This is a genomic window from Streptomyces sp. H27-D2, from assembly GCF_035828615.1.
Classification (GTDB): domain Bacteria; phylum Actinomycetota; class Actinomycetes; order Streptomycetales; family Streptomycetaceae; genus Streptomyces.
Window position 1 is genome coordinate 1 of sequence record NZ_JAYMZR010000029.1, and the last position, 56,288, is coordinate 56,288.

Annotated in this window: 49 protein-coding genes, 1 tRNA gene and 3 pseudogenes (1 of these 53 running past the window's edge); 23 read left to right on the forward strand and 30 right to left on the reverse strand. The window is 71.1% G+C overall.

From position 1 onward, the window contains the following. Window positions 1-1,424: 1,424 nt before the first annotated feature. Window positions 1,425-1,619: a DUF397 domain-containing protein gene (locus QMK28_RS13820; protein WP_326437593.1), complete on the reverse strand. Its 195-nt coding sequence runs from the start codon at window positions 1,617-1,619 to the stop codon at window positions 1,425-1,427. A 3-nt stretch (window positions 1,620-1,622) separates the two neighbouring features. Beyond that, window positions 1,623-2,471, reverse strand: coding sequence for a helix-turn-helix domain-containing protein (locus tag QMK28_RS13825; RefSeq protein WP_326437595.1), 849 nt, complete (start codon window positions 2,469-2,471; stop codon window positions 1,623-1,625). 278 nt (window positions 2,472-2,749) lie between these two features. Here QMK28_RS13825 and QMK28_RS13830 point away from each other — a divergent pair, with 278 nt between their 5' ends. After that, complete coding sequence (locus tag QMK28_RS13830; protein ID WP_443050720.1) at window positions 2,750-3,286, forward strand: ATP-binding protein; 537 nt, start codon at window positions 2,750-2,752, stop codon at window positions 3,284-3,286. A 32-nt stretch (window positions 3,287-3,318) separates the two neighbouring features. Further along, window positions 3,319-3,885, forward strand: coding sequence for a Uma2 family endonuclease (locus tag QMK28_RS13835; protein ID WP_326437597.1), 567 nt, complete (start codon window positions 3,319-3,321; stop codon window positions 3,883-3,885). A gap of 283 nt (window positions 3,886-4,168) precedes the next feature. On the opposite strand, the gene QMK28_RS13840 is transcribed toward QMK28_RS13835, so the two are convergent. From QMK28_RS13840 to pdhA (QMK28_RS13850), 3 genes are read right to left on the reverse strand one after another with little or no spacing between them, the layout of a single operon-like run. Then, the gene (locus QMK28_RS13840) at window positions 4,169-5,731 is read right to left on the reverse strand and encodes a dihydrolipoamide acetyltransferase family protein (protein WP_326437599.1); all 1,563 of its coding nucleotides are present in this window, start codon (window positions 5,729-5,731) and stop codon (window positions 4,169-4,171) included. A 21-nt stretch (window positions 5,732-5,752) separates the two neighbouring features. Then, a complete protein-coding gene (locus tag QMK28_RS13845) occupies window positions 5,753-6,748 on the reverse strand; it encodes an alpha-ketoacid dehydrogenase subunit beta (protein WP_326437701.1) in 996 nt (331 codons plus the stop codon). A 10-nt stretch (window positions 6,749-6,758) separates the two neighbouring features. Then, window positions 6,759-7,919 (reverse strand): pyruvate dehydrogenase (acetyl-transferring) E1 component subunit alpha, encoded by a 1,161-nt coding sequence (pdhA, locus tag QMK28_RS13850; RefSeq protein ID WP_326437601.1) that lies wholly within the window; start codon window positions 7,917-7,919, stop codon window positions 6,759-6,761. 345 nt (window positions 7,920-8,264) lie between these two features. Between pdhA (QMK28_RS13850) and QMK28_RS13855 the strand changes: the two genes are divergently transcribed. The 3 genes from QMK28_RS13855 to QMK28_RS13865 all read left to right on the forward strand — a co-directional run bounded on the left by QMK28_RS13855 (window position 8,265) and on the right by QMK28_RS13865 (window position 10,804). Continuing rightward, entirely contained in the window at window positions 8,265-8,924 is a 660-nt protein-coding gene (locus QMK28_RS13855; RefSeq protein ID WP_326437603.1) for a response regulator transcription factor, read from the forward strand. A gap of 290 nt (window positions 8,925-9,214) precedes the next feature. Next, the gene (locus QMK28_RS13860) at window positions 9,215-9,631 is read left to right on the forward strand and encodes a pyridoxamine 5'-phosphate oxidase family protein (RefSeq protein ID WP_326437605.1); all 417 of its coding nucleotides are present in this window, start codon (window positions 9,215-9,217) and stop codon (window positions 9,629-9,631) included. A 96-nt stretch (window positions 9,632-9,727) separates the two neighbouring features. Next, complete coding sequence (locus QMK28_RS13865) at window positions 9,728-10,804, forward strand: phosphotransferase (RefSeq protein ID WP_443050723.1); 1,077 nt, start codon at window positions 9,728-9,730, stop codon at window positions 10,802-10,804. Window positions 10,805-10,982: 178 nt separating this feature from the next. Here the strand turns inward: QMK28_RS13865 and QMK28_RS13870 are convergent, their stop codons facing one another. Continuing rightward, entirely contained in the window at window positions 10,983-12,572 is a 1,590-nt protein-coding gene (locus QMK28_RS13870; protein WP_326437607.1) for a protein kinase domain-containing protein, read from the reverse strand. 296 nt (window positions 12,573-12,868) lie between these two features. On the opposite strand from QMK28_RS13870, the gene QMK28_RS13875 reads away from it, so the two are divergent. Further along, window positions 12,869-14,569, forward strand: coding sequence for a protein kinase domain-containing protein (locus tag QMK28_RS13875; protein WP_326437609.1), 1,701 nt, complete (start codon window positions 12,869-12,871; stop codon window positions 14,567-14,569). Between the two features lie 183 nt (window positions 14,570-14,752). Here the strand turns inward: QMK28_RS13875 and QMK28_RS13880 are convergent, their stop codons facing one another. The 10 genes and pseudogenes from QMK28_RS13880 to pdhA (QMK28_RS13920) form a co-directional block, all read right to left on the reverse strand. Further along, window positions 14,753-15,316 carry a bacterial proteasome activator family protein gene (locus QMK28_RS13880; protein WP_326437611.1) on the reverse strand — a complete coding sequence of 188 codons (564 nt, stop codon included), beginning with the start codon at window positions 15,314-15,316 and terminating at the stop codon, window positions 14,753-14,755. Between the two features lie 315 nt (window positions 15,317-15,631). Next, window positions 15,632-15,883: pseudogene (locus tag QMK28_RS34265) on the reverse strand (hypothetical protein); the annotation flags it as partial. A 2-nt stretch (window positions 15,884-15,885) separates the two neighbouring features. Next, window positions 15,886-16,099 (reverse strand): annotated as a pseudogene (locus tag QMK28_RS34270) (ATP-binding cassette domain-containing protein); the annotation flags it as partial. A 1,394-nt stretch (window positions 16,100-17,493) separates the two neighbouring features. Continuing rightward, on the reverse strand, window positions 17,494-18,489 hold the full coding sequence (locus tag QMK28_RS13890; RefSeq protein ID WP_326437613.1) for an NAD(P)H-quinone oxidoreductase: 996 nt from the start codon (window positions 18,487-18,489) through the stop codon (window positions 17,494-17,496). Window positions 18,490-18,499: 10 nt separating this feature from the next. Continuing rightward, window positions 18,500-19,600, reverse strand: a complete 1,101-nt coding sequence (locus QMK28_RS13895; RefSeq protein WP_326437615.1) for a potassium channel family protein — start codon at window positions 19,598-19,600, stop codon at window positions 18,500-18,502. Further along, window positions 19,597-21,708 carry a molybdopterin molybdotransferase MoeA gene (locus tag QMK28_RS13900; protein ID WP_326437617.1) on the reverse strand — a complete coding sequence of 704 codons (2,112 nt, stop codon included), beginning with the start codon at window positions 21,706-21,708 and terminating at the stop codon, window positions 19,597-19,599. Before QMK28_RS13900 ends, QMK28_RS13895 begins: the two co-directional genes overlap by 4 nt. Continuing rightward, on the reverse strand, window positions 21,705-22,604 hold the full coding sequence (locus QMK28_RS13905; RefSeq protein ID WP_326437619.1) for an NTP transferase domain-containing protein: 900 nt from the start codon (window positions 22,602-22,604) through the stop codon (window positions 21,705-21,707). The genes QMK28_RS13900 and QMK28_RS13905 overlap by 4 nt, the downstream gene beginning before the upstream one ends. Before the next feature lie 141 nt (window positions 22,605-22,745). After that, window positions 22,746-24,338, reverse strand: coding sequence for a dihydrolipoamide acetyltransferase family protein (locus tag QMK28_RS13910; RefSeq protein ID WP_326437621.1), 1,593 nt, complete (start codon window positions 24,336-24,338; stop codon window positions 22,746-22,748). Then, the gene (locus QMK28_RS13915) at window positions 24,338-25,381 is read right to left on the reverse strand and encodes an alpha-ketoacid dehydrogenase subunit beta (RefSeq protein ID WP_326437623.1); all 1,044 of its coding nucleotides are present in this window, start codon (window positions 25,379-25,381) and stop codon (window positions 24,338-24,340) included. Before QMK28_RS13915 ends, QMK28_RS13910 begins: the two co-directional genes overlap by 1 nt. Next, window positions 25,378-26,523 (reverse strand): pyruvate dehydrogenase (acetyl-transferring) E1 component subunit alpha, encoded by a 1,146-nt coding sequence (gene pdhA, locus QMK28_RS13920; RefSeq protein ID WP_326437625.1) that lies wholly within the window; start codon window positions 26,521-26,523, stop codon window positions 25,378-25,380. Before pdhA (QMK28_RS13920) ends, QMK28_RS13915 begins: the two co-directional genes overlap by 4 nt. Window positions 26,524-26,706: 183 nt before the next feature. On the opposite strand from pdhA (QMK28_RS13920), the gene QMK28_RS13925 reads away from it, so the two are divergent. Further along, window positions 26,707-27,195 carry an Lrp/AsnC family transcriptional regulator gene (locus QMK28_RS13925; protein WP_326437627.1) on the forward strand — a complete coding sequence of 163 codons (489 nt, stop codon included), beginning with the start codon at window positions 26,707-26,709 and terminating at the stop codon, window positions 27,193-27,195. A 61-nt stretch (window positions 27,196-27,256) separates the two neighbouring features. Here the strand turns inward: QMK28_RS13925 and QMK28_RS13930 are convergent, their stop codons facing one another. Then, window positions 27,257-28,576 carry a hypothetical protein gene (locus tag QMK28_RS13930; protein ID WP_326437628.1) on the reverse strand — a complete coding sequence of 440 codons (1,320 nt, stop codon included), beginning with the start codon at window positions 28,574-28,576 and terminating at the stop codon, window positions 27,257-27,259. 357 nt (window positions 28,577-28,933) lie between these two features. On the opposite strand from QMK28_RS13930, the gene QMK28_RS13935 reads away from it, so the two are divergent. Then, window positions 28,934-30,001 carry an HIT family protein gene (locus QMK28_RS13935; RefSeq protein ID WP_326437630.1) on the forward strand — a complete coding sequence of 356 codons (1,068 nt, stop codon included), beginning with the start codon at window positions 28,934-28,936 and terminating at the stop codon, window positions 29,999-30,001. On the opposite strand, the gene QMK28_RS13940 is transcribed toward QMK28_RS13935, so the two are convergent. The 4 genes and pseudogenes from QMK28_RS13940 to QMK28_RS13955 all read right to left on the reverse strand — a co-directional run. Then, window positions 29,956-30,840 carry a carbohydrate kinase family protein gene (locus tag QMK28_RS13940; protein ID WP_326437632.1) on the reverse strand — a complete coding sequence of 295 codons (885 nt, stop codon included), beginning with the start codon at window positions 30,838-30,840 and terminating at the stop codon, window positions 29,956-29,958. The two genes, QMK28_RS13935 and QMK28_RS13940, sit on opposite strands and share 46 nt — an antisense overlap. Before the next feature lie 76 nt (window positions 30,841-30,916). Then, window positions 30,917-31,489, reverse strand: a complete 573-nt coding sequence (locus QMK28_RS13945; protein ID WP_326437634.1) for an NUDIX domain-containing protein — start codon at window positions 31,487-31,489, stop codon at window positions 30,917-30,919. A 182-nt stretch (window positions 31,490-31,671) separates the two neighbouring features. After that, window positions 31,672-32,274 carry a TetR/AcrR family transcriptional regulator gene (locus QMK28_RS13950; RefSeq protein ID WP_326437636.1) on the reverse strand — a complete coding sequence of 201 codons (603 nt, stop codon included), beginning with the start codon at window positions 32,272-32,274 and terminating at the stop codon, window positions 31,672-31,674. Window positions 32,275-32,282: 8 nt separating this feature from the next. Continuing rightward, a pseudogene (locus QMK28_RS13955) lies at window positions 32,283-32,516 on the reverse strand (3-hydroxyacyl-CoA dehydrogenase family protein); the annotation flags it as partial. Window positions 32,517-32,710: 194 nt separating this feature from the next. On the opposite strand from QMK28_RS13955, the gene paaN reads away from it, so the two are divergent. Continuing rightward, window positions 32,711-34,411, forward strand: a complete 1,701-nt coding sequence (gene paaN / locus QMK28_RS13960) for a phenylacetic acid degradation protein PaaN (protein ID WP_326437638.1) — start codon at window positions 32,711-32,713, stop codon at window positions 34,409-34,411. Window positions 34,412-34,521: 110 nt separating this feature from the next. Here the strand turns inward: paaN and QMK28_RS13965 are convergent, their stop codons facing one another. Genes QMK28_RS13965 through QMK28_RS13975 form a run of 3 tightly spaced genes read right to left on the reverse strand, consistent with a single transcriptional unit; the run spans window position 34,522 to window position 37,372 of the window. Beyond that, a complete protein-coding gene (locus QMK28_RS13965) occupies window positions 34,522-35,289 on the reverse strand; it encodes a TrmH family RNA methyltransferase (protein WP_326437640.1) in 768 nt (255 codons plus the stop codon). Beyond that, on the reverse strand, window positions 35,286-36,659 hold the full coding sequence (locus QMK28_RS13970; protein WP_443050721.1) for an HTTM domain-containing protein: 1,374 nt from the start codon (window positions 36,657-36,659) through the stop codon (window positions 35,286-35,288). The genes QMK28_RS13965 and QMK28_RS13970 overlap by 4 nt, the downstream gene beginning before the upstream one ends. Next, window positions 36,656-37,372 (reverse strand): DUF5819 family protein, encoded by a 717-nt coding sequence (locus QMK28_RS13975; RefSeq protein WP_326437642.1) that lies wholly within the window; start codon window positions 37,370-37,372, stop codon window positions 36,656-36,658. Before QMK28_RS13975 ends, QMK28_RS13970 begins: the two co-directional genes overlap by 4 nt. 177 nt (window positions 37,373-37,549) lie before the next feature. Here QMK28_RS13975 and paaA point away from each other — a divergent pair, with 177 nt between their 5' ends. The 6 genes from paaA to QMK28_RS14005 all read left to right on the forward strand — a co-directional run bounded on the left by paaA (window position 37,550) and on the right by QMK28_RS14005 (window position 42,479). Then, complete coding sequence (paaA, locus tag QMK28_RS13980) at window positions 37,550-38,500, forward strand: 1,2-phenylacetyl-CoA epoxidase subunit PaaA (RefSeq protein WP_326437644.1); 951 nt, start codon at window positions 37,550-37,552, stop codon at window positions 38,498-38,500. After that, on the forward strand, window positions 38,497-38,784 hold the full coding sequence (paaB, locus tag QMK28_RS13985) for a 1,2-phenylacetyl-CoA epoxidase subunit PaaB (RefSeq protein ID WP_326437646.1): 288 nt from the start codon (window positions 38,497-38,499) through the stop codon (window positions 38,782-38,784). Before paaA ends, paaB begins: the two co-directional genes overlap by 4 nt. Then, window positions 38,781-39,527: a 1,2-phenylacetyl-CoA epoxidase subunit PaaC gene (gene paaC, locus QMK28_RS13990; RefSeq protein ID WP_326437648.1), complete on the forward strand. Its 747-nt coding sequence runs from the start codon at window positions 38,781-38,783 to the stop codon at window positions 39,525-39,527. The genes paaB and paaC overlap by 4 nt, the downstream gene beginning before the upstream one ends. 26 nt (window positions 39,528-39,553) lie before the next feature. Further along, complete coding sequence (paaD, locus tag QMK28_RS13995) at window positions 39,554-40,054, forward strand: 1,2-phenylacetyl-CoA epoxidase subunit PaaD (protein WP_326437650.1); 501 nt, start codon at window positions 39,554-39,556, stop codon at window positions 40,052-40,054. Further along, on the forward strand, window positions 40,055-41,131 hold the full coding sequence (locus tag QMK28_RS14000; RefSeq protein ID WP_326437652.1) for a 2Fe-2S iron-sulfur cluster-binding protein: 1,077 nt from the start codon (window positions 40,055-40,057) through the stop codon (window positions 41,129-41,131). It begins immediately after the preceding gene. A 163-nt stretch (window positions 41,132-41,294) separates the two neighbouring features. After that, on the forward strand, window positions 41,295-42,479 hold the full coding sequence (locus QMK28_RS14005; RefSeq protein WP_326437654.1) for an acyl-CoA dehydrogenase family protein: 1,185 nt from the start codon (window positions 41,295-41,297) through the stop codon (window positions 42,477-42,479). Between the two features lie 75 nt (window positions 42,480-42,554). On the opposite strand, the gene QMK28_RS14010 is transcribed toward QMK28_RS14005, so the two are convergent. The 4 genes from QMK28_RS14010 to QMK28_RS14025 all read right to left on the reverse strand — a co-directional run bounded on the left by QMK28_RS14010 (window position 42,555) and on the right by QMK28_RS14025 (window position 47,086). Next, a complete protein-coding gene (locus tag QMK28_RS14010; protein ID WP_326437656.1) occupies window positions 42,555-42,899 on the reverse strand; it encodes a rhodanese-like domain-containing protein in 345 nt (114 codons plus the stop codon). 130 nt (window positions 42,900-43,029) lie between these two features. Further along, complete coding sequence (locus QMK28_RS14015; protein ID WP_326437658.1) at window positions 43,030-43,863, reverse strand: hypothetical protein; 834 nt, start codon at window positions 43,861-43,863, stop codon at window positions 43,030-43,032. A gap of 160 nt (window positions 43,864-44,023) precedes the next feature. Next, on the reverse strand, window positions 44,024-45,535 hold the full coding sequence (locus QMK28_RS14020) for a DUF2252 domain-containing protein (RefSeq protein WP_326437660.1): 1,512 nt from the start codon (window positions 45,533-45,535) through the stop codon (window positions 44,024-44,026). A gap of 393 nt (window positions 45,536-45,928) precedes the next feature. Next, window positions 45,929-47,086: a hypothetical protein gene (locus QMK28_RS14025; protein ID WP_326437662.1), complete on the reverse strand. Its 1,158-nt coding sequence runs from the start codon at window positions 47,084-47,086 to the stop codon at window positions 45,929-45,931. Between the two features lie 87 nt (window positions 47,087-47,173). Here QMK28_RS14025 and QMK28_RS14030 point away from each other — a divergent pair, with 87 nt between their 5' ends. Continuing rightward, window positions 47,174-47,659 carry a MarR family winged helix-turn-helix transcriptional regulator gene (locus QMK28_RS14030; protein WP_326437664.1) on the forward strand — a complete coding sequence of 162 codons (486 nt, stop codon included), beginning with the start codon at window positions 47,174-47,176 and terminating at the stop codon, window positions 47,657-47,659. 65 nt (window positions 47,660-47,724) lie between these two features. Here QMK28_RS14030 and QMK28_RS14035 read toward each other — a convergent pair whose 3' ends face one another. Next, a complete protein-coding gene (locus QMK28_RS14035) occupies window positions 47,725-48,087 on the reverse strand; it encodes a winged helix-turn-helix transcriptional regulator (protein WP_326437665.1) in 363 nt (120 codons plus the stop codon). 112 nt (window positions 48,088-48,199) lie between these two features. Here QMK28_RS14035 and QMK28_RS14040 point away from each other — a divergent pair, with 112 nt between their 5' ends. Together QMK28_RS14040 and QMK28_RS14045 are read left to right on the forward strand one after the other, a co-directional pair. Next, on the forward strand, window positions 48,200-48,847 hold the full coding sequence (locus QMK28_RS14040; RefSeq protein ID WP_326437667.1) for an FMN-dependent NADH-azoreductase: 648 nt from the start codon (window positions 48,200-48,202) through the stop codon (window positions 48,845-48,847). A 155-nt stretch (window positions 48,848-49,002) separates the two neighbouring features. Continuing rightward, window positions 49,003-50,220, forward strand: a complete 1,218-nt coding sequence (locus QMK28_RS14045) for a winged helix DNA-binding domain-containing protein (RefSeq protein WP_326437669.1) — start codon at window positions 49,003-49,005, stop codon at window positions 50,218-50,220. Between the two features lie 240 nt (window positions 50,221-50,460). Here the strand turns inward: QMK28_RS14045 and QMK28_RS14050 are convergent. Further along, window positions 50,461-50,543 (reverse strand) — tRNA-Leu (locus QMK28_RS14050). Between the two features lie 375 nt (window positions 50,544-50,918). Between QMK28_RS14050 and QMK28_RS14055 the strand changes: the two genes are divergently transcribed. The 5 genes from QMK28_RS14055 to QMK28_RS14075 all read left to right on the forward strand — a co-directional run. Further along, window positions 50,919-51,803 (forward strand): DUF3662 and FHA domain-containing protein, encoded by an 885-nt coding sequence (locus tag QMK28_RS14055; RefSeq protein WP_326437671.1) that lies wholly within the window; start codon window positions 50,919-50,921, stop codon window positions 51,801-51,803. A 10-nt stretch (window positions 51,804-51,813) separates the two neighbouring features. After that, window positions 51,814-52,329, forward strand: a complete 516-nt coding sequence (locus tag QMK28_RS14060; protein ID WP_326437673.1) for an FHA domain-containing protein FhaB/FipA — start codon at window positions 51,814-51,816, stop codon at window positions 52,327-52,329. Window positions 52,330-52,449: 120 nt separating this feature from the next. Further along, the gene (locus tag QMK28_RS14065) at window positions 52,450-54,027 is read left to right on the forward strand and encodes a PP2C family protein-serine/threonine phosphatase (protein ID WP_326437708.1); all 1,578 of its coding nucleotides are present in this window, start codon (window positions 52,450-52,452) and stop codon (window positions 54,025-54,027) included. Window positions 54,028-54,041: 14 nt separating this feature from the next. Beyond that, a complete protein-coding gene (locus QMK28_RS14070; protein ID WP_326437675.1) occupies window positions 54,042-55,442 on the forward strand; it encodes an FtsW/RodA/SpoVE family cell cycle protein in 1,401 nt (466 codons plus the stop codon). After that, window positions 55,439-56,288, forward strand: partial view of a peptidoglycan D,D-transpeptidase FtsI family protein gene (locus QMK28_RS14075; protein ID WP_326437676.1) — the 5' portion only. It continues 620 nt past the right edge of the window; only the first 850 of its 1,470 coding nucleotides appear in the window; it begins with the start codon at window positions 55,439-55,441; its stop codon lies off the right edge, out of view. The genes QMK28_RS14070 and QMK28_RS14075 overlap by 4 nt, the downstream gene beginning before the upstream one ends.

The following is a 56,288-nucleotide window of genomic DNA, read 5'->3' on the forward strand; positions in this document are numbered from 1 at the left end:
GCGGTCAAGCGGTGCCCCAGGCCCGGTGACACCACCCCCCAGGCCATACGCGCGGCAGGGGGCACATAGTCATGCCGGACCCGGGGGCCAGGAGCCCCATTGCGGGGCCACGAAAAAGATAACGGGGAGGGTGTGGAGCGTATGGCTACATGAAGTTGTCGAATGCTCCACACGTTGGGATGGGTGCGGGGTGCGGGTCTATGTTGCGCCCGCCTACGAGCTTGCACGACTCGCACTAGATCGTCAGTGCCAGTCTCGCCCGGCAGCACGGCCTGGCTGCACTTGGAGTAGTCGCGCCCCACAGCCTCATCTTTTATGAGTTCATGAGGAAAGATTTTTGTCAGATAGTTTCAGATTCCACGCAATAAACTTTGCTGCACTCAATTCGAACCAATGACACCGTGATTAAAAGTACAGAACATTCGACCGCAAACTGACAGATCTCCCATCTCTTGAGATGGGAGATCTGTCATACTTCAGCGACCCGCTTTACGGGGCTGGCTTACTCAGATGAGCCTAAACAAACTTACCCGGCGCTCGCGGGCTTCCCTCACAAGATGGCTTCAGGCACTAAAAAACAACCTAGCACGCCGGTGGCGTCTGGAAAGCCTGCTGGCCTCTGACCTGGAGTATGCCGATCGTGGTGTGGCAATTGCCATTGCGGTATGCCTCGTTCCACGTCTTGGCCTTTTTGTGGCCAGAGGTGAGAGTAAACCATGCACCCCACTTATTGTGGCCACGGTGCTGGTACCCCATACGTGCCTTAACCTTGCGACCGGAATCCTTTACATACCGAGCATTCACATCGTGGCCAGAGTCAATGATCGAAATACAGAATTTTCCACTGCTCAGCGAAGTACAAGCCACCGGAACGCTCATAGTCGCCTGGCTTCCGCCACTATGAGCCGCAGCTGGAGCCACGCCGGCAGTCAATGAAACAATCACACCTGACACAGCTGCGAATACGAGCGGCATGCGCTTCGTCACGAGACCCCACCATTTCCCCGTTTGAGCTATCCCGCTTGGACGGCTCGATGATCACTCTAGAGGGCACCATATTCACATACAACTCACACTAAGGTGACGCTAATCACAACATGCCGCTCCCATCGGGAGGCTGACACACATTAAGAGGAATTATGCATTCCGAATTATCTGGAGATTTAAGCACCCGAGTACGCCTCACACTCGATTTTCGTAGGACTGCCTTCCTAGCGAGCGGCGACAGTCCGGCGGACACCAGGGTTCGAGCTATCCACAATCCCGTGTCCCGCCCTCATCATGAACGGAAGCCATGGCCTCGCGGCTGTCCGACACGTAGAACTGCCTTGGGCCGGGCATCTGCCAAGCATCGGGCACCCCACTGAGAGCTCTACTGGCACAGTTTCCATGCGGGGCGACTCTGGACCTGTTACATCCGAGGGTCAGGAGAGGTCGAAGTCGCCACGCGCGGCGCTCGCGTGGAAGGCGGCCCACGCGGCGGGGGCGAAGCGGAGGATCGGGCCGGCCGGGTCTTTGGAGTCGCGGACCACCACGGCGGCGGGGACGTTGAGGGCGACCTCGACGCACTCGCGGTCGGGGGTGCTGTAGCTGGATTTCACGAACTCAAAACCGGGCACGGGCTAGATCTCCTTGCGGATACTGTCGATGAGGGCGACCGAATCGCGCTGAGACAGACTGGCTCTGGTCGTGTAGTCGAAGTACGTGGCATGCAGGGCTGCTTCGGCTCGGCTCTCCAGCCAGAACGCAGCCGCCACTGTCTCGGAGTAGACGACGTCCACCGCTGCCTCCTCCGCGAACGAGATGATGTTGAACATGTTCGACATGGAGGCGTGGGCGCCCGCGCGGAACGGCAGCACTTGAAGTCGCACGTTCGGGAGCTGAGCCAGCTCCAGGATACGTTCGAGTTGGCCGTGCATGACGTTCGAGCCGCCGACCACTTGTCGTAGCGCCGCTTCCCAGACCACCGCGTAGAACTGCACCGGCTGATGACCGAACAGGCGCGCCTGTCGGTTCAGCTTGATTTCCGCCAGCCGATCGATCTCGTCGGGGTCCTCCCACGACCCGCTGCTGACCGAGACCGACCGCGCGTACTCCGCCGTCTGGAACAGGCCAGGCACGAGCGACAGTTGCCACGTCCTGATCTGGCTCGCGACATCTTCCATCGCGATGTACTCAGCGATGTTGTTCGCCTCGGGGAACTGCTGCCACCACCCCTTGGCCTTGCGGCGCTCCCGGTCGAGCTTGGCCAACCGCAATAGGCCATCGATGGCTTGGACGTCGTCTACTTCGTAAAGGTGACAGAGCGCTCTGATGTCCGGGTCCCGGACAGGCACCCATCCTCGCTCCACTTTCGCGACCTTGGCGACCGAAGCCGTGAGCGCCTCCGCCGCCTGCGGCTGCTTCAGGCCGGAAATCTCGCGCATCCGCAGCAACTCGCCGCCCAGCCGCCGACCGAGCACCGTCGACACCGAGACGCCTCGATCGGCCCGATTGCCCGTCACTGTCCATCGCCTCCCCGGAGATCGCCTCAGTCTGCAACCCATCGCAGGGGCACACAAGCGAGTTCAAGTAGATATCTATGCGCGAATGGCTTGATGGCAGCGCATGCCAACCACTACGTTCAGTAGTCAACCGCTCGCACAGCGGCGTCAGTCGGCGGAAGTGCACCGCTACCGCCATGCCCGGCGGCGGCGACATCGCCACCGTCACGCGCGCCGTCCCACACCGCAAATGGAGACGCGAGGCCATGACCACCCCCCACATCCCGGACCAGCCCGAAGCCGATCCCGGCCCGGAATCCGGCCCCCTCCCCGGCCCGGCAGCCGCCGACGTCACCCGCCCCCTGCGCGAGGACGCCCTCGACTACACCCCGATGGCCAAGAGCGTCACGCTCGCCCGCCGCCGCACCGCGCGGCTCGTCGCCGAGTGGGGCCGGCCCGACCTCGCGGGGGACGCCGCGCTGCTCGTATCCGAGCTGGCCTCGAACGCGCTGCTGCACGGGTGCCTGCGCGGCAGGCTCTTCCGGGTACGGATCGCTCTCGCCGCCACCGCGTTGCGCATCGAGGTCAGCGACCCACGGGGCGAGCGGCGGCCGGTCGCCCGGACCCCCGCCGCCGATGAGAAGTTCGGGCGGGGCCCGCTGATCGTCGGAGCGCTCGCGGACCGGTGGGGTGTGGAGGGGCGCACGGTCGGCGAGACGGTGTGGGCGGAGTTCGCCCCAGGGCCCATCCGGTGCCGCGTCGACGTACTCGCGGGACCGGCCGAGCACGCCCCCGCCGATTAGACTCGAATTGCCACCGGCCGCGAGGAGTCCCCATGAACGACACCACGTATGCCCGCCTGCGAAAAATTGTCGACCAGCTACCCGAGTCGGAAGACATCTGGGCCGTGGAGATCACGGGCAAGGAGATCGTCATGATGATGAGCCCCGCCAAACGGCATGAGCTCATCGCTTTCCGTATCGCCCGCCAGCTCAACGCCCAATTGGAGCGGGTCGCCCCAGGGGTCATCGCGCAGAGCGGCGCGGAGGTGGAGGATCCGGTCGTCGGTGTCATGCGCAGACCCGACGTGATCGTGCTGCCTGAAGCCGCGCTCGACGAAGAGGGAGACGGGGTCGACCCCCGCGAGGTGCTGGCCGTCGTTGAAGTGGTGTCCAAGTCCAACCCGGAAAACGACTACGCCGGCAAGATGCGCGACTACCCGTCGATGGGCATCCCCTGGTATCTGCTCGTCGATCCTCGTAAGGGCACAGGCGCTGTTCTCTCGAACATCACGTCGGGCCCTGAAGGCCGCCAGTACGCCACCCGTACTGACTACGTCTTCGGCGACACCGTCGCCATGGACGCCTATCGGATCGATACCGCGGACTTCCCGACCTACTGACAGCCCCTGTGAGGAAGACCCTTGGCCGAGTCCGTCGCCCTGACCGCTGCGAGCCCGGACGGAGTCCGCACGAGACCGTGAACCTGCGGTTCGTCACGAGTTGAGAAGAAGGGCGACGGGGGCTGATCGGCCGGGTGGGGGCGTTCAGTTGCTCCGTACTGGGCGGACTGTGGAGTATTCGACAACTTGAAGTTGTCGAATACTCCACACGTTGCTGGATGGGCATGGAGCAGGGCCCGGAGACAGTCGCGTGTCCGGGCCCTGCTTCATACGGCGAGGCTGCTCAGCCCCAAGTGATCAGCCGCTTCGGGTTCTCCAGGATCGCCGCGATGTCCGCGAGGACCTTGGAGCCCAGTTCGCCGTCGACCAGGCGGTGGTCGAAGGAGAGCGCCAGGGTGGTGACCTGGCGGGGCTTGACCTTGCCCTTGTGGACCCAGGGCTGGAGCTTGATCGCGCCGACCGCGAGGATCGCGGACTCGCCCGGGTTGAGGATGGGCGTGCCGGTGTCGACGCCGAAGACGCCGACGTTGGTGATGGTGACCGTGCCGCCCGACATGGCGGCGGGTGAGGTCTTGCCGTCCCGGGCCGTCGAGATCAGGTCGCCCAGCGCGGCCGAGAGTTCCGGCAGCGCCAGGGTGTGGGCGTCCTTGATGTTCGGGACGATCAGGCCGCGCGGCGTCGCCGCCGCGATGCCCAGGTTCACGTACCGCTTGTGCACGATCTCCTGGTTCGCCTCGTCCCAGGCCGCGTTGGCCTCCGGGTTGCGCTTGAGGGCGACCAGGAACGCCTTGGCGACGAGCAGCAGCGGGTTGACCCGCAGGCCCGCCATGTCCGGGTCCTGCTTGAGGTCCTGGACGAGCTTCATCGTGCGCGTCACGTCGAGCGTGACGAACTCGGTGACGTGCGGGGCCGTGAAGGCGCTGGTGACCATCGCCTGCGCGATGGCCTTGCGGACGCCCTTGATCGGCACCCGGGTCTCGCGGTCGGTGGAGACGGCGGTCATGGAAGACGCGGCGGACGGGGTGGGGGCCGACGGCGATATGGCCGGCGCTGTGGCGGCCGGCCGCTCCGGCTCGGTGGCGGCCGGCGCCGGTGCTGCCGCCGCGTGCACGTCCTCGCGGGTGATGACGCCGTTCGCACCGCTGGCGGCGACCGTCGCGAGGTCGATGCCCAGGTCCTTGGCGAGCTTGCGGACCGGGGGCTTGGCCAGCGGCCGACCCTCGGCCGGAGCAGCGCCCGGAGGGGCTGTGGAAGGGGCTGCGGAAGGGGCGGTCGGCGCCGCCCCGCCGCCGTTCAGTTCCGCCTGGAGCGCGGCCTTGGCCGGCTCCGCCCGGGCCGGCGCGGGCTGTGCGCCCTTGCGGGCCCGCCGCTTGGTGGACGCCGTGGAGACCCCGTAGCCGACGAGGACCGGAGTACGGGCCTCCGCCGCCGGCTCGGCCGCTGAGGCGGTGGCGGAGTCGGTGGCGGAGTCGCTTGCCGAGGCGGTCGCCGAAGCGTCAGCGACCGCCGAAGCCGCCGCGTCGGCCTCCTCCGCGACATCAGCGACGGCCCCGACATCGGCCGCCGCCCCCGGCTGCGTGTCCACCGAGATGATCACCATGCCGACGTCGACCGTCGTCCCCTCGGCGAAGTGCAGTTCGTGCACCACGCCGTCGAACGGGCTCGGCAGCTCGACCGCGGCCTTGGCGGTCTCGACCTCGCAGACCACCTGGCCGTCGGTGACCGTGTCACCGGGCTGTACGTACCACTTGAGGATCTCCGCCTCGGTGAGTCCCTCGCCCACGTCGGGCATCTTGAACTCGCGGAAGCGCTGCGCTGCACCCGAGGTTGTACCTGTATCGGTCATGGTCACGACTCCTCAAGCCCTTCAGTACGCCAGCGCGCGGTCTACGGCGTCGAGCACCCGGTCCAAGCCCGGAAGATACTCGTCCTCGAGCCTGGCCGGCGGGTACGGCGCGTGATAGCCACCGACCCGCAACACCGGGGCCTCCAGGTGGTAGAAGCACCGCTCGGTGATCCGGGCCGCGATCTCGGACCCGGTGCCCAGGAAGACCGGGGCCTCGTGCACCACGACCAGCCTGCGCGTCTTCTCGACCGAACTCTGGATGGTGTCGAAGTCCATCGGCGACATCGACCGCAGGTCCACGACCTCCAGCGACTTCCCCTCCTCGGCGGCCGCGTCCGCGGCCTCCAGGCAGACCTTCACCATCGGGCCGTACGCCACCAGGGTCAGGTCGGTGCCCTGGCGGGCGACCCGGGCCTTGTGCAGCCGGCCGGGGAACGCGGCGCGGTTGACCTCGCCCTTGTCCCAGTAGCGGCGCTTGGGCTCGAAGAAGATGATCGGGTCGTCGCTCTCGATGGCCTGCTGCATCATCCAGTAGGCGTCCGAGGCGTTGGACGGCGAGACGCACTTCAACCCGGCGACGTGCGCGAACAGTGCCTCGGGCGACTCGCTGTGGTGCTCGACCGCGCCGATGCCGCCCGCGTACGGAATGCGGATGACGACCGGCATCTTGACCTTGCCGAGCGAGCGCGCGTGCATCTTGGCGAGCTGGGTGACGATCTGGTCGTACGCCGGGAAGACGAACCCGTCGAACTGGATCTCGACGACCGGCCGGTAGCCGCGCAGCGCGAGGCCGATCGCGGTGCCGACGATGCCCGACTCGGCGAGCGGGGTGTCGATGACCCGCTCCTCGCCGAAGTCCTTCTGCAGGCCGTCGGTGACCCGGAAGACGCCGCCGAGCTTGCCGACGTCCTCACCCATGATCAGGACCTTGGGGTCGTTCTCCAGGGCCGTGCGCAGGGACTCGTTGATCGCTTTGGAGAGCGACATCTTCTCCGCGGAATTTCCCGCGGCAGTCATGTCAGCCATGTCAGTTGCCCTCCTCGGCGTCGGCGAAGGACGCCTGGTAGGCGGCGAACTGCGCGCGCTCTTCGTCGACCAGGGCGTGGCCGTCCGCGTAGACGTTCTCGAAGATCGCCATCTTGTCCGGGTCGGGCATGCTCCGCACGCCCTCCCGGATCCGCTTGGCCATCACGTCGCTCTCGGCCTCGATCTCGGCGTAGTACGCCTCGTCGGCGCAGCCCGTCTGCTCCAGGTAGGTCTTGAGCCGCAGGATCGGGTCCTTGGCGAGCCAGGCCTCCTGCTCCTCGTCCCGCCGGTACTTCGTCGGGTCGTCGGAGGTGGTGTGGGCGCCCATCCGGTAGGTGAACGCCTCGATCAGCGTCGGGCCCTCGCCGCGGCGGGCGCGCTCCAGTGCCCAGCGGGTCACCGCGAGACAGGCCAGCACGTCGTTGCCGTCGACCCGTACGCCGGGGAAGCCGTAGCCCTGGGCGCGCTGGTAGAGCGGCACCCGGGACTGCTTCTCGGTGGGCAGCGAGATCGCCCACTGGTTGTTCTGGCAGAAGAAGACGACCGGGGCGTTGTAGACCGCCCCAAAGGTGAACGCCTCGGCCACGTCGCCCTGGCTGGACGCGCCGTCGCCGAAGTACGCGACGACGGCGGAGTCCGCGCCGTCCTTGGCCACGCCCATCGCGTAGCCGGTCGCGTGCAGCGTCTGCGAGCCGATGACGATCGTGTAGAGGTGGAAGTTGTTGAGGTTCGGGTCCCAGCCGCCGTGGTTCACACCGCGGAACATGCCGAGCAGATTGGTCGGGTCCACCCCGCGGCACCAGGCGACGCCGTGTTCGCGATAGGTCGGGAAAACGTAGTCGTCGTCCCGCAGCGCGCGGGCGGAGCCGATCTGCGCCGCCTCCTGGCCGAGCAGCGAGGCCCACAGGCCCAGCTCGCCCTGGCGCTGCAAGGAGGTCGCCTCGGCGTCGAAGCGCCGGGTCAGCACCATGTCGCGGTACAGACCGCGCAATTCTTCGGCGCTCAGGTCGATGGAGTACTCAGGGTGCTCGACCCGCTTGCCCTCGGGTGTCAGCAGCTGAACGAGCTGGATCTCGGCGGCGGCCGGCTGCTTGGGCCCGGCGCTCGCGCGCTTGCTGCTGCTGCGGCGCGGCTTGCGCGCGGCAGTGCTCTCCACGGTCACGGTGTGCTCCTCCGTCTGTCCGGCCCCCGGGATCCGCCGGCGGCTGGGGCCCCCCGCCGATGGCGGGGGGAGCGGCTCGCCCGTTCCGTTACGGCGCACGGGGTGTGTGCGGCGCGGCCGGACCGGGCGTGACAGGCGCCCCGGCGAGTGGCCCGCTGATATGCACGTTACCCAGTGGCAAGGCATCTGTGGAAACGCCCCTGACCTGCGATTTTGCTTGGATTTCCAAGTAAATCGCAAAAGCTGGCAACAACCACTGGTCACAGCGTCGCAGGCCGCCGGAACAACGGCACGTTATCCCGCCGACCCGGAGCACGGGAAGAGTTCGTATGTGAGGATGGGTTTGTGCGTGAAGACGGAAAAATCACGGTATTCCTGCTCGATGACCACGAAGTAGTCCGGCGGGGGGTACACGAAATGCTGTCGGGCGAGTCGGACATCGAGGTGGTCGGCGAAGCCGGCACCGCCGCCGACGCCCTCGTCCGCATCCCCGCCACCAGGCCGGACGTCGCGGTTCTCGACGTCCGGCTGCCGGATGGCAGCGGGGTGGAGGTCTGCCGCGAGATCCGTTCCCAGGACGAGAGCATCAATTGCCTGATGCTCACCTCGTTCGCCGACGACGAGGCGCTTTTCGACGCGATCATGGCCGGCGCTTCCGGATATGTGCTGAAAGCGATCCGCGGGAATGAACTGCTCAATGCGGTACGTGATGTCGCGGCCGGGAGATCGCTGCTCGACCCGGAGGCCACCGCCCGCGTGCTGGAGCGGCTGCGGGGCGGCAGCCCCAAGAGCGACGACCGGCTCACGCATCTGACCGACCAGGAGCGCCGCATCCTCGACCTGATCGGCGAGGGCCTGACCAACCGGGTGATCGGCGAGCGGCTGCACCTCGCCGAGAAGACCATCAAGAACTACGTCTCCAGCCTGCTGTCCAAGCTCGGCATGGAGCGCCGCTCGCAGGCCGCCGCGTATGTGGCCCGCATCCAGGCCGAGAAGCCGCACTGACGGACCGGATGAACAGCACGGACAGGAAAAACAGCACTGACCGGGGCAAGCAGTGACCGGGTCCGGCGACGCCCGGCCGGCGCCCGGCGGCGCGAACCACTGCCGCTGCCCCTCCCGGGCGCGGCGCGCTGAGCGGTCCGGGCTGAGCGGTCCGCGTTGATCCGTCCGCACTGAGCCGACCGCGCTGAGCCATCCGCGCGCCCGCGCCGTCCCAATCGGGACCTACGTCCCGAAGTCAGGGGGCGGCGGCCTCTTCTTCGGCCGGGCGGCAGCCGGGCATGGTGGAACCCATGGCCAACGAGGAACTCCGAGCGCTCGAACTCTTCAGCCGCACCCCCTACGGCCGGATCGCCGTCAGCATGCGCGCGCTGCCCTTCGTGACCGTCGCCCGGCACATCGTGGTGGACCGCAAGCTCATCCTCCGGCTGCACAGCGGCTTCGGCTATCAGCAGGCCTGCGACGGCAGCGTCGTCGCCTACGGAGCGGACAACATCGACAGCGGCTCGGACGACGTCTGGTCGCTCCAGTGCGTAGGCACCGCACATCGCGTCGAACCCGGCCGCCGGGAACTCGATCTCTTCGGCTCGATGCCCCGCTACGCCGACGACCAGCCCTTCGAGCCCGCCTACCTGCGGATTGAACCCCAACTGGTCACCGTCCACCGGCTCCAGGGTGTCTCTGCGCGTCAATGCGAGCACTCAGCGTGATCTAGCATCTGGCGCGTGCTGCGCTCTCCTCCGGCTCTTGTGCCCCTCCCTGCCCGCCAGGCCACTCCCGCCCCTCCCGCCGCTCCGCCGGCCGCTCTGTGCCCTCCTCGGGCCCCTCGGGCCCCTCGCGGTCCGCTGACGGCCACCGCGCCCGACCTGGCCACCCTCGGCTCCCTGCTGCGCCGCTACACCGGCGCCGGGGAGCCGCGCTCGTGCGAGCCGGTGGCCGAAGGGCTGCTGAACCGCGGCTACCGGCTGGCCACCACCAGCGGCCGGTTCTTCCTCAAGCACCACCTCGACGGCGACCCCGCCGCCATCGCCCGGCAACACCAGGTGACCGCCCGGCTGGACGCGCTCGGGCTGCCCGTCGCCCCGCCCGTCGCCGACGCCGAGGGGCGCACCGTCGCCGTGCTCGGCGACCGCTGCTACGCCCTGCACCCGTGGATCGAGGGCCGGCACCGCAACGGCGCCGCGCTCAGCACCGCCCAGTCGCAGCGGCTCGGCATGCTCCTGGGGCTCGTGCACACCGGCCTGGAGCGGGTGATGGACCCGCCCGCCGGTCCACGGCGGGCCGGCGGCCCGACCGCGTTACAGCCGCACCTCAGCGCCGACCCCGAGTGCACCTACTACCTGATCGAGGAACTCCTCGCGCTCACCCGCCGCAACCGGCCGCGCGACGCCTTCGACGAACTCGCCGAGCACCGGCTGCTGGAGCGCCGCGCCCTGCTGGAGCGGCACGCGCACCGCCGCCCGGCGGCGGGCGCGGCGTCCGCGGCCGGCTGGGTGCACGGCGACTTCCACCCGCTGAACCTGCTCTACCGGGGCCCCGAGCCGGTCGCGATCGTGGACTGGGACCGGCTCGGCGTCCAGCCGCGCGCGGAGGAGGCGGTACGGGCCGCCGCGATCTTCTTCGTACGGCCCGGCGGCACCCTTGAGCTGGCGAAGGTGCGGGCGTACGCACGGGCCTACCGGCGAACGGCCGGCGCGGACGCGGCCGAACTCTCGGCGGCGGCGCACCGGGTGTGGTGGGAGCGGCTCAACGACTTCTGGATGCTGCGCTGGCGCTACCGGCTGGGCGACCGCAGAGCCGACCCGCAGTTCCCTGCGGCGGCGGCGCTGGCGGTGTGGTGGACACGGGAGTACGAGGCGGTTCGGGAGGCGTTCGCCGGCTAGCTGTGGCGCTGGCGCGATGCTCACGATGGTTGACCGGTGCAGGCCGGTGGACGGGTGTCCTCAAACTCCCCCCAGACTTCGTCCGGTAGGCGCCCCCAGGACAGGCTGAATTTTCAGCCTGTCCTGCGGAGGACAGCGCGGCCGGAAGGCGCGTAGCCCAAGGGCGGAACCCCGCCGGTCACGGCGCCTCCGGGTCGCCGCCGGCCCCGCCGTCGTCGGGCGGGTTGCCGTCGTCCGTCGCCGGGGGCGTGACGGGCGGCGTGGTCGGGTTCGCGGTGCCCGTGTTGCCGCCGTCGGTGTTGCCGCCGGTCGTCGCGTCGGTCGGGTCCGTGCTCGGCGTCTCGGGCTGCGAGGGCGTCTGCGACGGGGTGTAAGGAGGCGTCGGCGTCGGCGTGAACTGGCCGGCGCCGCCGTCGGTGTTGCCCGGCAGGGTCTGCGGCGGCGTCTCCTTGTCCGGCTCCTTGCTGGGCTTCTTGTCCTTGCTCTGGCTGGCCGAGGGGGACTGCGTGACCTTGTCCTTGTCCGGCCCCTTCTTGTCCGCGCTCTGCAGCGCGAAGTAGACGCCGGCCGCGATAGCGATCACCGCGAGCGCCGCGATGAGCCAGATCTTGGACCGGCCGCCGCGTCCGCCGCGTCCGCCGCGCCCGCCGTGGCCGCCGCCCTGGGAGCCGCCGTCGAAGCCGCCGTCGTCGCCCCGGCGGTTGCCGATCATCGGCTGCTGGGAGGTCTCGCCGTGGGTCGGGTGCTGCATCGCTCCGGCGCCGGCCATGCCCATGGCCGGGGTGATGCCGCCGTCGGGGCCGACCGGGCCGGTGTTCCAAGTGCCGGTGTGGCCGCCCGCTTCGTGCAGCATCTGGAGTGAGTACTGGACCAGCCCGCGCATCTCCTCGGCGCTCTGGAACCGGTCGTCCGGGTCCTTCGCGAGCGAGCGCATGACGAGTCCGTCGAGCTCCGGCGGCACCGCGTCAGAGACCTCGGACGGCGGCCGGGGAATGTCCTGAACGTGCTGGTAGACCACCGAGAGCGGGGTCTCGCCGGTGAACGGCGGGCGCAGCGCGAGCAGTTCGTACAGCAGGCAGCCGGTGGCGTACAGGTCCGAGCGGTGGTCGACGGCCTTGCCGAGAGCCTGCTCGGGGGAGAGGTACTGCGGGGTGCCCATGACCATGCCGGTCTGCGTCATCGTGCTCTGCACGCCGTGCAGCGCGCGGGCGATGCCGAAGTCCATCACCTTGACGGCGCCGCTGTGCGTGATGATCACGTTGGCGGGCTTGATGTCGCGGTGCACGATGCCGTGCTGGTGGCTGTACGCGAGCGCTTCCAGCACGCCGGAGACGATGATCAGCGCCTGGTCGGGCGGCGGTGCGTCGGCGTTGAGGAGCAGGTCGCGGATGGTCCGGCCCTCGACCAGCTCCATGACGATGTACGGCACCACATTGGGGCCGACCGCGTCCTCGCCCGAGTCGTAGACCGCGACCACCGCGTGGTGGTTGAGACCGGCGACGGACTGGGCCTCGCGGGTGAAACGGGCCTTCGAAACCGGGTCCTCGGCGAGGTCGGAGCGGAGCAGCTTCACCGCTACCGTCCGGCCGAGCCGTACGTCCTCCGCCGCGAAGACCTCTGCCATGCCGCCGCGCCCGAGCCGGTGCGTCAGCCGGTAGCGGCCATCGCCGACCAGCCCGCCGTTCCCCCACAGCTCGGGGTTGTCGCCCATGCCGATGCCGGTGGATTCAGGTTCGGACGGGCCCTGGGCGCTCTGCGTCTGTGCCATCGGTCCTCGCCGTCGATCAAGTCCGCTCGCGTGAGCGGTACGGTCTTCCGCAGGGCACGGTACAGGCTTCGCGCCGTGCGCCGGTTTGTGATGGACCGGCCATCAAACCCCTTGGGGGTCAAACGAGGCAAATCTCGTGACGGTATCTTGCACATCCGGTCACGGAACGGGCACGTGGCTTGACGGGCCCCTGCCCTGGGGCAGACTTGCCCGCAGCATCATCAGTATCAGTATGTCTACGCACAGGCAGGCGAAGCAGTACGCCGGTGGCCATGCGGTCGAGGGGGAGCAGACTCATGAGCCAGGACGGCGCACAGGACCGCTACGCGGGGCGATCGGTCGGCGGCGGACGCTACCAACTGCGCGATCTGCTCGGCGAGGGCGGTATGGCGTCCGTGCACCTGGCTTACGACAGCGTGCTCGACCGGCAGGTCGCGATCAAGACCCTGCACAGTGAACTGGGCCGCGAGGCGTCGTTCCGCGAGCGGTTCCGGCGCGAGGCGCAGTCGGTCGCCAAGCTCTCGCACACCAACATCGTCTCCGTCTTCGACTCCGGTGAGGACGACATCGACGGCGCGATGGTGCCGTACATCATCATGGAGTACGTCGAGGGCAAGCCGCTGGGCTCGGTGCTCAGCGAGGACATCGCCGAACACGGCGCGATGCCCGCCGACAAGGCGCTGAAGATCACCGCCGATGTGCTGGCGGCCCTTGAGGTCAGTCACGAGATGGGCCTGGTCCACCGCGACATCAAGCCCGGCAACGTGATGATGAACAAGCGCGGCATCGTCAAGGTGATGGACTTCGGCATCGCGCGGGCCATGCAGTCCGGCGTCACCTCGATGACCCAGACCGGCATGGTCGTCGGCACCCCGCAGTACCTCTCGCCCGAGCAGGCGCTCGGGCGAGGCGTCGACGCGCGGTCCGACCTCTACTCCGTCGGCATCATGCTCTTCCAGCTGCTGACCGGCCGGCTGCCCTTCGAGGCGGACTCGCCGCTGGCCATCGCGTACGCGCATGTGCAGGAGGAGCCGGTCGCTCCCTCCAGCATCAACCGTTCGATTTCGCCCGCGGTTGACGCGCTGATCGCGCGCGCCCTGCGGAAGAACCCCAACGAGCGTTTCCCGACGGCCGAGTCGATGCGCGACGAGACCTCACGGGTGATGCGGACCGGCAACACCGGCGCGACCCCGCTGATCATCAGCGAGGGCCCGCGGGCCCGCAGCGGTGTGGACATCGCCGCCGCCGTCTTCCCGCCCGCGACCGGCGCCCCGCAGCACACCCCGGTCCCGCCGAACGTGCAGACCCCGTACCAGCCGCAGGCGCACGCCGGGCAGTACGGCGGCTTCGGCCCGTCCACCCCGCCGCCGCCCACCCACCAGATGGGGCAGCAGCAGGGCTACCAGACCCCGGCCCCGTACAACACGAACCTCGGCACCCCGCCGCCGTACAACATCTCGCCCCACGCGCCGTCCAACCAGGGCGGCGGCCACAACAACGGCGGACACAACGGCGGCGGCAACGGCGGCGGCAACAAGAAGGTCATCGTCGGCGCGGGCCTGGTGGCGGCGCTGGCCGTGATCGGCGTGATCGTCGCGATCACGCTCAACGGCAACGGCAGCAAGAGTGCGACGGCCGACGACAAGCCCTCGCACAAGGCCTCGGCCCAGACCGATCCCGGCGGCGACTCCGGCGGCGAGGCCGAGCCCTCCGTCAAGCCGGAGGACAAGACCCGCACGATAGAGACCGACGACTGCACGGACGCGTACGAGGACTACAAGGAGAAGACCAAGGTCGACCTGCCCGACTTCTACACGAAGCACCTCGCCTCCGCGAAAGCCTGTATGGACGCCGCGAGTTGGGACTACGAGGTCGTGTACGAGAACGGCGGCATCTGGGGCAAGAACTCCGTCCTGCGGCAGTCGCCGGAGGCGGGCGAGGCGTTCGACGAGAAGTCCGGCAAGATCACGCTGACGGTCGCGACGGGGCGGCCTTAGTCGGCCGGAAGTTGCCGGGCGGGCTGAATTTTCAGCCCGCCCGGCGCTTGAGGCGCCCGGCGCTTGAGGGCACGCGGCGGCCCGCACACACGTGAAGGGGCCAGGCACCGGTGCCTGAACCGGTCCCTGGCATTACCCGTACCCGTACGTGCCCGTACGGGTACTCGCGCAAGCCCGCCAAGGCTAAAGGTACGGACCCGAGCGCGCCCCGCCATGAGACGGACCCTCGTCCTCATCGGCGTCGCCGGCCCCAGGCGGCAACGCTCGCCGCATCTGCTCCAACTGCGCCCGCGCCGCCATCTGCTGCGCGAACAGCGCTGTCTGGATGCCGTGGAACAGGCCCTCCAGCCAGCCGACCAACTGCGCCTGCGCGATGCGCAGTTCAGCCTCGGTCGGAATCGTGTCCTCCATGAACGGGAGCGAGAGCCGCTCCAGTTCCTCCACCAGTTCGGGCGCGAGCCCGTCCTCCAGCTCCTTCACCGAGCTGTGGTGGATGTCCTTGAGCCGCACTCTGCTCGCCTCGTCCAGAGGCGCGGCCCGTACCTCCTCCAGCAGTTGCTTGATCATGCTGCCGATACGCATGACCTTCGCGGGCTGTTCGACCATCTCCGTCACTGGTACCTCGCGGGACTCGTGTCCGTCACCGTCGCCGCCCATCGGGCCGGCGCTGCCGAGAGCCATCCCGTCCTGGCCGACGACCAGGACGTGCGGGCTCTCCTGCGACCGTTCGTTCATCGGCTTGTTCATACCCCCATTGAAACGCACCTCATCCCGCCCGGCGGGCCAGGGTCAGCCGGGAGCGGGTGAAGAGCGCCGCGAGGACACCCGCGAAGACCGGGACGCCGAGCGCGAGCGCGGCGATCGTGGGCCAGGGGAGCACGATCGGGGTGTACGCCGAGTCCATCGGTGTGGCCCGCATGTACTCGGTGGCCGCACGCAGATCGACGAGCCGCAGCGCGACCGCCGGGACCAGCCGGTGTCCTCGTCGTTCCCGGCGCCCTCCTCGTTCCCGGCGCCCTCCTCGTTCCCGGCACCGTCCTTCGCGGGGCCGTAGTCGTTCGCGTCCGGCAGCTGCTGGACCGGCTCACCACGGCTGCTGTCGTCGAAGAACCGCGCGTCGGCGGCGCCGAGTTCGCGGGTCAGCTTCTCGGCCGTGTTCGGGGTGGCGCTGCGGTACGTCACGTCAGCGGCAGTGACGCCGAGGACCGGCAGCGCGATCATCGCGACGACGAGCGCGCTGCTGCCCTTGAAGCGCATCGCGTCACGGCGGGCTATTCGCAGGGCCGCGCGCCAGCCGGAGAGGCGGCTCGACATAGCCCGATGTTGCGGCGGCGCTGGGCCGCCTGGTCCGGGGGAGAGAGACGTCAGATCCGTACCCTCGACGATCACCCGGCCGGACGTGGGCGCGTCCAGTCCCCCGGCGAGCGTCGGCAGCGTGGACTTCCCGGAACCGGACGGGCCCATGACGGCCACGAACTCACCCGGATGGACGATCAGGTCGATGCGGCGCAGCGCGTGCACCTCGGCCATGCCGGTGCCGTGGGTGCGGGTGAGCTGCTGGAGTTCCAGGACGGGCTGGTTACCGGACTGGTCGCGGGGGTGCGGTTGGGGCTGGGGCTGGGGCTGCGGCTGCGGCTGCGGCTGCGGCTCGGTTACGGCTTGTGCGGCGGCCGGGGCCGGCGGCCGGGTTGCGGTCGAGCGGGCATGTTCGTTCCCCCGAGGTGGGCTGAGCACAAGGGTAGCGAGGGGAGTGAGGGGGCCGGAGCGCGCCGGTACGAAGGCGGGTCGGGCAGCCGGGTGGGGCCGGGTGGGGCCGGGTGGGGGCCAGGTCTGGAGGCCCCGCACCCACCCGGATCAGCAGCGGCGCGAATCCCCGGCGGCACAGCCCCCCGGCGGCACAGATCGCAGACGGCACAGATCAGCAGCGGCACAGATCACCGGCGACGCAAGCGCAGACCGAAGAAGGCAAGCCCCAAGCCGGTCAGAGCCAGGCCCGTGCCGAGCGGCAGTACGCGCAGGACCCGGTCCGTCGGCTCTATCGCGGTGTCCTCGGCCGCGACCGGAGCGTCGTCGGTGTAGGAGGGCGCGACCGTCGGCGGGACTTTGCGAGGGGGCCGCTGCTGGTCCGGCCGCGCCTCCGGGGCGATCCGTTGCTGGAGCGGCTCCAGCGGCGGCTGCGCGATCTCGACGTCATGGCGGGGCTCCCGGGTGGGGGCGCGCGGGCGGGGCGGGGGGTGGGCGGGGCGGGGGGTGAGGGCTTCTCCGCCGCTGCCGAGCGGGACGGGCCCGGGGAGGGCGACCGGCTCGCCGCCGGAGAGCCGGAGGCCGCGCTCGCGGAACCGTTGGGAGTCGGGCCGACGCCGATCCCGCCGCTGGGGGCGACATCAGGTCCGGCACCGGGCCCGTACACGCCGGGATCCGACGCGGCCAACGGCTCGTCCGGGCCCTCCGCCGCGCCCCGGGACACGTGGCCGGGCGTCGGCCCGACCGGGCGGCCGGGGTGTACCCGCCCCTCCCCCGACGGCCGCCCCGCCAGCTCACCGGACGGCGGATCGGAAGGGAACGCGGCCGGAGCGGCCACCGGGGCGGCGGAGGGTTTCGCGGGGGTCGCGTCAGCGGTGGGCCCCACCAGCAGCAGCACGCCGGTGACCAGCAATCCGGCTGCGATTCGCGAGCGCATTGCCACGGTCGTAACCCTCCCGTGCCGAGCCGTCGATGACAGACTCAGCGTCACACGAGGTAACCCGACCGGCATCTCGGGAACATCCCGGATCACCCGCCGCACGCCGCGTATCGGAGCCCGTACGCCCGGTCTCACGCGCCCTGCGGACCGCCGCGGACACGTCCCGGATCGCGGGCCACGCCCCCGGGGCGCGGTCGCGGTTTCACGCCCCCGCGCCGCGCCCCCGCGCCCCCTGCGTCGCTCACACAGTCAGCAGGATCTTCCCCACATGCGTGCTCGCGTCCAGCACCCGGTGCGCCTCGGCCGCGTCCCGCATCGGGATCGTCCGGTCCACGATCGGGCGGATCCGGCCGGCGCCGATCAGCGGCCAGACGTGCTCCCGTACGGCCGCGACGATCTCCGCCTTCTCGCCGGGCGGACGCCCCCGGAGCGAGGTGGCGGTGACGGTGCCCCGCTTGACGAGCAGCGCGCCGAGGTTCAGTTCGCCCTTGGCGCCGCCCTGCAGGCCGATGATCGCGAGGCGGCCGTTGACGGCGAGGGCCTGGATGTTCTGTTCGAGGTACTTCGCGCCGATGATGTCGAGAATGACGTCCGCACCCGCGCCGGCTCCGCCGTCCTGCGCGGCTGTGGCCTTGCGGATCTCGTCGACGAAATCCTGCTCGCGATAGTTGATCAGGATGTCCGCGCCCAACTCACGGCAGGCGTCGAGCTTTTCCGCGCTGCCCGCCGTGACCGCGACGCGCGCGCCGACCGCCTTCGCGAGCTGGATCGCCATGGTGCCGATGCCGCTCGAACCGCCGTGCACGAGCAGCGTCTCGCCGGGGCGCAGGTGGGCCACCATGAAGCAGTTCGACCAGACGGTGCAGGCCACTTCGGGCAGCGCGGCTGCCGTGATCAGGTCGACGCCGTCCGGCAGCGGGAGCAACTGCCCCACCGGGACAGCGACCTTCTCGGCGTAGCCGCCGCCCGAGAGCAGCGCGCACACCTCGTCGCCGACCTGCCAGGCGCCCACCCCCGGCCCCAGGGCCACGATGCGGCCGGAGCACTCCAGGCCGGGATACGGGGAGGCGCCGGGCGGCGGGTTGTAGAAGCCCTGCCGTTGCAGCAGGTCGGCGCGGTTGACGGCGCCGGCCACGACCTCGACCAGCACCTCCCCTTCAGCGGGTACGGGATCGGGGACTTCGGCCCAGACCAGGGCCTCGGGGCCGCCGGGTTCGGGAACAGTGATCGCTCGCATACGCCCGACGCTACTCCGGGCGCGCACCGTTGGTCATCCGGCCCGGCATCGTCGGCGTGCTGCTCGGCGAGGCCCGGATGATCGTGATCAGCCGGTCGGTCAGCTGGAGCGGGCTGGCCTCCGGGTCGTCGTAGCCGAGCAGCCGGTGCCCGCGCAGGACCGAGACGACCAGGTCGTCGGTGTCCCGGACGTTCCTGCCCGCCTCGGCCTTGACCACCGGACGCTCGACGAGGTCGAGACCGCTGCCCTGCTGGATCAGGTCCTCCATGACCGTGCCCGCGCTCGGGCTGAGCACCGAGAGCCCCAGCAGCCGCCCCGCCGCGCTGGCGCTGGTGATCACGGCGTCGGCGCCGGACTGCCGCAGCAGCGGCGCGTTCTCCTCCTCACGCACCGCGGCGACGATCTTCGCGCCCCGGTTGAGCTGCCGGGCGGTGAGCGTGACCAGCACCGCGGTGTCGTCGCGCTGGGTGGCGATGACGATCTGCCGGGCGCGCTGCGCCTCGGCCCGTATGAGCACGTCACTGCGGGTGGCGTCGCCGACGACGCCCGCGTAGCCGTCGGCGGTGGCCGCCTCGATCACCTTCTGGGACGGGTCGACGATGACGACCTGTCCCTTGGGCAGCCCGCTGGAGTTGAGCGTCTGGAGGGCGGACCGGCCTTTGGTGCCGAAGCCGACGATGACGGTGTGATCGCGCAAGGCGGACCTCCAACGGGTCAGACGCCACTGCTCACGGGTGCGCTCGGTGAGCACCTCAAGGGTGGTGCCGACCAGAATGATCAGGAATATCACGCGCAGTGGCGTGACGAGCAGGATGTTGAGCAGCCGGGCGCTGTCTCCGTACGGGACGATGTCGCCGTATCCGGTGGTCGAAAGGGTAACCGTCGAGTAGTAGACGGAGTCGAGGAAGTCGACCTTGCCGTCGGCGTTGTCGTGGTAGCCGTCACGGTCCACATAGACGATGAGCACCGTCGCGACCATCACCCCCAGCGCCATCAGCAACCGGCGGCAGACCTGCCGCAGCGGGCCCGGCACTTGGCGCGGGAGCAGGATGCGGTGCGCGTGATCGTCCTCGCTGGAGCGGGCGGCCGCGTCCTGACTGGGCAGCTTCACGCCGGTCCTCCGGGGGTGGCTGTGTTCGGCGTGGTGGCTGTGGCGTGGGTTGCCTCGGTGGCTGCGGTGGCTGCGGTGGCCTCGGTGGCGTGATTGGCCTGGGGGGTCGCGGTGGTCGGCCCGGTCGCGGTGGTCGGCCCGGTCGCGGGCGTCACCGGTGTTGTGGTCATCGCGCCGGTGTACCCCGCTGACCAGGGAAAGTCGAGCGTCTCGACCTCGCTCCCGGCCTCGGCACCGCCGGGCGGGATGACGGCGAGGCCGTCGGCTACGGCGATGCCGCGCAGCATGGCCGGTCCGTTGAAGCGCAGCGGGACGGCGCGCTCCGCGCGATAGGTGACCGGCACGAGCCGGGTGTCGTACGGGTGGCCGTGCACGGCGGTGTCCAGGGGCGCGGTGTCGAGGGGGGTGGTGTCGAGGGGGGTGGTGTCGTGGGGCGCGCCGCCGGAAGGGGAGTTGCGCGGGGAGGCGTCGCGCGGGGAGGTTTCGCGCGGAATGGTGCCGAACGGGGTGGTGTCGTCTGGGGCGGCGCCGCGCGAGGGAGCCCTGCGCGGGGACGCGCCGCGCGAGGCATCCCCGCGCGAGGAGGCGGGTGGCGCTGTCGGGTCCGCGCGGCCGGAGAGCGTGCGGATCAGGGGCTCCGCGAGCGTCAGCAGACCGGAGACGGCGGCCAGCGGGTTCCCGGGGAGCCCCACGAGGTGCCGGCCGTCGGCGAGCCGGGCCAGCAGCATCGGGTGCCCGGGGCGTACCGCGACGCCGTCGACCAGCAGCTCTGCCTCCAGGCGGCGCAGCGTGGGGTGGACGTGGTCCAACGGGCCTGCGGCGGTGCCGCCGGTGGTGATGACGACCTCGGCGGTGGAGTCGGCGATCGCCCGGCGCAGCGCCTCCGCGTCGTCGGACAGCCGCCGGATCGCCGTCACCCGCGCGCCGAGCGCGAGCAGCCAGGGGCCGAGCATCGGCCCGAGCGCGTCCCTGATCAGGCCGTCCTGGGGGAGTCCCTCGCTCAGCAACTCGTCCCCGAGGACCAGCACTTCGACGCGGGGGCGCGGGACGACCGCCAACTCGTCGTACCCGGCGGCTGCGGCGAGCCCCAGCACGGCCGGCGTGACGAGCGCCCCGGCGGGCAGCAACTGGTCGCCCCGGCGGCACTCCTGCCCGCGCGGCCGGATGTCCTGGCCGGGGCCTGCGGGGGAGATGCCGGGGGCCAGATGCAGCGAGCCGTGGGTATGGGGGCGGCGGGTGGTGCCGCTGCTGGTGCTGGTGCCCGTGCCGGCACCGGCACCGCTGCCGCTGCTCGTGCCGGTGCCGGTGCCCGTGCCCGTGCCGGGCTTGGCCTGGGGCCTGGTCGCGGGCTCGGCCGCCTGCTCCCGCTCCGGCTCCGTACGGTCCTCGGCGTGTTCGCTGCGGAGGACGGCGGTCGCGCCGTGCGGCAACCGGGCGCCGGTGGCGATACGGACCGCGTGGCCGTCGGGAAGCGCGGCGACATCGGCGTGACCGGCGAGGATGCCCTGGTCGGCGGCGTTGGCGAGCCGCCATGGGCCGGGTCCTGAGACGGCCCAGCCGTCCATGGCCGAGGTGTCGAAGGACGGCAGGTCGGTGAGCGCGGTGACCGGCGCGGCGAGGACGAGGCCCGTGGCGTCGCAGAGGGCGCGTACGACGGCGGGCAGCGCGGAGCGGGCCGCGCGGGCCGCGATCCGGCGAGCCTCCGGCCAGTCGGTGGCCCGCTCCTGCTGGACCGGCGCGGCGGCGGACGCACGGCCCCTCCCGGCGTCGCGCTCCGTCGCGGGCCGGCTCCCGCCGCCCGTCCGCTCTCCCCGGCCTCGGCCCGGTCCGTCATCCGCCGGCTCGCGTCCCGCGCTCGGGAACGCGGCTGCGTAGGAGGCGTAGGCGACATCGAGCGGATCGAGGCCGGGAGCGGCGGTACGGGAGGACGGGCCCGGCCGGGACCGCGTCGTCGGGTCCGGGTTCGGGTTCGGGTCCGGGTCCGGGTTCGGGTCCGAGGCCGTGTTCGGGGGCAGGGGCGCGGAAGTGGACGGGGACGGCCGATAGCCCACCCCGTTGGCCAGCGCGAGCGCCTCGTCGACCGCTCGCTCCTCGTCGCGGTCGGTCATCCCGCGTCCGGCTTCGGCGGTTCCGCGTCCGGCTTCGACGATTCCGCCGCCCATCGGGCTGCCAGCGCCACCGCCTTGCGGGACGCCTCCGCCACCGCCTCCGGGCCGCCGCCGGCCTGAGCCGCCGCGTAGCCCACCAGGAACGTGGTCAGCGGCGCGGCGGGACGGGCCACGCCATGGGCGGCGTCGCGGGCGAGGTCCAGAAGGACGCTGATGTCGACGTCGAGGTCGATACCGAGTTCGGACTTGACTGAGGTGATCCATTCGTCCAGCACCCTCCCATCGTCCCTGATCCGGGCCCGCGCCGCGCCGAGGTCCTCCCAGGTGTCGCAGTCGAACGACGCGGTGGCGTCCGGGAGCCGGTGCAGCGACAGCTCGGAGGCGAGCAGGCGCAGCGGGAGGTTGGCGAGGCGTCCGTGTTCGGTGGCCAGCAGGGCGAGTTCGCGGCGCAGCGGCTCGGTCCGGTAGGCGGCGACGAGCGGCTGGTCACGCCCGTCGGGGTCGAGGAGGACCGCTCCCTCGGCCTCGCCGATGGCGCCGAGCAGAGCGTGCGCGGTCGCGCGGGTCAGAAAGGGCAGGTCGGCGGAGAGGACGATGACGGTCGGCGCGGAGATCTGCCGCAGCCCCGCGTCGATCGCGGCCAGCGGGCCCCCGCCGGGCGGTTCTTCACGGGCCCAGCGCACCGGGCGTACGGTGCTGCGGCGCGGCCCGACCACGACGGTCCGCCGCGCGTCGGCGCACGCCCCCAGCACCCGGTCGAGCAGCGGCAGGCCGCCGACCGAGAGCGCGGGCTTGTCCGCTCCCCCGAGCCGGCGCGCCGCACCCCCGGCCAGCACGACCGCGTCATAGTCGGCGGAATCTGCGGCTTCGGCGGAATCGGTGTCCCCAGGTGTCACCTCACGAGTATGGCGGCAGCCCCTCCGGCATCGCTGATCCCTCCGATGCGCCTTCCGTGACCTTGGCGACGTCGCCGACGCTGGCGCTGGCGCTGGCGCTGGCGCCGACGCTGGCGCTGGCGCTGCAGGCGACCTCGGGCATCACAGAGTGCGCAGCAATATCGCGGGCTGCTCGACGCAGTCGGCCACGTACCGCAGGAAACCGCCGGCCGTGCCGCCGTCGCAGACCCGGTGGTCGAAGGTGAAGGACAGCTGGACGACCTGGCGTACGGCCAGCTCGCCCTGGTGGACCCAGGGCTTGGGGGTTATCCGGCCGACGCCGAGCATCGCGGCTTCGGGGTGGTTGAGGATCGGGGTCGAGCCGTCGACTCCGAAGACGCCGTAGTTGTTGAGGGTGAAGGTGCCCCCGGTCAGCTCGGCCGTGGTGAGCCTGCCCGCACGGGCGGCCTCGGAGAGCCGGCCGATCTCCGCTGAGAGATCAGCCGCGTTGCGGGTGTGCGCGTCGCGTACGACGGGGACGACCAGGCCCCGGTCGGTCTGCGCGGCAAAGCCGAGGTGGACGGCGGGGAGGCGGACTATCTCGCGCGCCTCCATGTCCACGGTCGAGTTCAACTCGGGGTAGCGGGCGAGCCCGGCGGCGCAGATCCGGGCGAAGAGCGCGAGGAGGGACACCTTGGGGGCGTCCTGAGCCGCGTTCATCGCGGCGCGGGCCGCGAACAGTTCGGTCGCGTCGGCGTCGACCCAGCAGGTCGCGTCGGGAATCTCGCGCCGACTGCGGGACAGCTTCTCGGCGACGAGGCCCCGCAGCCCGCGCAGGGGGATGCGGGTCTCGTGCGGCGTCCCGGCGGCTGCCGTGCGCGCTGCGGTGTCCGGCGCGCGCTCCGGCGTACCGGTGGTCGCAGCGGCTCCGGCGGAGACCGGGGCTGCCGGGGCTGCGGTCGCCGCGTGCACCGCGTCCTCGACGTCGACGCGCAGGATCAGCCCCTCCGGGCCGGACCCGCGCAACGTCCTCAGATCGACGTTTCCCTCACGGGCCAGCCGCCGTACGAGGGGTGAGATGACCGCTATCGGCTCGTCGCCTTCGACGTGGCCGTGGTCCTGGCCGTGGCCGTCAGCTGAGGAGCCGGTGCCTCGCGCTTCCGGAGCGCGGCCCGAGCGGGAGCCGGAGCCCGAACCCGTGCCCAAGCCCGAACCGGTCCGGCCAGCAGAATCGGCCGAGCCCCCCGAACCAGCACCGGCAGCAGGGTCGGCCGCCGCACCGCCCGTACGCGACGTACCTCCCGGCCGGATGCGCCGCCGGCGCGCAGCGGGCGCGGCCGTCCCGTAGCCGACCAGGACGTTCCCTGAGCCCTCGTCGCCGGAGCCCTTGCCCGCAGAACCCTCGCTTCCGCCGGAGCCCGCCGCCGCTGCCGAAGCATCCCCGGCCGCCCCCTCACCGACGGCCGCCTCCCCGCCTCCACCGGCGCGCCCCGCCGCGCCTGCCGCCGCCGCGCCCACGGCGACCGTCAGCAGGGGTGCGCCCACCGGCAGTTCGGCGCCCTCCGCGCCGAAGCACGCGGTGACCACCCCGCCGTACGGGCACGGCACCTCGACCATGGCCTTCGCCGTCTCGACCTCGACCACCACCTGGTCGATCGCGACGACGTCGCCGACCTTGACCAGCCAGCGCACGATCTCCGCCTCGGTGAGCCCCTCGCCCAGATCGGGCAGGGTGAATTCCTTGACCACGGGCATCAGTTGGTTCCCCCCTCGGCGTAGTCGGACTCCCACTGCAACCGCGCCACCGCGTCCAGCACCCGGTCCACGCCGGGCAAGTGGTGCCGTTCCAGCATCGGCGGCGGATACGGGATGTCGAACCCGGCGACCCGCAGCACCGGCGCCTCCAGATGGTGGAAGCACCGCTCGGTGATCCGCGCGGCGATCTCGCCGCCGGGGCCGCCGAAGCCGGTCGACTCATGGACGACGACCGCGCGGCCCGTGCGGCGCACCGACGCGCAGACCGTCTCGTCGTCGAACGGGACGAGCGAGCGCAGGTCGACGACCTCCAGGTCCCAGCCCTCGCCCCGCGCCGCCTCCGCCGCCTCCAGGCAGACGGGGACCGACGGGCCGTAGCTGATGAGGGTCGCGCTGCGCCCCGTGCGACGGATCGCGGCGCGGCCGATCGGGGCGACCGGCTCCGGGTCGTCCGGCGACCAGTCGGACTTGGACCAGTACAGCCGCTTGGGTTCGAGGAAGACGACCGGGTCGTCGGAGGCGATGGCGGCGCGCAGCAGGCCGTACGCGTCGGCGACGGTCGCCGGGGCGACGACATGGAGGCCGGGGGTCGCCATGTAGTACGCCTCGGAGGAGTCGCTGTGGTGCTCGACGCCGCCGATTCCGCCGCCGTAGGGGATGCGGATGGTGATGGGCAGCGGCATCGCGCCACGGGTGCGGTTGCGCATCTTGGAGACATGGCTGATGAGTTGTTCGAAGGAGGGGTACGCGAACGCGTCGAACTGCATCTCGACGACCGGGCGCAGCCCGTACATGGCCATGCCGACCGCCGCGCCCAGGATTCCGGCCTCCGCCAGCGGCGTGTCCGTACAGCGGTCCTCGCCGAACTCCTTGCTGAGGCCGTCGGTGACCCGGAAGACGCCGCCGAGCGCGCCGACGTCCTCGCCCAGGACGTGCACGGCGGGGTCCTCGGCCATGGCGTCGCGCAGCGCGCGGTTCAGCGCCTGGGCCATGGAGGCGGGCTTGCGGGCGGCCCTGACCGGCGCCGGGGACGCGGTCTTCATCGGTTCTCCCCTTCGGCGGCGAGCTCGGCGCGGAGCTGGTCCGCCTGCTCGCGCAACTGCGTGGTCTGCTCGGCGTAGACGTGGGCGAACAGGTCCATGGGGTCGAGCGGCGCGTCCTCGTTCATCCGGTTCCGCAGGTCGGCGGCGAACTGCTCGGCGGCGTCCCGGACGGCCCGCTGGTGCGTCTCGTCGAGCAGCCGCCGGTCCCGCAGCTCGCGCTCCAGCAGGTCTATCGGGTCGTGCGCGCGCCACGCCGCCACTTCGGCGTCGGAGCGGTAGCGGGTCGCGTCGTCGGCGTTCGTATGGGCTTCGATGCGGTACGTGACGGCCTCCACGAGGGTGGGACCGCCGCCGCCGCGGGCCCGGCTGACAGCCTGGCCCAGCACCTCGTGGACGGCCGCGACGTCGTTGCCGTCGACCAGCCGGCCCGGGATCCCGTATCCGACCGCCTTGTGGGCGAGGGAGGGGGCGGCGGTCTGTTTGGCCAGCGGAACGGAGATCGCGAAGCCGTTGTTCTGGACGAGGAAGACGACCGGGGCCCGCCAGACGGCGGCGAAGTTGAGCGCCTCGTGGAAGTCGCCCTCACTGCTGCCGCCGTCGCCGACCATTGCCAGCGCGACGACGTCGTCGCCCTTGAGACGGGCCGCGTGGGCGAGGCCGACCGCGTGCGGAAGCTGGGTGGCCAGGGGGGTGCAGAGCGGGGCGATGCGGTGCTCGCGTGGGTCGTAGCCGGTGTGCCAGTCACCGCGCAGCAGGGTGAGCGCCTGTACAGGGTCGAGGCCGCGGGCGATGGCGGCGAGGGTGTCGCGGTAGCTGGGGAAGAGCCAGTCGCGCTCCTCCAGCACCTCGGCGGCGGCGATCTCGCAGGCTTCCTGGCCGGTCGAGGAGGGGTATACGGCCAACCGGCCCTGTCGGGTGAGCGCGGTGGCCTGGGTGTTGTAGCGCCGCCCGCGCACCAGCCCGGCGTGCAGCCGGAGCAAGAGCCCGGCGTCGAGATCGCTGCCCGCCGGCGTGCCCAGCAGCCGGTAGGGCTCCGGGTCGGGCAGCAGCGGCGCCGGATCGGTCCGGGGCCGCCACGCGGGCGGCGGTGAGGGCTGCTCCCCGCTGGTGGCGCGGCTGCCTGGCTGCTCAAGGACCGTCATATCGAGCACCTCCTCGTGGGCGGGGCTTCAAGGCGTGATCACATCGGAAGAGCGGGCAGTTCTCCCCTACCGATTGTTCGGTCGTCGGCACATTTTGGCTACAGGCGACGCCAGCCTGTGGACAAACGGTTCTCCACAGCTTGAGATGAAGCCAGTACGTCCATCGAGGGGAGGCGAGGCGCCATGCCGGACGAACAGATGGCCCATCCGGACCAGCGGCCTCCCGTGCGCCCCCTGGACCCCATCGACCGCGACATCCTCCGGATGCTGCAGACCGACGGCCGCGCCTCGATACGGTCGGTCGCCGAACGGGTGCACGTCTCGCGAGCGAACGCCTACGCCCGTATCAACCGATTGATGGACGACGGCGTGATCCGCGGCTTCAGCGCCCGGGTGGACCAGGAGCGGGCCGGGCAGGGCGCGTCCGCGTACATCACGCTGAAGATCGTGCAGAACTCCTGGCGGACGGTGCGCGAGAAGCTCAAGGCGCTGCCGGGCGCCACCCATATCGCGCTGGTCAGCGGGGATTTCGATGTCCTGCTGCTGGTGCACACCGCCGACAACCGGGAGCTGCGGGAGCTGGTGCTGACCCGCATCCAGATGATCCCGGAGGTGCTCAGCACCCGGACGCTGCTGGTCTTCGAGGAGACGGACCTGGAGCCGGAGGGCTGAGGTCGGAGGGGCGAGGTCGGAGGGGCGGGCCGCTGGGGCCGAGACCCGCGCCGGATCGCCGCTACGGCCGGCCTGGCCGGTGCCGCCGGAACTCCTGCGCGGCGAAGAGCACGAGGGGAAAGGCCAGCCCCAGCGCGAAGTCCGGCCACTCGATGACCGCCGACCGCACCGCCAGCAGCCCCGCCAGCACGCACAGGACCAACAGCAAGCCCGCCCAGTAGCGGGCAAGCAACGCCCCGAGGTCGAGTCGAGGCCGCCTCGGCAGGAGATCCGACAGCTGCTTGGCGCGCGCGGACTCCCGCTTGACCACCAGAGCCTCCGCCAACGGCACCACCACATCGCCGGCCCGGGCCAGCGGAACGCGCTCCAGGTCGCAGAGCGCCTGGGCGCACCACCACACGCCCCAGAGCGAGATCCCCGGCTCGTCCTGCGGCTTGCCCCAGTGCCCCTCCGGGGTCTGGGTCGACAGCACCTTGCCGAGCAGCCGTACGACCAGCCCGAGCGGCGGGGCGTCCGGGTGCCGCAGCAGCGCGGAGATCGCGGTCGGGACGCCGTACTGCCACAGCAGCAGCCGCGCCGGCGCGCCGTCCGGCCCGCAGGGGGCGTTGTACATCTCCAGCCGGGCGCCGAGCCCCTCGGTCCGCCGCTCGCGCTCCAGTTCCCCGATCAGCCAGTCGTAGCCGCGGCGCACCGCCGCCGAGTGCTGGCCGCCGCGCAGTTCCGCGAGCACGATGAGCGCCATCGCGGTCTGCGATACGGCGGGCGTGGTGGCCGACTTGTCGACACCCCAGCCGCCGGAGAGCATCCGCTGAGCCTCCATCAGCCAGCCGATACCGGCCTCGATCGCCGGGTGGACGGGGTCCAGCAGGTCGATGCCGTGCAGGGCGATGCAGGTGAGCCAGACGCGGGACGGACAGCCGCGCAGCGAACCCCAGCCGCCGTCCGGATTCTGGTTCGCGACCATCCACTTGAGGGCGCGCGCGGCGTCCGGTGCGCCGTCCGTCAGCTGACAGCGCACCGTCCCGATCATGCGCGCCACCCACGCGGTGGCTTCGATGACGGGGCGGCCGTGGCTGCTCTTGGTGGACCAGCCGCCGTCCAGCAGCGGGTCGTCCGACTGGATCTGGCTCGCGGCCAGGAAGGTGAGCGCGTCGCGGAAGTGCTCGTTCCGGTCGTGGCAGATGTCGAAGACCAGCAGGCCGACGGCGGTCGCGGTCACCCCGGGGTCCGGCCGCTCCAGCTCGTGATACCAGCCGCCCCCGCCGCGTTCGCTCCCGTTGTACGTACTGCGCAGCACGACCAACGCGCTGCGCAGCGAACCGATCACCAGGCGGCTGTCCACTCCGTCGCCGTAAGGCAGTCCGGTGCGTGTCGTCCTCACAGCAAGCCCCCCAGGATTCTTCGTCGGCACGGGAAGGCACAACGCGATCGCGGTGGAATCATGATAGGTCGTACACCCGTATATCGGACTCCGGCTGCAGAAAGGCGCATTGTCGTGACTGCTCTGGAATCGCCGCCGGCAGATGACTTCCAACGCGCGTTGGGGAGCGGCGATGTGCTCGTTCTGGGCGGCGGCGAACGGGGGTTGAGGCAGGCGCGGGCGCTGGCGCGGGAGGGTGTTCAGGTCGCGCATGCCGACGTCGGCAGTCGCGGCCCGGGCGGCGGTGATTCGAGCGACGGCGACGATTTTCCGGATGACATCCGGGGCGCTGCCGGTCGCGTTCGGCGGCGGCGCCGCTTGGACCTGTTGCCCGGTTCCTTCGCCGGATGCTGGGCCGAGGCGGATTCGGCGCGGTCGCTGCCCGCCGCCACCCGGCTGGTCAGGCCCGGTGGCCCGATCGCCCTGGCCGGGGCGACCGTGGGGAGCGGACCGGCGGCCCAGGATGCTTACACGGCCCATGCGGCCCAAGAGTCCGATGCGGACTGCCTGTTCTGCCCGCCGCGGCGCTTCGAGGTCAACGCGCTGGCAGGACTGCCGGGGGCGGCAGGGGTGTTGTGGGCGGACGACAGCACCTTCGTCATCCCCGATGTGGCCCCCGTCGCCGATGGACATCTGCTGTTGGTGACCACCCGTCACTACGCCTGTTCCGGCGCGCTGCCGACCGGGGTCTGGGAGGCCGCCGAGCAGGCCAGGGCCATGGTCGGGCGGCTGTTCCAGGAGGTCTACGGGACGGGCACACTGGTTTTTGAACACGGCCCCGCGCGCCCGGGAGGCGCCGGCTCCTGCATCGATCACGCGCACTGGCACTGTCTGCCCGACGCCCCGCCGGGGCGGCTCCCCCGGCTCCCGGGCCGGCTCCCCGCGCCGGGCGCTCGGGGCGCGATGCGCGGCGCACTGGAGGCGTACGGGCTGTCCGCGCGCCCCGCCGACCGCGCCCTGCTGGCCACCCTGCACCGGGCTGGGCGCTCCTACCTCCTGCTGGAGGAGGGCGGGCGGCGGCTGGCGTTTCCGGCCGAGGACCTGCCGCGTCAATTCCTGCGCACCGTGGCCCTGTCGGTGCTCGGCGGAGCTTCGCCGCCGGAGAGGGATCAGCGGACCGGGCGGCCGGGGCGGACCGTACGGCGTGCGGGCGGCGGCCAGTGGCATCTGTCGTACGCGTCGGTGGCGAGCCGGGAGCGCTTCGGCCGCACGCTGGGGCGGCTGCTTCCGGTGGCGGACCGGATGGCGAACCGGCTGACGGAACGGCTGGCGGAAGGGCTGGCGGAAGGGCTGGCGGAAGGGCTGACAGACCGCGGGGACCTGCTGGATCACGTTCCGGATCACAGGCCGGACAGCCCGCCGGCCCCGTTCGACAGCCACCAGTAGAGCTCGGCCGTCGCCACCCGGTCGCCCTCCCCCACCTTGTCGGCGGCGTCGACGTACCCCGTGGTGTAGGCGTGGCGCAGCCCGTCACGGCGGTAGGCGAGCACATTCTGCATGCCGCCCGCGCCGTGCCGCAGCAGCCACAGTGGACGGCCGGGCGCCTTGCGGTCGAGCGCGACGAGGAGGTCCTCGCCGACACCGGTGTCCGGCGGCAGGCCGAACAGCCGGGCCAGCGTGGCGGCTTCGACGATGACGAGATCGGCCGCCGCGATCGCGGGCAGGACGTCGGAGAACGGCAGCCGCCGGTCGATGTCGTGCGGGACGAGGTCGAAGGCCGTACGGACACCGGCCGCGCGGGCCAGCGACAGCGCCTCGCCGACGGCGGCGCGGGAGGTCGGGGACAGCAGGGAGTAGCCGTCGCAGAGCACCACGTCGGCGTCCCGGAGCAGGTCGTAGGAGGCGCGGACATCGGCTACGCCCAGCGAGCAGCCCGGGGACGGATCGCTGGCGATCAGCAGGCGCACTCCGTCCGGCGCGCGCCGGGGGCGCGGAACGCGCGGGGTGTCCCAGACCATGACGACGAAGCCGTTGGGCATGCCCTTGGCGACATGCAGCCGGGCATGCACGCCGAGCGCCCGCAACTCCTCCTCGACGACGGACGTCAACGCGTCGTCGCCGACCTTGGCGAGGACGTTGACGCGCGCGAAGTGACTGCGGGCGTGCCGGGCCATGTTGACGGACGTGCCGGAGACGACGAAGTCGACCGGGGCGTAAGCGAAGTGCGTCCGGCTGAGCTGGGTGAACCGCCGGTTGGGCAGCCGGGTGCGCAACTCCAGCCGCACGTCCCCGACGATCGTCAGCGTGAACCTGCGCTCCGGCGGCTCGGCCGCCCTCAATAAGTCCGCAGGGCCGCCGCCCTCACACCCCACTGCGGCTCCTCAGGAACTGCTCCAGGACGGGCTTGAGGTCGGGGATGAGGTCGTACGAGTCGACAGCGCTGAGCGGCACCCAGCGGGCCTCGTCGAGGTGGTCGCCGGGGACCTGGTGGTCAGTGCTCAACTCGGTGGATTGCGCCTCGCACTCGCGGGCGACCGCGACCAACTGCACCCGGCCCGGCGCGCCCTGGGGGTCGGACATCGTCCATTCCCACAGGTAGAACGGGCGGCCGGGGCTCACGGCGACGCCGGTCTCCTCCCACACCTCGCGCCGGACGTGCGTGTCGGCGTCCTCGCCGAGCGTCATCCGGCCGCCGGGGACCTCCCACAGCGTGGGGTGCCGGGGGTCGGCCGCGGATTTTCGCACCATCAAGAGGCGGTCGTCGTCCAGGATGAACGCCTTCTGGACGAATTCCAGGCGGTCAGGGGGCGAGAGGCCATCGACGCCGCCCCGTTCGTACGCGTCGCCGGCCGCGACCTCCGCGGCGGCGTCGCCCCCCGCTGAGGACACGTCGGCCGGTTCGGCTGATCCGGGTACCTCGGCCGGTTCGACCATCCTGTGCTCCCCTTTGCCGAAGGGCGATCGACGACTACGGACCGTGAGCCCGCTTCACGGTAGCAGCGGAGGCCCGGGGTCAGGAGCATCCCGGGCAAGCCGGACAGCCCGCACACGCAGAGCTTGCCCGGTCGACGGCGCGCGAAGCGCTCCGGGACGCGCTGGAGCCGCCCCCGTACGCTTCAGCCGCGCAGCCCGGCGAACGCCATCCGCACCACCGCGTCGGCGACCTCGTCGCTGGTCTCGGCCCCGCTGCGGCCCGGCCGGTACCACTCCACAATCGAGTTGATCATGCCGAACAGCAGCCTGGTGGCCAGCCGCACGTCCAGATTGCTGCGCAGGTCGCCGTCGGCCGTCGCCGCCTTGAGCAGCGCGGAGACCTGCTGGTCGAACTCACGGCGGCGCTCCATGGCCCACCGCTCGGTGTCCGTGTTCCCCCGCACGCGCAGCAGCAGGGTGACGTAGGGCAGCTCCGCCATCAGCACCTCGGCGGTGCGCCGGGTGACGTGTTCCAGCCGGTCCACCGCACGCCCTTCGACCGCGCGGGGCTCCTGGAGGATGCCGGAAAGCCCGTCCAGGGCCCGGCTTATCGCCAGCCGCAGCAGCTCTTCCTTGCCCTTCACATGGTGATAGATGGACGACTTGGAGATGCCTGCGGCCCGCGAGAGATCCTCCATGGAGGTGCCGTCGTAACCGCGCTCGTTGAACACCTCCACGGCCACAGCGAGCAGCGTTTCGGGCGTGTAGGTGTCCCGCTTCACACGGGGACTGCTGCGCTGTTCCATGGTCACGATTAGAGCAGCTTCCGTTCGGCGGCCGCCCGGCGGAGCAGCGCCTGGGAGGGGGCGTACCGCCCGGTGGGGTACGCGCCGTGCAGCCGGCCGAGTACGCCGCACAGCCAGGCCGCGCCGAGCCGCTCGCCCCACTCCAGCGGGCCGAGCGGATAGTTCACGCCCAGCCGCATGGCGGTGTCGATGTCCTCCGCGCTCGCCACCCCGCGGGCCACGGCGTCCACGGCGAAGTCCACGTACCAGCCGTGGCCCGAATGAGTCCTGCGCTGAGTTCCACACAGGTCCTGCGTTGAGTCCTGCCCCGCGTTCCGCGCCGAGCTCCGCGTGAGTTATCCACAGGTTTTACCGGCCCTCTTGTCCCGACCGATCGTTCGGTTAATCTAGCCGTGTCGCCCGTTCCCCGCCCAGCTCAACGAGGAGTTGGTCATAGATGGCCACTGAACTCAGCACCGTCCAGCTGATCGAGAAGCACCGTCCGACGCTCGACCAGGCGCTGGAAGCGATCCGTAGCCGCGCCTACTGGTCGCCCCACCCCGAACACCCGAAGGCGTACGGCGAGGGCGGCGTGCCCGGCAGCCTGAGCGCCGCCGAGGGCCAGGCGGCCTTCGAGGCGCTGCGCGGCAACCGCCTGCCGCTGGACCAGCCCGGCACGGACGGCTGGGAAGGTGACGAGGTGTCGCCGTACGGCATCGAGCTGGGCGTCCAGTACCCGCACCCGGACCTGGAGGTGCTGCTGCCCGCGATGCGCGCGGCGATGCCCTCCTGGCGCGAAGCCGGTCCCGAGGTGCGCGCCCTGGTCTGTCTGGAGATCCTGTCCCGGATCAACGCGCGGACGCACGAGTTCGCGCACGCGGTGATGCACACCAGCGGCCAGGCGTTCATGATGGCGCTCCAGGCCGGCGGCCCGCACGCCCAGGACCGCGGTCTGGAAGCCGTCACCTACGCGTACGCGGAACAGGTCCGCACGCCGCAGGCGGCCGACTGGTCGAAGCCGCAGGGCAAGCGCGACCCGATCAACCTGCGCAAGGAGTTCACGGCGGTTCCGCGCGGCGTCTCGCTGCTGATCGGCTGCAACACCTTCCCGACCTGGAACGGCTACCCCGGCCTCTTCGCCTCGCTGGCCACCGGCAACCCGGTGCTGGTCAAACCGCATCCGCGGGCCGTGCTGCCGCTCGCGCTGACCGTCGCCGTCGCCCGCGAGGTGCTCACCGAAACCGGCTTCGACCCCAACCTGGTGGCCCTGGCCGCCGAGCGGCCCGACGAGGGGATCGCCAAGACCCTCGCCCAGCGCTCCGAGGTCCGCATCATCGACTACACCGGCTCCACCGCCTTCGGCGACTGGCTGGAGGCCAACGCCCGCCAGGCGCAGGTCTTCACGGAGAAGGCCGGCGTCAACACCGTCGTCGTCGACTCGACCGACGACTACAAGGGCATGCTGAACAACCTCGCCTTCTCGCTGTCCCTCTACAGCGGCCAGATGTGCACCACCCCGCAGAACTTCCTGATCCCCCGCGAGGGCATCGGCACGGACGTCGGGCGCAAGTCCTACGACGAGGTGACGGCCGACCTGGCCGCGGCCGTGGAAGGGCTGCTCGGCGACGACGCGCGGGCGAACGCGCTGCTGGGCGCGATCGTCAACCCGCAGGTCAAGGAGCGGATCGAGGCGGCTGCCGGGCTGGGCGAGGTCGCCCTCGCCTCGCGCTCCGTGGCCAACCCGGACTTCCCCGGCGCCACGGTCCGCACGCCGGTGATCGTCAAGCTGGACGGCGCCAAGCCGGACGCGGAAGCGGCCTATCTCTCGGAGTGCTTCGGGCCGGTGTCGTTCGCGGTCGCCGTCGACTCCGCGGCGGAGGCGGTCGCGCTGCTGCGCCGCACGATCCGTGACAAGGGCGCGATGACGGTCGGCGCGTACACCACCTCGCCCGAGGTCGAGAAGCTGGTCGAGGACGCGTGTCTGGAGGAGTGCGCCCAGCTGTCGCTGAATCTGACCGGCGGCGTCTACGTCAACCAGACGGCGGCGTTCTCCGACTTCCACGGCTCCGGCGGCAATCCGGCGGCCAACGCGGCGCTGTGCGACGGCGCGTTCGTCGCGAACCGCTTCCGCACGGTCGAGGTGCGCCGCCCCGCCTGATCCGGGCGGCAGACCGGGTGCGGCCTGTCCTGGCCGTGCGTGTCCTGACTCCGCGTGTCCTGACTCCGCGTGTCCTGGCCGTGCTGCCGGGTCAGGACACTGCGGCCAGGTCAGGACACCGGAGGCGGGCCGCCCCAGTGGAAGAGCGCCATGGCGACGCTGGTGGCGAGGTTGTAACTGGAGACCTGCGGCCGCATGGGCAGCGCCACCAGCTCGCTCGCGCGGGCCCGCAGCTCCGGTGAGATGCCGTGCCGCTCGGAGCCGAACGCGATCAGCGCGTCATCGGGGATGGCGACGGACCTGATGTCCGCGCCCTCCGGATCGAGGACGTACAGCGGTCCGGGCGGCAGCTCCGGCAGGCCCAGCCGCTCGACAGCGGTGGCGTAGTGCAGGCCCGCGCTCGCCCGTACGACATTCGGGTGCCAGGGGTCGATGTCACCGGTGGTGACCACCCCGGTGGCCCCGAATCCGGCGGCGAGCCGGATTACGGCCCCGATGTTGCCCAGGTTGCGGGGGTTGTCCAGGACGACGACCGGGGCCGGCCTGGGCAGTCGCTTCAGGGCGGCCAGGTTCGCCGCCGCGTCACGCCTGCCCGCCAGCGCGGCGACCGCCGTGGGGTGCACCTTGGGCACCAGCTCCCGCAAGGTCTTCGAAGGCACCTCGATGACGAACTCAGCGATCCTGTCCGTCAGATCACCGGCCAGGTCGGCCGCGAGCGCCAGGACGGAGTCCTTGTCGCTGGTGACCGCCAGCCGCACGTCCGCGCCGAAGCGCAGCGCGTGCTTCAGCGCGTGGAAGCCGTCGAGCAGCACGGCGTCCGGGGCGCTCTCGCGCCACTGCCGCACCACACCCTCGGTTGTGTCGTTCTCGCTGTTCACCGCACGAGAGTACGGGCCGGACCCTCGCCGTCGCGCGCCGCCACCGGCTCCGCGCCCAGCTCCGCCCCCGCCTCCGGGTCGGTGCCGGAGGGCTTCCTACGGGAGAACCTGGTGCCGGCGAGCAACCGGTCACAGCCACGGGTCAGCCAGGCGCCCAGCCGGCGCAGGAAGCCAGTGGGCAGGAACACCGCGTCCGCCGCGATCATGGCGAGCGAGAAGAACGGCAGTCCGAGCACGACCGCGATGCTCAAGTGCTCGGTGATCATCAGCACCAGCAGCACGTTCTTGAGCCGCCGGTTGGCCAGCGTGAAGGGGAAGGCCACCTGGACGATCACGGTGCCGTAGGTGATCAGCATGACCAGCAGCCCGCTCCCGGCCAGGGCGTCGGAGAGGGCCGGCCAGGGCGAGAAGTAGTCCAGGTGCATCGGGTAGTAGAGCGCGGTGCCGTCCTGCCAGCGCGAGCCCTGGACCTTGTACCAGCCGGCGGTCGCGTAGATGAGACAGACCTCGACCATGATCACCAACAGTGTGCCGTTGTGCGCGAGGTTGGCGATGACGTCGAGCAGGGTGCGCGGCTCGCCGGGGGCGAAGCGCCGGACCAGCCACCAGAGCGCCTGGGTCACCCACAGGCCCCAGAAGACCAGCGACCAGCCCCAGCTCAGCTGGCCCAGCAGGGTGCCGCCGGCCAGCAGCAGGCCGAGCACCGACCAGAGCACGACGCCGGTCCGGTCCCCGGCGGGCATGCGCTCGCCGGTAGCGGGCTCGCCCGGCGCGGGCTCAGCGCTCGTGTCCTCGCCGGTCGCGGACCCGCCGCTCGGGTGCTCGTCACGGGCCGCGCGCCGCGCGTCCAGTGACCAGACCTGGCCGCAGCGGGTCAGCACCAGGTAGATCGACATCAGGTGGACGACGTTGTCGCCGCCGTCGCCCATGAAGATGTTGCGGTTCTGCAGGGACAGCACGCCGACCATGAACAGCACCGACATCGTGCGGGTGCGCCAGCCGAGCAGCAAGAGCGCGCTGGAGGCGATGGCCAGGGCGTAGACGAGCTCGAACCAGATCCGGCCGTCGGACCAGCTCAGCAGAGTGAAGGCGTGGTTGCCGTCCAGCAGCAGCCGCGCCATGTCCCAGCTCCACGGGCTGTCCGGCCCGTACATCTCGTGCCGGTGCGGCAGCTCGCGCAGCAGGAAGCACAGCCAGGTGAACGCGAAGCCGATGCGTATGACAGCGCTCTGGTACGGGCCGAGAGCGCTGCCGGTTATGCGGCCGAGGCCCCGGGCGAGAGCGGCTTCCAGCCTGGCTGCGAGGCCGGGCGCGGGCAGAGCGTCCGTGGGTGTGGGGGATGCGGGGGATGCGGGAGCGTCGTGGGTCACCGGGACGTCCCCTTCGGCCGGTCGTCGGCCGTGATCTGCCACCAGGGCATCACCCGGTGCACAGCCTTCGGGTCGATCTTCTCGTCGCTCCACGGCGGCGGCCCGACGGGCGCCGTCTCGGAGCGCACCTGCACCCGCTGGACGCTGCCCTGCCGGCTCCACTCCGGGCCCAGCCGCAGCACCACGATGCGCCGGATGTACCGCTCGGAGAGCCGGCCGCGCAGGCTCGGCGCCGCGTTCTCCCTCGTCCGGGTGGACCGGGCGTTCTCGTCGCCGCTCCCGGTCCCGTTCTCGCCCTCGTGCGATCCGGCGTAGAAGTCCCAGGCGCGGCGCAGTTCGTTCTGCGCGGTGTGGCTGGGCAGCAGGCTGTGCCGGATGGTCGCGCCGTCGCGGGCCGAGAGGTCGGTCCAGTCCGTGGTCCCGGTGGCGCCGTCGGCGCCGACGACTTCGGCGCGCGCCTGCACGGCGATGTTCTGCTGGAGCGGGTTGGGCGCGAAGAGCTTCCAGTTCTGTTCGAACTCGGGATACACGTATGCGTCGACCGCCCCGCCGTGCTGCTTGGTGACCGTGTTGGACGGCGCGACATGCAAGAAGATCATCGCCAGGTGCACAGCGGCGGCGACGGCGACGACGGCCACCGCGACGGCGACGACGATCCTCGACGGCAGTGACAGCGCGGCGATGCCGCCCGCTTTCCCGTCGTTTGGCTCCATACCTGCCCCGTCCCCGAGTCCGCCGCTCATGCGTACGCCTCGGAACGGTACCCACGCCGCCCCACCCGGCACAGCGCCTGCGCGATTATCCACAGCCTTGACACCCTACGGGCGCTCGGCACACCATTGAACCGAACGATCGGTCGGTTGGTTCGTGAGCCCGGAACAGGGGATCGTATGACGACGATGACGACGGACGCGGAGGCGTACGAGGCGGCGTTCGACGCCGCCGTGGCGGCGGACGAGCGCATCGAGCCGCGCGACTGGATGCCCGACGCCTACCGGGCCACGCTGGTGCGCCAGATCGCCCAGCACGCCCACTCCGAGATCATCGGAATGCAGCCCGAGGCCAACTGGATCACCCGCGCTCCATCCCTTCGGCGCAAGGCGATCCTGATAGCCAAGGTCCAGGACGAGGCCGGACACGGGCTGTACCTCTACAGCGCCGCCGAAACGCTCGGCACCAGCCGCGAAGAGCTGCTCGACAAGCTGCACGCAGGCCGCCAGCGGTACTCCTCGATCTTCAACTACCCGACCCTGACCTGGGCCGACGTCGGCGCCATCGGCTGGCTCGTGGACGGCGCGGCGATCACCAACCAGGTCCCGCTGTGCCGCTGCTCATACGGCCCCTACGCCCGCGCGATGGTCCGGATCTGCAAGGAGGAGTCCTTCCACCAGCGGCAGGGCTACGAACTCCTGCTCAGCCTGAGCCGCGGCGCCGAAGCTCAGCACGCGATGGCGCAGGACGCGGTGGACCGCTGGTGGTGGCCCTCACTGATGATGTTCGGCCCGCCGGACGACGAGTCCTCGCACTCCGCGCAGTCCATGGCCTGGAAGATCAAACGCCACTCCAACGACGAGCTGCGCCAGCGCTTCGTGGACATCTGCGTACCGCAGGCCGAAGCCCTGGGCCTGACGCTGCCCGACCACGACCTGCGCTGGAACGAGCAGCGCGGCCGGCACGACTTCGGCGCGATCGACTGGGACGAGTTCCACGAGGTGCTGCGCGGCAACGGGCCGTGCAACGAGGAGCGGATCAGCCGCCGCAGGCAGGCCCACGAGGACGGCGCATGGGTGCGCGACGCAGCGACCGCCTACGCGGCCAAACACGGAGAGGTGCCGGCATGACCACGCACGACTGGCCGCTGTGGGAAGTCTTCGTCCGGAGCAGGCGCGGGCTCTCGCACACCCACGCCGGAAGCCTGCACGCACCGGACGCCGAAATGGCGCTGCGCAACGCCCGCGACCTCTACACCCGGCGCTCCGAGGGCATCTCGATCTGGGTGGTGCCCTCCGCCCGGATCACGGCTTCCTCGCCGGACGAGAAGGACCCGTTCTTCGAGCCCTCCGCCGACAAGCCCTACCGCCACCCGACGTTCTACGAGATCCCGGACGGAGTGCGGCACCTGTGAACCGCGAAACCGCGACGGCGGCGCCCGCCACCGCCCCGCTGCCCGCCGCCCTCGCTCTCGGCGACGACGCCCTCGTGCTGGCCCAGCGGCTGGGGGAGTGGGCCGGCTGCGCACCGGTCCTGGAGGAGGACGTCGCGCTCGCCAACATCGCCCTCGACCTGCTGGGACAGGCGCGCGTGCTGCTCAGCCTCGTCGGCGACGAGGACGAGCTGGCGTACCTCCGCGAGGAGCGGGCCTTCCGCAATGTGCAGCTGGTGGAGCAGCCGAACGGCGACTTCGCGCACACCATCGCCCGCCAGCTCTACTTCTCCACCTACCAGGTCCTGCTGTACGGGCAGCTGGCGCGGCAGGGCGAGAGCGCCTTCGCCCCGCTCGCGGCCAAAGCGGTCAAGGAAGTGGCCTACCACCAGGACCACGCCGAACACTGGACGCTGCGGCTCGGCGACGGCACCGACGAGAGCCGGCAGCGGATGCAGCGCGGCCTGGACGCCCTCTGGCGCTACACCGGCGAACTCTTCGAGCCCGTCGAGGGCCTCGACATCGACTGGGCGGTGCTGCACGACAGCTGGCTGAGCGGCGTCACACAGCTGATCGAGCGCGCGACGCTGACCGTGCCGGCCGGGCCCCGGCGCGGCGCCTGGACAGCGGGCGCGGGCCGGCAGGGCATCCACACCGAGCCCTTCGGCCGGATGCTCGCCGAGATGCAGCACCTGCACCGCAGCCACCCGGGGGCGTCATGGTGACGCGGCGGCCACCCGGCAGCGACACCATGCCCACCCCCCTGGAGGCGGAGCTGCTGACGCTCGCCGGCGCGGTGCCGGACCCCGAACTGCCAGTGCTGTCGCTGGCCGAACTGGGCGTGCTGCGCACTCTGCACGTCCTGGGACCCGGCCGGGTCGAAGTGGAGCTGACCCCCACCTACACCGGCTGCCCCGCGATCGACTCGATGGCCGCGGACATCACCCGCGTCCTCCAGGACCACGGCATGGCCGAGGTGTCCGTGCGGACCGTACTGTCCCCGCCGTGGACGACGGACGCGATCAGCGCCGAGGGCCGCCGCAAGCTGACGGAGTACGGCATAGCCCCGCCGCGCCCGACCCGGCCGGCCGACGGCTCCGCCGGCCCCGTCATGGTCGAGCTCGCGGTGCGGTGCCCGCACTGCGGCTCCACCGACACCAAGCTGCTCAGTCGCTTCTCCTCCACCGCCTGCAAGGCGCTGCGCCGCTGCGAGTCGTGCCGTGAGCCCTTCGACCACTTCAAGGAGCTGTAAATGGCCGCGGTCCGCCATGGCGCGTTCCGTCCGCTGCGGGTGACCGAGGTCGAGCGGCTGACCGATGACGCGGTCGCCGTCACCTTCGCGGTGCCGCCCGAGCTGCGCGAGACGTTCCGCTACGCCCCCGGCCAGCACATCGCGCTGCGCCGCCGCGCGGACGGCGCGGAGATCCGGCGCACCTACTCGATCTGCGCACCGGTCACCGATCCGGACGGCCCGGCCTCACTGCGGGTGGGGGTGCGGCTGGTCGAGGGCGGCGAGTTCTCGACGTACGCGCACAAGGAGTTGTCGGTCGGCGACGTCGTCGAGGTGATGTCGCCCGCCGGACGCTTCATCCTGGAACCGAAGCCCGGCCGCTACGCGGCAGTGGTCGGGGGCAGCGGGATCACTCCCGTGCTGTCCATCGTCTCGACGCTGCTCGCCCAGCAGCCGGAGGCCCGGTTCTGTCTGATCCGCGGCGACCGGACCGTCTCCTCCACGATGTTCCTGGAGGAGGTCGCCGACCTCAAGGACCGCTACCCCGACCGGTTCCAGCTCGTCCAGGCGCTGTCCCGCGAGGAGCAGCAGGCCGGCCTGCCCGCCGGACGGCTCGACGAGGAGCGGCTGACCGAGTTGCTGCCCGCCCTGCTGCCGGTGGACGCGGTGGACGGCTGGTTCCTGTGCGGTCCGTACGGCCTGGTGCAGGGCGCGGAGCGGGCGCTGACCGGGCTGGGCGTGCGGCGCGACCGCATCCACCAGGAGATCTTCCACGTGGACGACAGCAGCGCCCCGCTCCCGGTCCCCGCCGCTGCCCCCGCGCACAGCGCCCTCACCGCGACGCTCGACGGCCGGTCCGGGAAGTGGCCCGTGCGGGACGGCGAATCGCTGCTGGAGACCGTGCTGCGCAACCGCGCGGACGCCCCTTACGCGTGCAAGGGCGGGGTGTGCGGGACCTGCCGGGCCTTCCTCGTCACCGGCGAGGTGCGGATGGACCGGAACTTCGCGCTGGAGCCGGAGGAGCTGGCCGCAGGCTATGTGCTGGCCTGTCAGTCCCACCCGGTCGACGAACAGGTGGAGTTGGACTTCGACCGCTGAGCGGATCCGTCGTGACCCGTCGTGGTCCGCAGCGGTCCGTCGCGGTCCGCAGCGGTCCGTCGCCTCATTCCGCTCATGCCGCCGGCGCGGCTGTGTTCAATTTCAAGAACCTGTTCTACTCTGACGCCTCGTCAGCCAGTCGCGGCGCTCGGGAGGACCGGCAGTGGACTTCACCTTCACCGAAGAGCAACAGGCAGCCGTCGAGGCGGCGAAGGCCGTCTTCTCCAAGGTCGCGCCCGACAGCGTGCCCAGCCCCGCGCTGACCCCCGGCGCAGTCGCCGAGGACTTCGACCGGCCGCTGTGGCGCAGGCTCGCCGAAGCCGATCTGCTGAGCCTGCTCCTCGACTCCTCGCACGACGGCGCGGGGCTCGACCCCATCGCGCTGTGCCTGGTGCTCCGCGAGTCCGCGAAGGTGCTCGCCCGGGTACCGCTCCTGGAGTCCAGCGCGGTCGCCCTGGCCGTGCAGACCTACGGCGGCCCCGCACTGCGCGCCGAACTGCTCCCCCGGATCGGCCGCGGTGAGCTGGTCCTGACCGTCGCCGCCAACGGGCGCACCGGCCACGACCCGGCCGAACTCGCCGTGACGGCCCGCGAGGAGGGCGACGGCTGGGTGCTCGACGGAACCCAGACGGGCATCCCCTGGGCGCAGAGCGCCGACCTCATCGCCGTCCCCGCCCACACCGGCGAGGGCCGCGCGGTGCTGGCGCTCGTCCCGCGCGAGAGGCAGGGCCTCACCCTCGCCGACCAGGTGTCCACCAACGGCGAACGCTACGCCGAGGCCGCTCTCGACAGCGTGCGGATCGCCGCCCACGAGCTGATCACGGCCGACGGCTGCTGGCCGTGGCTGCGCGATCTGCTCACCACCGGGACCTGCGCGCTGGCGCTCGGCCTCGGCGAGGCAGTGCTGGCCATGACGAGCGAATACACCGGAAAGCGCGAGCAGTTCGGCTTCCCGGTCGCCACGTTCCAGGCGGTCGCCGTGCAGGCGGCCGACCGCTATATCGACCTGCGCGCGATGGAAGCCACCCTCTGGCAGGCCGCCTGGCGGCTGACCGCCGCCCCCGACGCCCCCACCGGCACGTCCAGCCTGGGCACATCCGCTCCGGGCGCCCTCGCCGACGCGCTCCCCGCCGCCGCGGACATAGCCGTCGCCAAGATCTGGGCGTCGGAAGGCGTACGGCGCGTCGTGCAGACCGCACAGCATCTGCACGGCGGCTTCGGCTCCGACACGGACTATCCGCTGCACCGCTATCACGCGTGGGCCAAGCAACTGGAACTGTCCCTCGGCCCGGCAGCCGCGCACGAAGAGGCGCTGGGCGACCTGCTCGCCGCCCACCCCCTCAGCTAGCCGGCCGTGGGCGGCCGGCCCGCGGCGGACCCACGTCCCGCCGCCCATATGCCGCTGGACGCTGAACACTGAACGCTAGAGAACGAACGCCTCGGCGTCGCCGTCGGTGATCATCGGGCGTCCGGCCGCGTTCCAGCCGAGCATGCCGCCGTCCACGTTCACCGCGTCCAGGCCCTGCCCGATCAGATACTGCGTGACCTGCGCGGAGCGGCCTCCGACCCGGCAGACCACGAACAGCCGACGTCCGTCGGCCGCCGCCTCGGTCAGCTCTCCGAAGCGGGTCACGACCTGGCCCATCGGGATGTGCAGCGCGTCCGCCGCGTGCCCGGCCGCCCACTCGTCGTCCTCCCGGACGTCCAGCAGGAATCCGTCGGACGGCACCGCCGCGGCATCCACTGCGGGCAGCTGGGCGAAGTGCATGAGGTACGCCTCTCTCATTCGTGTACATGTCAGTTGTGCACGAGCCGGACGTGTACGGGCCGGTCCTGTACGAGTCAATCCTGTACGAGTCAGTCCTGTACGGGCCCGGGCAGCCCGGACCCTCCGCACGTTACCCAACCAGCTCGGCGAGCCGCGCCTCGCGTTCGGAGACCTGGGTGAGCAGCTGCTCGCCGATCTCCTCCAGCAGCCGGTCCGGGTCCTCCGGGGCCATCTTCAGCATGGCGCCGATCGCGCTCGTCTCCAGCTCCGAGGCGACCGCGGCCAGCAGCTCCTTGCGCTCGGCCAGCCACTCCAGCCGGGCGTAGAGCTCCTCGCTCTCGCTCAACTCCCGCTCCTGCGGCGGCGGACCCGCCTCCCACTCCTCGCCGAGGGCCAGCAGCGCTTCCCGGTTCCCGTCGGCGTAGGCGGTATTGACCCGCGCGATGAACTCACCGCGCCGCTCCCGCTCCGACTCGTCCTGGGCCAGGTCAGGGTGCGCCTTACGGACCAGCTCGCGGAACAGCCGCCGGGCCTCCTCGCTCGGCCGCACCTTGCGCGGCGGCTGCACGGTCTGACCCGCGAGCATCGCCTCCGCCTCGGGGAACAGCCCCTCGGAGCCGATCCAGCCGTGAAACAGCTCCTCCACGTCCGGCATCGGCAGCACCACGGCCCGTGCCTCCCGCGCCTTGCGCAGGTCCTCGGCGTCCCCGCTGCGTTCCGCGAGCGCCTCGGCGATCTGGGCGTCCAGCTCGTCGAGGCGGGAGTACATCGGGCCGAGCCGCTGGTGGTGCAGCCGGGAGAAGTTGTCCACCTCGACCCGGAAGGTCTCGACGGCGATCTCGAACTCGATCAGCGCCTGCTCCGCCGCCCGGACGGCTCGATCGAGCCGCGCTTCCGGACTCGGCTCGGCCTGGGGCCCCGGCTCGGCCTGGGGCTCGGTCTGCTCGGCTTCCGATTTCGTCACCCACCCAGCCTACGGGGACCCCGCTACCGCCCGTCCGGACCCCGCCCAGCCCCACGCACACCACCGCGCGACCCACGTCACACCGCCCGCCACACACCCCTGGCGCTGCCCCTCGCACCGCCAACCGCGCCACCTGCCTCACCGCCCGCCCCAGCAGCCGTCACACCCCGTTCTCGGCGTCCAGCCGACCGCTGCGGACCGCCGCCACCAGCGTCCCGTGATCGGCCTCCGTCAGGTCCGCGTAGGCCACCGCGAAATCGGCCATCGCCGTGTCCAGCGCATTCCCCTTGCCGCAGTAACCGGCGATCAGCCTCGGGTCCGCGCTGTGCGAGTGCGCCCGGGCCAGCAAGGCGCCCGCCATCCGGCCGTAGTCGTCCAACTGGTCGGCGGCCAGCGCCGCCGGGTCCACGCTGCCCTTGCGGTTCCGGAACTGGCGCACTTGGTACGGCCTGCCGTCCACGGTGGTCCAGCCCAGCAGAAAGTCGCTGACGACCTGGAGCTGCTTCTGCCCGAGCACCACCCGCCGCCCCTCGTGCGCCGCATGCGTCTCTGCCGCCCCGAGCGCCCCAGTTACCCCTGCCGTCCCGGTCACCCTGGCCGCCCCAGCCGTCTCCGGTATCCCGGAGGCGCCGAAGCCCGCCCTGGCCAAGTGCGGCAGCAGCACCGACGGGCGGACCTCCTTGACCTGAAGCACCAGCGGGTCGCCCTGGTGGTCGAGGAGCAGCACCACATACGAGCGCGCCCCGACGCTGCCCGTGCCGACCACCCGGAAGGCGACGTCGTGCACCGCGTACCGGGCCAGCAACGGCAGCCGGTCCTCGGGCAGGGTGCGCAGATACTCGCCCAGCGACAGCACCACGGCCGCCGCCTCGGCGTCGGGCACCCGCCGCAGCACGGGCGGCGAGTCCACGAAGCGCCGGCCGCCGCCCGGCACCTCCTCGGTGGATCGGGAGGCGAAGCGCGCGCTGGTGTTCCGCCGGGCCTTCTCCGAGACCCGCTCCAGGGTGCCGAGCAGATCCCGGGCGTCGGTGTGCGAGACCAACTCCTCGTCCGCGATGGCGTTCCATGCCTCGGCGGCGGGCAGTTTGGCCAGCAGCCGCATGGTCCGTCGGTAGGCGCCGACCGTGTCGTGCGCGGCCTCGCGGCAGGTGTCCTCGCCCGCCCCGGCCTCCCGGCCCGCCAGCACCAGCGAGGCAGCGAGCCGTTTGAGGTCCCATTCCCATGGGCCGAACGCGGTCTCGTCGAAGTCGTTGAGGTCGATCACCAGACCGCCGCGGGCGTCGCCGTAGATGCCGAAGTTGGCGGCGTGGGCATCCCCGCAGAGCTGTGCGCCGACCCCCGTGTCGGGGGTGCCCGCGAGGTCGTACGCCATCAGCCCGGCCGAGCCGCGCAAGAAGGCGAAGGGGCTCGCGGCCATCCTGCCGACCCGTATAGGCGTCAGCTCGGGCAGCCGGCCGGCGTTGGACTCCTCGACCGCCGCCACCGCGTCAGGCCGCGCGGACCCCGGCTTGAACTCCCCGTGCGCCGACCGGGGAACCCGGTCCCGCAACGCCTTCCCGGCCGTCCTGGACGAGGACGCTCCGTCACCCGCCCCTTTCCCGAACCCCGGCGCGAACCCCGGTACGTACGGCAATCGCTGCACCGCGAGCCACCTCCCCCTTCGCCCGGCCATCCCGCCGGGCCATTCCCGATGCCCACCGGTCGCGGCGTTCCCGCCGGCTCCCGCCCGATCCCGAGCGCGAGCCCCGAAGCCGCCGCAGTCGACCCGGAGGTTTCCCGAAGTCGCCCCGAACCCGCCCCGGCTCGCGCAATATCAACTGCCCTGACCGTACTCCCGGCCACCGACCCCGGGCAGGGCCTGTGGATAACTCCCCACCGGCCCACCGGCCCTGCGGCTCCGACCTGCGAATCGGGCCTCGACGCCAACCTGACTCGGGTCCCGTTCAGATACCGCCTCAGCCGCCTCGGCCCCCGCCCCAGCTGCCCGCCGCCCGCCACCGGCCAAGAGCCCGCCTCAGCCCCCGCCCCAGCCACCCACCACCGGCCACCCGCCAAGCCCCCCGCCTCAGACCGCCACCGCCTCCTCCATCTCCTCCTCAGCCGCAACGCCCCGGGCCGTAACCCGCGAAGCGGCCAGCACCGCCGCTGCCCGCAGCTCCGCCGCCCTGGCCTCCGCCGTGCGCCGCCGCCGCGTCTCGGCCGCCCAGGCCGCCGCCAGCAGCACCAGCCCCGCGAGCGCCCACAGCGTCAGCGTCAACAGGTACCGGCCCAGCCCGTTCCCGTCGAAGTACACGAGGCTGCGGGCGCCTTCCACGAAGCCCGCGCCGTTCCAGAACGCGTGCAGCGCCCCGAAGAACCCGGGTTGCAGCTCCGGCCGGAAGATCCCGCCGGAACTCGTGAAGTTGAGCATCACGAACAGCACCATCACGCCGAGCGTCGTCCACCGCTTCAAGAAGGTGTGCAGCGCGACGCCGATCCACAGAATCCCGGTCGAGTAGAGCCAGGCCATCGCCCACACCCCGGCCAGATCGTGATCCACCAGGTGGAAGAGCGGCCCGGCGAAGACCGCTCCGATCAGGCTGACGACCAGCCCCGTACCCAGCCCCAGCAACGCCCGTATCCACAGCGCCAGCGCGCCGCCCGCCGCGCCGAGCACCGCGACCGAGGCGTACGAGCCGATGCTGATCGCGACCAGCAGGAAGAACAGCCCCTGCCCGGTCGGGTCGCCGCTCGCCGTCCCCGCCACGTCCGTGACCTTCAGCGGAGCGCCCCGCGACGCCGCGACCTCGGTGAAGACCTTCTCCACGGCCGTCGCGCTGGTCTCCGAACCGGCCGACGCGACAAGCAGTTCAGGCCGCCCCGACTGCTCGGCCCGCCCAGGCCGCTCACCGTCGGCCCGCTCGCCGCCCGGAACATACGCGCCGAAGACCGCCTGGTCCTTGAGCCGGCCGGCCGCCTCGCCCCGGCTGCCGACGGTACGGACGTCCAGGGCGTCGCCGCCCGCCTTGTCCTCCAGGCTCTGCGCGAGCACCTGCGCGCTCGGGCCCGAGCCGACGATGGCCACCTTCAGCTGATGCGGCTCCGGGTTGTGGAACGCGCCGAGGTACGCCAGCCCCATGCCGACGCACATCAGCAGCGGCATGACGAGATGGCTGAGCACATGGCGCAGCGAAGCGGCCGTGGTGGGGGCCGGGGCCGGACTCAGGCCGGGAGTCGTGGACATCAGCGCGATCCTTCGAACGGTCAAATGGTTGGCTTTTGCAACTCTCTTTGCGTTGTACTATACAACTACATTCGAGAAGGGTTCTCCATGACCACCGACAGCAGGGACCGGTCCGTCGACACGATCCAGCGCGAGCTGATCGCTTTCGCCCGACGGTCCCGCGCCATCGCCGCACGCATGCACCCGGAACTGCCCCTGGTGTCGTACACCCTGCTCGCACACCTCGACGACCGGCAGGGCTGCCGCGCCACCGACCTCGCGGCGCACTTCATGCTCGACAAGTCGACCGTCAGCCGGCAGATCGCGGCCCTGGAACGCCTCGGCCTCGTCGAGCGACGCCCCGCCCCGGACGACCACCGGGTGCAACTGCTGCACCCCACCCCGGCCGGCACCGAAGTGCTCACCCAGGCGCACGCCAGCCGCCGCGAGGTCTTCCAGGAGCGGCTGTCCGACTGGGAGGCGGCGGACCTGCACCGCTTCGCGGGCTACCTGCTGCGCTACAACGCGGCATCGGAGGCGGCCGGTGACGCGGCCGGAGACTCAGCCGGAGACCCAGCCACAGTCACCGACTGAGCCACGGCCACGCCCGCCCGGAACCGCCGCCACCCCCGGAACTCCAGTCGCCCCCGGAACTCCCGTCACTCCCGGAACTGCTTCGGGCAGTTCCCACCCTCCGGCAGATGCGTCCCGGCCCAGCGCGCGAGTTCCTTGAGCGACGGGTCGAGCGCCTGCCCCGCCCCGGTCAGCCGGTACGCGACCCGCAGCGGCGGCCCGTCGGCCACCTCCCGTACGACCAGTCCGGCCGCCGCCAGTTCCGTCAGCCGGTCCGACAGCATGCGCTCGCTGATGCCCGGAATGGCCCGGCGCAGCTCGGCGAAGTGCACGGCCCGCTGCATCAGCACGGCCAGGATCAGGCCGGTCCAGCGCTTACCGAGCAGCTCGAAGACACGCGTGATGTCCTCACCGACCCTCTTGCACGCCTGTTCCATCTCCTCCGCCATGACCACAGCCTACTGCGCTGCCGTAGGTTGCTATATAAAAGTAAGCTGCTGTGCTAATAATAGTTACGCACGGAACTTCACCCCGCAGAACCCCCGACAGTGGAGACTCCTCATGGCCACGCTGCTGCACATCGACTCGTCCGCCCTCGCCGAGGGCTCCGCCTCCCGTGACGTGAGCGCCACGTTCCGTAAGACCTGGGAGGAGCAGCACCCCGGCGGCACCGTGATCTACCGCGACCTGGCCGCCGCGCCGGTCCCGCACCTCGACGCGCACGGCATAGCCCAGCGCTTCGCCGCCCCGGCCGACCACACCCCCGAACAGCGGTCCGCCGCCGCGTTCCAGGACGAGCTGGCGAGCGAGCTGGAGCGGGCCGACGCGATCCTCATCGGCACCCCGATGTACAACTTCGCGATCCCGTCGTCCCTCAAGGCGTGGCTCGACCAGGTGATCATCATGGGGCGCACCGCGGGCGAGCAGCCCTCCGCCGCCGGCAAGCCGGTGACCGTCGTCGCGGCGCGCGGTGGTTCGTACGCGCCAGGCACCCCGCGCGAGGACTTCGAGTTCGTCACCAACTACCTGGAGAAGGTGCTCAACGTCCTGCTCGGCCTCGAAGTCCACTTCATCGTCCCCGAGCTGACCATGGCCCGCGCCAAGCCGGCGATGGCCGACCTGATCGGGCTGGCGGACGCCTCCCGCGCCAAGGCGCACGAGGAGGCGGCCACGAAGGCGAAGGCCCTCGCCGCCCCCCGCGCCGCCTGAGGCCGCCGACCGGACGTCCGCGGCCCCCGGGGCTCCTGGGCCTCCGCGGCCCCCGGGCCTCCGCAGCCTCCGCGGCCTCCGGACTCAAGCCTGCCTCCACCCCGCCGGGTGACACTGGATGGCCTGTGTCGACCCCCAGCGAGGAGTGCTCTGCGATGACCCACCGGACCGCACAGGGACCAGACCGGGGAGCAGACCCGGGAGCAGACCCGGGGCCAGATCTGACCTGGGCCGAGGTAAGCGCTCGCAGGCTGGCCCGGAACGCGCTGTCGGCGCCGTCCAAGGGGGCGCGCCCGGCGGATGTGGTCGGCGCGATGTGCGGCGCGCACGCCCAGGTGCTGTCGGCCGCCGAGCTGTCCGTGGGACTGCGGATCGACGGGGCCACCCGCACCGATGTCCGCGAAGCCCTGTGGGACGAGCGCTCTCTGGTCAAGACGTTCGGGCCGCGCGGAACCGTGCATCTGCTGCCCACCCGGGATCTCCCGATGTGGACCGGGGCGCTGTCCGCCCTGCCACCGTCCCGGATCAGTCACGCGAAGCATGTACGGATGACGCCGGAGCAGTCCGAGGCGGTCGTGGAGGCCGTCGCGGCCGCCCTCGCCGACGCCGAGCTGACCATGGACGAGCTGACCGAGGCGGTCGTCGCCGCCACCGGCCCATGGGCCGGTGAGCTGGTGATGCCCGCGTTCCAGGGCATGTGGCCCCGCTGGCGTCAGGCCCTGGGCACGGCGGCGAACCGGGGAGCGCTGTGCTTCGGCCCGAACCGGGGCCGCAAGGTCACCTACACCAGCCCCCAACGGTGGCTGCCCGGCTTCGAGCCCGCCGACGGCCGGGCCGCCCTCGCCGGCCTCGTCAAGCGCTATCTGTACGCGTACGGTCCGGCCACACCGCAGAACTTCGCACGGTGGCTGGCCGTCCCGGAGCGCTGGGCCGTCGAGCTGTTCGACTCGCTCGGCGACGCTCTTGAGCATGTCCGGGTCGAGGGCGCGGCCGCCCGGCAACTGGCGGGGGACACCGCGGACCCCGCCGATCCCGCCGCGCCGGAGACCGGCGTGCGGCTGCTCTCCTACTTCGACGCGTACGCCGTCGCCGGACAGCCGCGCGAACTGCTCTACCCCGGCGCGGCCGGCGAACGCGCGCTGGCCGGCGGCCAGGCCGGCAACTTCCCCGTACTGCTCGTCGCGGGGACGGTCGCCGGCGTCTGGCACCAGCGACGCTCCGGCCGGAAGCTGCACATCACGGTGGAACCGTCCGTCCCGCTCACCGCGGCGCGGCAGCGCGAGTTGCACGACCAGGTGGAGCGCGTCGGGGAGATCCTTGAGGGCAAGCCGGAGCTGACCATCGGCACCGTCAGCGTGGGCGGTCACGCGTGACGTCCGCAGACCGGAACCGGTCGAGGGAGCCGCCTTCTCCGCGATGCCGCGCTGCCGCGACCGTCGTACTGCCGCGACACCGTGCTGCCCCGACACCCCGTGTGGCGAACCTCATCCCCGGCCGCCCGAACACCCGGCCGCCCGAACACAGCGAAACGGGCCCCATCGTGACTACGATGAAGCCCGTTTCGTCAGTGCGTCGGAACACTGTTCTTCGGCGTCCCGATTCTGCCAATTCTGTGCGCGAGGGGGGATTTGAACCCCCACGTCCCGAAGGACACTGGCACCTGAAGCCAGCGCGTCTGCCGTTCCGCCACTCGCGCTTGAGTGTTGTTTCGACTCTCTCGCGTCCCCCGGATTGATCTGTCCGAGTTGTGCGGGAGTGCCTGGCGACATCGAGAAGATTAGCACGCTGTCCAGGGTGGCTTCACACGCGTTTCCGGTGCCCCGTCCGGTCGGCGAGCTCCACAGTTGCGGGAGACTGTCCGTGACACAGTCCGGGACACTGTTTGGGGGCCGCATCTACGATCGCCCGGAGAGCGACACTCATCACTCCGGTCGCAGAAGGGGAACCAGCCGATTTCCCGACGCGTGGATACGATCAGTAAGCAGACCCACGTCGGCGACGCCGACAACGACGAACCCGACGGCAACGAACCCGGCGGCAACGACGACGACGCCCAGGAAGGAGGTGCCCCGTGGGAGTACTGAAGCGCTTCGAGCAGCGTCTCGAGGGTCTCGTGAACGGCACCTTCGCGAAGGTGTTCAAGTCCGAAGTCCAGCCCGTGGAAATCGCGGGCGCGCTACAGCGCGAGTGCGACAACAACGCCACCATCTGGAACCGTGAGCGAACCGTTGTCCCCAACGACTTCATCGTCGAGCTGAGCGGCTCGGACTTCGAACGCCTCAGCCCGTACTCCGGCCAGCTCGGCGACGAGCTGTCCGGCATGGTGCGCGACTACGCGAAACAGCAGCGCTACACCTTCATGGGCTCCATCAAGGTGCACCTGGAGAACGCCGACGATCTCGACACCGGCCTCTACCGCGTACGAAGCCGCACCCTCGCCTCCAGCGAGACCCAGAGCCCGCAGGGAGCCGCACAGGGCCCGGCACCGGGCGGCCGCCCCGCGGCGGCCCCGCGCGGCGGCTACGGCCCCGGCCAGGCGGCTCAGGCCGCCGCGCCACCGCCGATGCCCGCCGCGCCACCGCCCGGCGCGGCCAGGGCCGACCAGGGCGCCGCTCCGGTCGGCAGACTGCCGGGAGCGGGCGCCGCGGCCGGCCCGGGCCCGATGCCGGGCGGCCAGACCAGGCGCTGGGTCGAGATCAACGGCAACCGCCACCAGATCTCCCGGCCTACCCTGGTGATGGGCCGCAGCACCGAGGCCGATATCCGGATCGACGACCCCGGCGTCTCGCGCCGGCACTGTGAGATCCGCGTCGGAACACCCTCGACGGTCCAGGATCTCGGTTCGACGAACGGCATCGTGGTAGACGGACAGCACACCACCCGCGCTACGCTCCGCGACGGCTCGCGGATCGTCGTGGGCAACACCACCATCGTTTATCGGCAAGCCGAAGGGTGAAGCGGGGGCAATGTCAGAGCTGACCCTGACGGTCATGCGGCTGGGTTTTCTAGCCGTACTGTGGCTGTTCGTCATCGTGGCCGTACAGGTCATTCGCAGTGATCTGTTCGGGACCCGGGTGACGCAGCGCGCGTCACGCCGTGGTTCCGAGCAGAACCGGCCGCCGGCCCAGCGCCAGCAGGCCGCGCCGCAGCAGCCGAGCGGCCGTGCCGCCAACCGGCAACGCCGCGGCGCGCCCAGCAAACTGGTGGTCTCGGAGGGATCGCTGACCGGAACGACGGTCGCGCTCCAGGGCCAGACCATCAGCCTGGGCCGGGCGCACGACTCCACGATCGTGCTGGACGACGACTACGCCTCCAGCAGGCATGCCAGGATCTATCCGGACCGTGACGGCCAGTGGATCGTCGAGGATCTCGGGTCCACCAACGGCACGTATCTCGACCGGACCCGACTCACCACCCCGACACCCATTCCGCTGGGCGCGCCGATCCGCATCGGCAAGACCGTCATCGAGCTGCGGAAGTAGTACGACAATGAGCGAGCGGAGCGAGCGAGCCGCCACGGTGCTGTCGACGGACCGTAGCGCGCTCCCGACCGGAGGGTGGGCACCGTGCGGATGTACCCCGAGCCGACGGGCGAGGTGCGCATGAGTCTGTCCCTGCGCTTCGCGGCCGGATCGCACAAGGGCATGATCCGAGAGGGCAACGAGGACTCCGGCTACGCCGGTCCCCGGCTGCTCGCCATCGCCGATGGCATGGGCGGTCAAGCGGCCGGCGAGGTCGCCAGCTCGGAGGTGATCTCCACCCTCGTCCAGCTCGACGACGATGTCCCAGGTTCCGACATCCTCACCTCGCTCGGCACCGCCGTGCAGCGCGCGAACGACCAATTGCGCGTGATGGTCGAGGACGACCCACAGCTCGAAGGCATGGGCACCACGCTCACCGCCCTGCTGTGGACGGGCCAGCGGCTCGGCCTCGTGCACGTCGGCGACTCCCGCGCGTATCTGCTGCGGGACGGCGTCCTCAGCCAGATCACCCAGGACCACACCTGGGTGCAGCGGCTGGTGGACGAGGGCCGGATCACCGAGGAAGAGGCGACCACCCACCCGCAGCGATCCCTGCTGATGCGCGCGCTGGGCAGTGGCGACCACGTCGAGCCTGACCTCTCGATCAGAGAGGTCAGGGGCGGCGACCGCTATCTCATCTGCTCCGACGGCCTGTCCGGCGTCGTCAGCCACCAGACCCTCGAAGAGACGCTGGCCAGCTACCAGGGCCCGCACGAGACCGTGCAGGAGCTGATCCAGCTCGCACTGCGCGGCGGCGGACCCGACAACATCACCTGCATCGTCGCCGACGTCCTGGACGTCGACGACGGCGACACGCTGGCCGGGCAGCTCAACGACACCCCGGTCATCGTGGGCGCCGTCGCCGAGAACCAGCATCAGCAGCAGGGCGACGGCGGCGCGATGCACACCCCGGCCGGCCGCGCCGCCGAGCTGGGCCGCTCGGTCCCCTCACAGCAGCCCGGCGCACCGGGCGGCGGCTTCGGCCCGCCCGGCAGCGGCGACCCCGGCGTCGGCGGACCACCGCCGGGCGCCTTCGGGGCGTACTCCGACGACGACTTCACCAAGCCCGGCGGCCGGGGCAAGTGGATCAAGCGGTCGCTGCTCCTCGCGCTGGCGCTCGCCGTCCTCGGCGGCGGCGTGTACGGGGCGTACCAATGGACCCAGACCCAGTACTACGTCGGCGCCAAGGACGACCACGTCGCCGTCTACCAGGGCATCAGCCAGGACCTGGCGTGGGTCAAGCTCAACAAGGTCTCGGTGGACCACCCCGAGATCGAACTCAAGTACCTCCCGGTCTACCAGCGCAACCAGGTCGAGGACACCATCGCGGTCGGCAGCCTCGGCCAGGCCCGGGACAAGGCCGGCGAGCTCGGCAAGCAGGCCGGCGCCTGCAAGAACCGCGCCGACCGTGAGGCCGCCAAGGCCGCCGAAGCCGAGGCCAAGGAGAAGCGGGACAAGCAGAAGGACGAGCAGCAGAAGCCGCCCGCCGACGGTGAGGGGCAGGCCGGCGGCACCACGGGCGACCGGACGCTGAGCCGCGCCGCCCCATCCGCGGATCCCTCCGACTCGGCCACGCCGTCCTCGTCGCCCAGCCCCGCGCCCAGCCTCTCCGAGCAGGAACAGAAGCTGGAGCAACAGTGCAGCAGCACCAAGCCGTAGGGGGCCGTCCCACCATGAGCAGCAGTACCACCAACACCACGACGATCGGCGCGATGGGAGCACCCAGCCGCCGCAACACCGAGCTGGTGCTGCTCGTCTTCGCGGTGATCATCCCGGTCTTCGCCTACCTCAACGTGGGCCTCGCGCTCAACGACGAGGTGCCGACCGGGATGCTCGGTTACGGCATCGGCGTCGGCCTGCTCGCGGGCGTCGCGCACCTCGTGGTCCGCCGCTTCGCCCCGTACGCCGACCCGTTGATGCTGCCCATCGCGACGCTGCTCAACGGCCTCGGCCTGGTGCTGATCTGGCGGCTCGACCAGGAACCGACCATCTCCACCGCGCAACTCGGCGGTGCGATGGCACCGAACCAACTGATGTGGTCAACGATCGGCGTGGCGCTCTTCCTGGGTGTCCTGCTGATCCTCAAAGACCACCGCGCACTGCAGCGCTACACGTACATCTCGATGGTCGTGGCACTGGTCCTGCTGATCCTTCCGATGTTCTTCCCCGGCGTGAACGGTGCGAAGATCTGGATCACTATTCCCGGCGTCGGATCACTGCAGCCCGGCGAATTCGCGAAGATCATCATTGCGATTTTCTTCGCCGGCTACCTGATGGTCAAACGCGACGCCCTCGCCCTGGCCAGCCGCCGCTTCATGGGTATGTACCTGCCACGCGGTCGCGACCTCGGACCGATCATCGCCATTTGGGCACTCAGCCTGATGATCCTGATCTTCGAGACCGACCTGGGCACCTCACTGCTCTTCTTCGGCCTCTTCGTGATCATGCTGTACGTCGCCACCGAGCGCACCAGTTGGGTGGTTTTCGGCCTCACCCTCAGCGCTGCGGGCGCCGTCGGCGTCGCGTCCTTCGCGAGCCACGTACAGACCCGTGTCGACAACTGGCTCAATCCTCTCGCCCTCCAGAACGGCGGCGTTACCGAGACCGCACAGGCCATGTACGCCTTCGGCTCCGGCGGAATCTTCGGCACCGGCCTGGGCCAGGGCTACTCCCGCCTCATCGGCGGCATCGCTCCCAAGAGCGACTACATCCTCGCCACTGTCGGTGAGGAGCTGGGCCTCGCCGGACTCATGGCCATCGTGCTGTTGTACGGCCTGCTGGTGGAGCGCGGCATTCGCACCGCCCTCGCCGCCCGTGACCCATTCGGCAAGCTGCTCGCGATCGGCCTGTCCTCCGCCTTCGGCATCCAGGTCTTCGTGGTCGCCGGTGGCGTCACCGGACTCATCCCACTGACCGGAATGACCATGCCGTTCCTCGCACAGGGTGGATCTTCCGTGATCGCCAACTGGGCACTCGTGGCCATCCTGTTGAGAATCAGCGATACCGCGCGCAGGCCCGCCCCGACCCCAGCACCTTCCACCGACGCCGAGATGACCCAGGTGGTCCGACCGTGAACAAGCCTCTGCGCCGAGTCGCCATATTCTGCGGCCTGCTCATCCTCGCCCTGCTGATCCGGGTCAACTGGGTCCAGTTCGTCCAGGCCGACACCCTCAGCAGCGACAAGCACAACCGCCGCGTCGCCATCGCCCAGTACAGCGAGCCGCGCGGCAACATCATCGTCGACGGCGACTCCGTCACCGGCCACGCGCAGACCGACGGCGCCGACTTCAAGTACAAGCGCACCTACAAGAACGGCCCGATGTGGGCGCCGGTCACCGGCCAGGCCTCGCAGGCCTTCGGCGCCACCCAGCTCGAAAACATCTACGACGGAATACTGACCGGCAACGACGACCGGCTGTTCTTCAACCGCACCATCGACATGCTCACCGGCAAGGAGAAGCGCGGCGGCGGCGACGTCGTCACGACCCTCAACGGCGACGCCCAGAAGGCGGCCTTCAAGGGGCTCGGGGACAAGAAGGGCGCGGTCGCCGCGATCAACCCGGAGACCGGCGCGATCCTCGCCCTCGCCAGCACCCCCTCGTACGACCCGTCCTCCTTCGCCGGCAACGGCGAGAAGGACACCAAGGCCTGGGTCGGCCTGGAGAAGAAGAACAGCCCGGACGATCCGATGCTCAACCGGGCGCTGCGCCAGACCTACCCGCCCGGCTCGACCTTCAAGGTCGTCACCGCCGCCGCGGCTCTGGAGAACGGCCTCATCGACGACGTCGACTCGCCGACGAAGACGCCGCTGCCCTGGCGGCTGCCGCTGAGCACCAAGAACCTGGAGAATGAGGGGAACATCCCCTGCGAGAACGCCACCCCCCGGATCGCCTTGCAGTACTCCTGCAACACCGTCTTCG

What these genes read in the sequence shown, in the direction of transcription:
- QMK28_RS13830 (WP_443050720.1), top strand. Translation starts at nt 2,750, where the DNA reads ATGACCACCCCCCACATCCCGGACCAGCCCGAAGCCGATCCCGGCCCG.
- QMK28_RS13835 (WP_326437597.1), top strand. Translation starts at nt 3,319, where the DNA reads ATGAACGACACCACGTATGCCCGCCTGCGAAAAATTGTCGACCAGCTA.
- QMK28_RS13840 (WP_326437599.1), bottom strand. Translation starts at nt 5,731, where the DNA reads ATGACCGATACAGGTACAACCTCGGGTGCAGCGCAGCGCTTCCGCGAG.
- QMK28_RS13845 (WP_326437701.1), bottom strand. Translation starts at nt 6,748, where the DNA reads ATGACTGCCGCGGGAAATTCCGCGGAGAAGATGTCGCTCTCCAAAGCG.
- QMK28_RS13860 (WP_326437605.1), top strand. Translation starts at nt 9,215, where the DNA reads ATGGCCAACGAGGAACTCCGAGCGCTCGAACTCTTCAGCCGCACCCCC.
- QMK28_RS13870 (WP_326437607.1), bottom strand. Translation starts at nt 12,572, where the DNA reads ATGGCACAGACGCAGAGCGCCCAGGGCCCGTCCGAACCTGAATCCACC.
- QMK28_RS13875 (WP_326437609.1), top strand. Translation starts at nt 12,869, where the DNA reads ATGAGCCAGGACGGCGCACAGGACCGCTACGCGGGGCGATCGGTCGGC.
- QMK28_RS13880 (WP_326437611.1), bottom strand. Translation starts at nt 15,316, where the DNA reads ATGAACAAGCCGATGAACGAACGGTCGCAGGAGAGCCCGCACGTCCTG.
- QMK28_RS13890 (WP_326437613.1), bottom strand. Translation starts at nt 18,489, where the DNA reads ATGCGAGCGATCACTGTTCCCGAACCCGGCGGCCCCGAGGCCCTGGTC.
- QMK28_RS13900 (WP_326437617.1), bottom strand. Translation starts at nt 21,708, where the DNA reads ATGACCGACCGCGACGAGGAGCGAGCGGTCGACGAGGCGCTCGCGCTG.
- QMK28_RS13910 (WP_326437621.1), bottom strand. Translation starts at nt 24,338, where the DNA reads ATGCCCGTGGTCAAGGAATTCACCCTGCCCGATCTGGGCGAGGGGCTC.
- QMK28_RS13915 (WP_326437623.1), bottom strand. Translation starts at nt 25,381, where the DNA reads ATGAAGACCGCGTCCCCGGCGCCGGTCAGGGCCGCCCGCAAGCCCGCC.
- pdhA (WP_326437625.1), bottom strand. Translation starts at nt 26,523, where the DNA reads ATGACGGTCCTTGAGCAGCCAGGCAGCCGCGCCACCAGCGGGGAGCAG.
- QMK28_RS13925 (WP_326437627.1), top strand. Translation starts at nt 26,707, where the DNA reads ATGCCGGACGAACAGATGGCCCATCCGGACCAGCGGCCTCCCGTGCGC.
- QMK28_RS13945 (WP_326437634.1), bottom strand. Translation starts at nt 31,489, where the DNA reads ATGGTCGAACCGGCCGAGGTACCCGGATCAGCCGAACCGGCCGACGTG.
- QMK28_RS13950 (WP_326437636.1), bottom strand. Translation starts at nt 32,274, where the DNA reads ATGGAACAGCGCAGCAGTCCCCGTGTGAAGCGGGACACCTACACGCCC.
- paaN (WP_326437638.1), top strand. Translation starts at nt 32,711, where the DNA reads ATGGCCACTGAACTCAGCACCGTCCAGCTGATCGAGAAGCACCGTCCG.
- QMK28_RS13975 (WP_326437642.1), bottom strand. Translation starts at nt 37,372, where the DNA reads ATGGAGCCAAACGACGGGAAAGCGGGCGGCATCGCCGCGCTGTCACTG.
- paaA (WP_326437644.1), top strand. Translation starts at nt 37,550, where the DNA reads ATGACGACGATGACGACGGACGCGGAGGCGTACGAGGCGGCGTTCGAC.
- paaB (WP_326437646.1), top strand. Translation starts at nt 38,497, where the DNA reads ATGACCACGCACGACTGGCCGCTGTGGGAAGTCTTCGTCCGGAGCAGG.
- paaD (WP_326437650.1), top strand. Translation starts at nt 39,554, where the DNA reads ATGCCCACCCCCCTGGAGGCGGAGCTGCTGACGCTCGCCGGCGCGGTG.
- QMK28_RS14000 (WP_326437652.1), top strand. Translation starts at nt 40,055, where the DNA reads ATGGCCGCGGTCCGCCATGGCGCGTTCCGTCCGCTGCGGGTGACCGAG.
- QMK28_RS14010 (WP_326437656.1), bottom strand. Translation starts at nt 42,899, where the DNA reads ATGCACTTCGCCCAGCTGCCCGCAGTGGATGCCGCGGCGGTGCCGTCC.
- QMK28_RS14020 (WP_326437660.1), bottom strand. Translation starts at nt 45,535, where the DNA reads ATGGCCGGGCGAAGGGGGAGGTGGCTCGCGGTGCAGCGATTGCCGTAC.
- QMK28_RS14025 (WP_326437662.1), bottom strand. Translation starts at nt 47,086, where the DNA reads ATGTCCACGACTCCCGGCCTGAGTCCGGCCCCGGCCCCCACCACGGCC.
- QMK28_RS14030 (WP_326437664.1), top strand. Translation starts at nt 47,174, where the DNA reads ATGACCACCGACAGCAGGGACCGGTCCGTCGACACGATCCAGCGCGAG.
- QMK28_RS14035 (WP_326437665.1), bottom strand. Translation starts at nt 48,087, where the DNA reads ATGGCGGAGGAGATGGAACAGGCGTGCAAGAGGGTCGGTGAGGACATC.
- QMK28_RS14040 (WP_326437667.1), top strand. Translation starts at nt 48,200, where the DNA reads ATGGCCACGCTGCTGCACATCGACTCGTCCGCCCTCGCCGAGGGCTCC.
- QMK28_RS14045 (WP_326437669.1), top strand. Translation starts at nt 49,003, where the DNA reads ATGACCCACCGGACCGCACAGGGACCAGACCGGGGAGCAGACCCGGGA.
- QMK28_RS14060 (WP_326437673.1), top strand. Translation starts at nt 51,814, where the DNA reads ATGTCAGAGCTGACCCTGACGGTCATGCGGCTGGGTTTTCTAGCCGTA.
- QMK28_RS14065 (WP_326437708.1), top strand. Translation starts at nt 52,450, where the DNA reads ATGAGTCTGTCCCTGCGCTTCGCGGCCGGATCGCACAAGGGCATGATC.
- QMK28_RS14070 (WP_326437675.1), top strand. Translation starts at nt 54,042, where the DNA reads ATGAGCAGCAGTACCACCAACACCACGACGATCGGCGCGATGGGAGCA.